Consider the following 57,346-nt stretch of genomic DNA (forward strand, 5'->3'; position numbering starts at 1 on the left):
CAGCGGGAATGGAAGGGTCTTTGGCAATTTTTCGCCTTTTTTGAAGAGTTCCTCTGTTATAATCACCTGCCTGCAAAGGCACGACCTCACGGCTTCGCTCGCCATTGGAGCAAAGAAATCCTCCTCAGTGAGCGCGCCCCACTGGTCTTGGGGAATGTAAATGCGATTCTTGGACTTGTCCACGCTCATGTCCTGCCAGAAATTTGCAAGTTGCAAAGCCGTGCATATCGCATCCGACATCTCGAAACGCTCCGCGTCCGTAAAGCCGTGCAAAATCAAGACGAGCCTGCCGACGGGATTTGCGGAACGCCTGCAATAATCGAACAGCTCTTCATAATCGGCATAGCGTTTTTTCACGACATCTTGCGCGAACGCGCTGACAAGGTCGGTAAAAAGAGAAACGGGTATGCTGAATTTTTTTATCGTGTCGGCGCACGCCATAAAAATCCAATCCCATTTGGGATTGAGCTTTTCGGGATTTTCCAACGCCAGATTAAGCTCTTTCACATAGTCGTTTAGCCATTCGACCCTCAAAGGCGAGTCCGCCGCGACCGTTTCATGATTTTCATCGGCAATGTCGTCGGCAGTTCTTGCGAATGCGTAAACCGCCGCAACATGTTTGCGGATTTTACGCGGCACCATTTTGGCGACCGGAAAATTCTCATAATGCGAATTTGCCAAAGCCTCGCATTTTTTATAAGCCGAGTTTAAATCCATATTTCTTGAAATATCGCAAATCTCTTTGAAATTGTCAAATATGAAGAATTAAAACCGCCGTAAAACTATTAATGTAATCCTCGTTGAAACTGCGACGGCAAGAGAGCTTGGAATTAAAAGCACCCCGGGGCTGTTTATGTTTTCGCTTCTTAGGTTTATCGTGTCGCTATCTGGCTTGTAAACCCCGAGATACCCCGCGCCCGCGTCGGCTTCCAAATTTATGTTTATTCCCATAGCGTCCATCGCCCACCTGCGTATGTCGCCTATCCCCGCAACCTCACCCTTAGTTGTTGCACTTTTAGGCAGTGGTAAATTCGGACGCAAGATAGGCTTGAAAACCAAAGGCTTGCTCTTATCCCCCTGCGGAATGCCGTTTTCATCCCCCAAAGCCGCACTTTCCCCGCTTTCCGCAAAATTTTTTGAATATTTTGCATTTTTTTCTTGATTTTCCGAAAAATTTTCCGATTGTTCAGAATCAGCCGAAGAAATATAAGACGGAAGGGAAGTGTCCCGCCGCGCTACCGCGCCTGCATTTTCTTCGGCTTCTTTTTTGTTTGAATAAAATGTATATACAAAATCAGGCTGTTTCTTCTTTTGGCTTTTGGTGACAACAACAGTTAAAATCCTGTTTTTATCTTTCGGGTCTCGCATCGTATATTCTCTTTTAAAATCAGATACAATATTGACTTCCCCGTTCCTTATAATATTGCCTATATTTAAAATTTCCTCTGCCGAAACATATCCCATTTGGCTGTTTTTGCCGTAATGCTTCAATAGAATATGGTTTACCCCATTCCGTTCCCTTGACGACCTCAAAAAAGAAATAACATTTCCCAAGTCGTCAGCTCTTAGATGGTAATATTTTTTATCCCCTCTTACAACATCGAGAACTCCTCTTTGCTCCTCATTTAAAAAACGTCCCCTTATCTCTTCTAAAAATTCAGAAATTCTATCTAACAGCTTTTGCGCTATTTTTCCTTTTTTTGGTGGCTTGTTAAAACGTTGGGTTAATTCACCCTCGGAAAACCCTTTTTGAATATTGAGACCATTCTCTTGTTCCCTATCCATTAAAACGGCGTCGCGCAAAACCTTGCCATTGTAATCAACGTTACTGTTCCAGTCTTCTGAAGTTTCGCTTTCTCGCTGGTCTCTAAAAGGATTAAACGGAATAAACTTGCGCTCCGCCTTCCCGTTTTCATTGCGCCAATAAACCATGACGCCATAGTCGCCGTTATATTCATACGCAGTATCAAGGCGGTTGCCTTTTGAATCAAAATATCCCACAGCATACTTCTTGCCCCCAATGACAACACTTGGATAAGTGATTGCGTTCTTTTCCGAATTCCTTGCAAGCTCTATGAACCAATCAAGGCTCGGAACATCTTCCTCTATACCCTGCACACCTGCCTCAGTCGCCCCTTCTTCTTCCAAATTCGCATCGTCAATCTCCGCCTCATTATTATTGGATTCCTCGACATTTTGGGCGTATGGAGCCCCCTGCAAGTCGTTTGCAAAGACTTTCTCAAAGGAAAACGCTTCGGGATCCAAGTCCGCAAGCCTAAGCTTGAAGTCGTGCGCCTCTTTTAGCATTTCAAGGGCGTGATTTGTCGCAAGCTTGCCCAAAGCCCGCTTTTCCTCACCATTAAGCTCCGCCGCAGGCTTTCCAATCTCCCTTAACGCCCTGCTTCTCGCCTCCTCGACAATCTCCCCACGCGCCTCTGGCGTAAGAGCCATTTCTTACACAAAAAAAGCCTTCCCCGATTAGGAAAAGCTTTTATTGCTTCATATAAAAACTTAGGCTACTTCGCGTTTTTTAATGCAAGCTCAATTTTCTGCGCGACAGCTTCGGGCGTCAAGCCGTACATCTCGCGCAGTACTCCTACGCTTGAACCATGCGGTATGAATTCGTCTTTCCAGCCGATGATTTCAATATGGGTTGCGATATTGTTTTCTGATGCGAACTCCGAAACCGCGCTCCCGAAACCACCGCGCACCGAATGGTCTTCCAAAGTCGCGACAATCTTTGCCTTGCCGAACTGTTCCCTCAAAAGATTTTCATCAAGAGGCTTCACAAAACGGGCATTGACAACCCCTGCGGAAATTCCTTTTTCTTTCAAGATTTCGGCGACCTTTTTGGCTACGCTTACCATGTTGCCGAGTGCCCAAATTGCCACGTCGCCACCTTCGCTTAAAACTTCCGCCTTGCCGATTTCAAGCTTTTGCGGAAATTCTTTCATTTTCACGCCCTCTCCCTTGCCGCGCGGATAGCGTATGAAGCACGGCTTGCCACTGTAAACCGAAGTGTAAAGCATGTCAGCAAGCTCGTCTTCGTTAGAAGGCTGCATTATTGTTGCGTTTGGCAGGCAGCGCAGCATAGCGATGTCAAACAAGCCGTGGTGCGTCGCCCCGTCCTGCGCGCTAAGTCCCGCCCTGTCCATGCAAAAAGTTACAGGCAGGTTTTGAAGGCAGACATCGTGCATGGCGCAATCGACAGCCCTTTGCATAAAAGAAGAATAAATGGCTGCAACGGGCTTTATGCCCCTTGCGGCAAGACCCGCGGAAAATACGGCGGCATGCTCTTCAGCAATTCCGACATCGAAAAACTGTTCGGGTAGCTCCTTTTTGATATGGCAAAGCCCCGTTCCCGCGCTCATCGCGGCGGTTATGCCGACAACTGTCGAATCTTTGCGGGCGATTTTAAGCAGCGTCTTGCCCATTGCGTCCTGATAAAGTGGAATGGTCGGATCGGGATGCTCTGTGTTTTCGCCCGTAATGACATTGTACGGACTTGCCCCGTGGAATTTTTCCGGATTTTTCAGCGCGCACGGCAACCCCCTGCCCTTTTCGGTCACTATGTGCAAAATCACGGGTTCGGGACTATTCTTGCAGAAATTCAAATACATTTCGAGCTGTTCGATATTATGCCCGTCGATTGGTCCCAAATAGCGCAAACCGTACTTTTCAAACATGGAAGAAGCTTCCATCAGAAAGTCCTTCGTTTCCGACATCACTTTGCTGCCGAATTTTTTGACGGACCTTCCGACTGCCGACTTCTTCAAAAAAGAGCTCATGTCCGAATAAAGGCGCGTGTATATCGGATTTGTAATCAAATCGTTGAAATATTTTGAAAGCGCGCCGACATTTTTTGAAATCGACATCTTGTTGTCGTTCAAAACCAAAATGAATTTTTTTGTGGTCGATTCTATGTTGTTGAGAGCCTCAAAACTGATGCCGTTTGTCAAAGCGGCGTCTCCCAAAACAGCGATGACATTTTCATCGCCGCCAAGCATATCCCTTGCGGCGGCCAAACCGAGAGCCGCCGAAAGAGCAGTCCCCGCATGCCCCGCGCCGAACGCGTCATGCTCGCTTTCAGCCCTGTTGCAAAAGCCGCAGTAGCCGCCCGTCTGGCGAAGTTTCTTGAATTTTTCGCCGTTTCTGCCCGTCAAAAGCTTATGGACATAACTCTGGTGGGAAACATCGAATACAATTTTGTCTTTCGGAGTGGAAAAAACTCTGTGAAGAGCAATGCAAAGCTCCACAACGCCCAAATTCGGGCCGACATGCCCGCCGTTTTTAGATGTAACCGATATAATTTCGCCCCTGATTTCGTCAGCCAAAATCTTCAAATCCTGTTTGGAAAGCTTTTTGACATCTTCGGGCCCTTGTATTTTACTTAAAATAGACATACTCAATAATGCGGGCAAACAAACTATTTCTCGAAATCCTCCAAACCGTCAACGCCGAGTGCCTTAACCTGCATCTCCGCTTCGGACAATCTCTTTCGGCAAGTTTCAAGGCAAGACTTCGCTTTGGAATATTTCTCCACAAGCTTGTCCAATGCGACATTCTGCCCATTTAGCTCGCGCAAAATATCCTGAAGCTCGGCAAAAGCCTCTTCAAAACTCTGCTTGTTTTTGCCTTTTAATTTGCCATCCATTTTTAAAGCGATATATTTCAATACATTTTGGTTGAATTTTACAACCTTTTTTTAAAAAACATTTCCTTTACGGCATTTTTTTGCGGAAATCGACCCTTTTTTATTCCAAACATTCGCAAAAAATCGTTTTTTCATATTTTTTTCTCGACTTTTTTTTACGATATGCCACTTTAAATATGAAAGCAGAAAAAACGCTATATTAGTTATATACGAAATATAGATGCAAAAAACTACTCCGATTTTAAATATGACGCTTTTTATTTTTTTAAAGCATCTTTTTTATTTTATGCGTAGTTTAACTGTTAAAACCTTTTCCATAAAGGCTTAATTTTAGGATTTTTCTGACGATAAAAAAGGATTTTAAGCAACGCGAAACTCTTATCACCATGGCAATAAAAAAGATACCCATAATCAAAACGGCAATAAAACCATCATACGCCTATCTCATCGAAAAGAAAAGAGACGGCAACGAATTCACGGAAGAAGAAGTGCGTTTTCTTGTAGATTCCATTTTAAACAAGGAAATTCCCGAATTTCAAATGGCTGCTCTGATAATGGCAATCTACTTCAAGGACATGTCGGCAATAGAAACCGCAATGTTCTCGGAGGAAATGATGCTTTCGGGAGAAGTTTTGGATTTGTCTTCAATCACACGCCCGAAAGTCGCAAAATACTCGACAGGCGGCGTCGGCGACAAAACAACCATCATACTAAACGCAATCGCGGCGGCATGCGGGGTTGTGATGCCCTCAATGGTCGGTCAAGATGAAGACTTCGTAATCTCGGTGCACGACAAGCTTTCGTCAATCCCCGGATTTAAAAGCAACCTTTCAATAGACGCATTCTCAAAACAGCTCGAAAAAGTGGGCTGTGCAATCTGCCGCCCCGACCCGAAAATTTCTCCCGCAGACGACATTTTGTTTAAGATGCGCCAAAACACCGCGACAATACCGTCGCTTCCCCTCATCACAACCTCGGTTTTGAGCAAGAAGTTCGCCGAAGGAGCAGACGGCTTGGTTGTCGATGTCAAGTGGGGCAACGGATCGTTTTTGAGAGACTTGGAACAGGCAAAACAGCTCGCGCGCACAATCACGCGCGTCGCAAGACAAATGAAACGCAAGTGCGTAGCCCTCGTAACCGACATAAACCAGCCGCTCGGAGACTGCGTCGGCGAAGGCTTTGAAATCCTTGAAGCAATTAAATTCCTAAAAGGCGAAGGCACGGAAGATATGAAAGACCTCGTAATGAGGCTCGGAATGGAAATCGTACGCCAAGCGGGCGTCGCAGGCTCAACATTGGCGTCGAAACAAGCCGTCGAACGCGTAATCGAAGACGGGTCGGCATACCAAAAATTCCTCGACATGGTAAAGGCGCAAGGCGGAGACGCTCCATGGCTTACGGACGCTTCCAAATATCCGATGCCAAAACATACGCGCAAACTCCCCGCCCCCAAACGCGGCTACGTCCACAACATAAACGCCGGTATGATTGCGCGCGGCGTCCAACTGCTTTCAAACGGCAAAAACGGGAAACACGACCCGTACGTCGGCATAACCGAAATCAAGAAAATCGGCACTCAGGTAAAACAGGGCGAACCGCTTCTTCTCATCCATTACAACGACGAATCATCGCTCGACTCGGCATTCGACTACCTGCGCAATGCCTACCGACTCGCGCCGCGTAGGCCAAATCCGCCGCAACTCTTCGTCGAACGCGTCGCATAATAAAAAAATCATCACAAAATTTACAAGATGCACTTGAACATATGTTTAAGTGCATTTTTTTTGCCCTCATCCAACCGTTAGCCAATACCTTAAATATTTAGTTTCAAATATTTTTATAATCAGATAAATTCAAATTAAAAAAACGACAACCATAGTTTTTTATTTATATTCGCCCTTTCAATTTGTAAGCATACAATAACATGTAAAATATCAAAAAACCTATCATCCCCGTAAAGTATGTCCAAATAAATCCTGAAATTAAAATGTACTTGTTTTCATTTTTTAATGCGAAAAAAACAATTACAAACGAAGCCAATAAAAACAACCACCTCAAAAATTCCTCTTTAATTGGAACTTCGTCAGCAATTGCAAAAATGAAATTTAATTCTATATTTATTCCTCTTTTTAAGCGCGACTTCTTAATTTAGCATAATGTATCTATTTCCAATAAAAAACATCAAACACTTTAGAAATACAAGCCCTAAAACAAAAACAACAAAAGAAATAAAATATTCCACACTAATAAAATTGACTTACCTTAAAATATATGCCTAACTTTTTCATATTTTACACCCCGCCCCTGTAGTTCAACGGATAGAACGGGCGTTTCCTAATCTCCTTCTGTTTATATTCATTTTCGGGCTTTCTTGGTTTTGTATTTTGCTTGTTTTTAGTATGTTGCGAAATTCGCTTCTTGAAAATTCTTGCGCATTTTTACGTATTATAAAATGTTGAAACGCCTGTAAAAACCATGTATTTTTGCGCATTTTTACGATAAAATCCTTACCAAATTCTGACCAATCATTTTGACGGATTTTCATCTTCCATTATCTCCATATTTGTATTTCCAATAGGTTATCGCGCTCGCAATCGAGCTGTACGCCTTGCCCTGCGGACGCTCCGAATTCGTGTCGTCTATAATTTGCAAAACGATGTCGTCAAAGCTAAACTTCCGCATGATTTCAAAGAGTTCAGGAGCTTTTTCAAATTCGTCAATAAGCGCCAATATCCAGTTTTTCTTGCGCGTGCATAGCTTGGAAAATTCAAATTTTGCACAGCGCACTCCGCCAAACATCTGCCCCCAAATCCTGTTGGAAATGCGCTGATGATTGTTGTATTTGTCGTCCGCAAAATAGCCGTCTAAACGAACTTTCATTAAGCGACGCTCAACATCATCTTCCGCGACAACCGCCCATTTCCCAATGGCCTTCTTCGGAAGCCCAAATATCTCCGCCATCTCCGCAGTAATCTCAACCTTCTCAAACCCGTCAGTTGATATCTTTGTCTTGCTTACCATCATACCTTTGTCCCTATGGTATCTATACTACCATGCCAGACAAAAATACGCAACATTTTTATTTATTATTTTTAAATTATATTTACCTGTATTTATAGTATCTTCAATGGACGAATCTTCAGCTAAGAAGCAATAGTTATTTTTTTTGCGCAATTACGTCATCACCTTGTCGATCAGATCTTTGTAGCTGCTAACGAAACCGTAGGTTAGGTTTTCAGGGCTGATTGCCTCAAAGTGCTTTCTTGCGCAGTAGATTTTTGCGTCTTCTATGCCGCGCAAATTAAGTGTAGACATATCGCCTTTTGTTTCCGCCACAAAGTAGATATGCTTTACTGAGCCTTCCTTGAAGACTATCGCCCAGTCGGGGCTGTAATTGCCGACGGGCGTGTTTATGTAAAAGCTTTTTGGCAATTTTGCGTAAAGAACGATTTTATCGCTTATTTCAAAATTTTCGGCAAATTTCTTTTCTATTGAGGAGTCATATATCAGATAGTCGTATAGGTTGCGCTGTGTCGCCATCGCGTTGACTTCCAGCCTGCCTTTTAGAGTAGGTTCTGTAAAAATATCCGTATCGTAATTTGCGTCGATTTTATTATAGACGATATGCTGGACAATCACCGTTGCCTTTTGTTCGTTGATAATGCGCGAAGCCTTTATAATAAAGTCCTCGGGGTTGATTTTAAACATATCGAACTTTGGGGGCAGAATGCCTTTTAAGATATCTACAATCGTTTTTCGCGTAAGCCCCGTTTCCGCTACAATTCTTCCTACGAGGTCGTAGCGCACGTTCGAAAAATCTCCTGAATTTTCGGCAGATTTAATTTCCGATTTAGTCGCTTTAAAAGCCTCTTTATTTTCGAGCGATTCGCGCGAGTCGATCTTTTCCATAGAGCCTTCTGTAACCGTAAAATACATTTGCCGAACAAATAGCTCTTTGTTTAAAGCGTCGATTGCCTTTGCAACAAGCTCCGCTGAATCGAACTCCACGCAATAGGCACTCTTTGCCGATATTTTTGCCCACAACGCCTTGAATTCTTTGCTGGCGATTTTCTCTTCTTTTACTTTTGCGGTAACATTGTTTGCCGAGGCATTTTCCGGCTTGATTTTGTCAGGGTCGTAAATGTTATCCAAAACTTTTAAGACGGTTTCGGCAAGCGGTTTTAACATTTCAGGCAACTCAAATCTTCCAGCGGCTTTGTCGTTGTAATACTTGGAAGTTAGGGCGTTTTTATTGTCGATGTACTCGTTCTTGACAAGGCTTTGGTAAATTTCTGTTGCCTGGTCTTCCGAAATCGCGCTTTCTGTGCCGTCTGCCGCGCGGACAATTTTGCCTACGAAAAGCTTGGGCTCCACCTTGTATGGGCGGTCAGACACGGCTTCGGCGTATTCTGTTTGCAGCGAGCCCGCGAAATCTTCATATGACTCGCTTGCTATGACTGTTAGAACATTAACATTGTGGACATCCGCGCCGAGGGCGTTTGCGTCCATTCTATCCCCGTTTTGGTTTACGCAAAGGCGCAGGCCGCGCCCGACTTCCTGCCGCTTGCGGATTTCCGCCGAGCTTTGTTTTAGCGTGCAAATCTGAAAAACGTTCGGGTTGTCCCAGCCCTCGCGTAGGGCGGAGTGCGAGAATATGAAACGCACGGGCTCTTCAAAACTGATTAGGCGGTTTTTGCCTTTCATAATCAGGTCATAGGCGTCGACGTCGTTTGAAATCTTGGCTTTTTTGTCTTCTTTGACGTCGCTGTCCACAAAGTGTTTTGTCTTTTTATCTATTGAAAAATAGCCCGCGTGGATTTGCGGGGCGGCGTGCGCTTCCAAATACTTTTTGTATTCGACGTCGATTGCCAAATCGTTAATATAGTCTTGGACGACGTTTTCATACTCCTCTTCGAAGACGTTGGCAAATGCGCCGTTGAGGGCTTCGTTCTTGTCGTTATAAACCTTGTAATGGGCTACTTGGTCTATGAAGAAAAGCGACAGAACTTTTATGCCTTTTTTGAAGAGCTGGCGTTCGCGGTCGAGGTGCGAAATTATCGTTTCGCGGATCTGTATTCGGCGAAGTTGGTCTTCGTCCACCGCTCCTATTACATCGCCTACAAAAAGCTTTGTGCCGTTTAAAAGCTCCACCGAATTGTCCCTGCCGTCGATAGTTTTAATAACGCATCGGTCTTTGTATTCGTCGAGCTCTTTTGAAGCCGCGTAAATATCGTCGTTTTGGTCGAAAATTTTTGTGGTTCTGCGGATTTGGGTCGCACCCTTTATGTCGAATTCAATTTTTGCCTGCGGCGGCTTGCTTGGCGAAAGAATTATACTTTGCAAATAAAGATACCCAGAAGTTCCCGTTGCGGTGCTCTGCGAAATTCCCTTTACTGCGATTTTTTTTACAAGACGCTGGTTGTAGGCGTCGATTGCGTCGAGGCGGTAGACCATATTGTAAATGCTATCTTTCTTGTGCGTTGCCGAATAGCGCAGAGTAAAGAGGTGGTTGAATTTTTTCAAAGCCTCCTTAGTTTTCGGACCCTCGACCGATTGCGGCTCGTCGATTATCAGAATGGGGTTTGTTTTGGCGATAACGTCAATTGGCTTGCGGCTGTTGAATTCGTCAAGCTCCATGTCAATGCGGCGGGCGTCCTTGCCTTTGGCGTTGAACGCCTGCGAATTGATAATCATGGCGTTTATATTGCTGTCGCCTGCGAATTGCGATATATCCTGCAAGTTTGCGGAATTATAAATAAAGAAGCGGATTTGCTTGTTGTATTCTTCTTTGAAGTGCTCGGCAGTGTCCTCGAAAGACTTATAGACGCCCTCGCGGATTGCAACCGACGGCACAATAATTATGAATTTGCTCCAGCCGTAAAGCTTGTTTAGCTCGTAAATGGTTTTGATGTAGGTGTAGGTTTTGCCAACGCCCGTTTCCATTTCGATTGTCAGGTTTATGCCGTCGCCCTCGAGCCTTTCAGAGGGCTTAATCATTTGCGAGTTTTGAATATGCTGAATGCGCCCAAGCAAAACTTGGCTTGTAAGAGAGGGTACAAGGCGATTGTTTGCAAAGCCTGTGAATAGAACGCTTCGCATTTTACCCTGATTATTGGTGCGCCCTGGGTCTATCTGATAAGTGTTTTTATCTACACGAGGTTGCCCCGCAAAGACATCGCAAACAGCCTTTGCCGCTTCAGCTTGAAATTTCTGATGTTTAAATTTTAGCTTCATTGATGTTCGCTTATAAAATCTAAAAACTCTCTTCCTAATGGCGTTAGGCACTTTGGAAAGGTTCTTTCTGTAATTGCCAAATCATATTGTCTTTTCCCAGAAGTATTCGTACTCACTAATTTGTATCTATAAAGATCTTCGAGTAAGTTATCTCTGAGTTTTTTTGTTTCGTCGTCGGGGAATGAGCCTTCGTTGAAAATCCCTTTTTTTGAAGATGTATTTATATCATCTTCTTTTAAAGATGATATGTATGTTAATAAATTTATATGTGCGATAGTAAATTCTCTTAATATATTTAAAAAAATATGAATTTTTGCATCTGTGATTTTTTCTCCGAGAACTACGTTTATTAATGTATTTACATATTTTTTTACTTTATCTTCTTCAATATCTAAAAGTGCAGCCTGATAGGTTGATGCTAAAATACTTGCAAAATTTGGAGTTTCCTTGGCTTTTTCAAGAAATGATTCATTTAATTTTTCAAAAGCTTTACTCATTTCAGCTTCCCATACTTCTCGTCTTTCTTTCCATTGAATTAGAGCCAATTCTGAACAGAAAATAGCAATAGTATTAACATATGGGATAAGGTTCATTATAGCATTTACTCCAGCTTTTGTAATTTTAGAGGGAGTGTTTATCTCTTTTTTGTTCATTACAATACCTTTATTATTGTGTTTGGCGAGAATGTTTTGAAGATTTCGGTGACGTTGATTTTGCCGGGGCTGTCGGCGAAAGAGGAATCGCGGAAGACGGCGCGGAGGGGGTGTCGGGCGGCTATTTTGCGGATTACCGATTCGGGTATATTTTGCGCAAAGCAGGCTATTAAGTCAGGAGTGTCGCCATCATTTACGGTGTGGACTTCGACGCCGTCTATGGTTTCGGTTTTTAGCGGAAGCGAAAGTTCAACGCCCCAATCAATAAGGCAGGCAAAGAGTAAATCAAGGTCGTTGCGGTCTTCTTTGATATTGCTTTCCAATCCCGCGAGCATATCTTGCGAAATCTCATTTGGCTTGTAGTAAACGTCTTTCATGTTGCTTTCGTCAAGCTTTAGGACGCGGAAGCCGATATCGAGATTTGGAGCAGTTGTTGCATGCTCTGTTTTGATTTTCTCACCAGCACGACGAATACGTTCTTTGCCAATTTCACAGATGTTTTTGTAGCCAGCTTTTGCTGCTTCCGATTCAGGAGCACAAACTTCTGGAAGTTGAACCATTATAAATTTTCTATTACCACCATCTTCAGCATTCAACTGCATACAGGCATGCGCTGTTGTTGCTGAACCCGAGAAGAAGTCAAGGATAAGGCATTTTTCTGAACTTCCTATTTGGACTATTCGTTTCAATAATACGCTAGGTTTTGGATATGAAAAAAATTCTCTACTCCCAAATAGCTCTCTGATTTCAATGGAACCTGCTTTAGTTGTACCATAATCTTGAGTAATGATATTTGATGGTTTTTGTCCTTGAATTTCTTCATTTAAGAAAGATTTTACATATGGCACTTTTCGTTGTCCTACAAAAATCTTTCCAGTTTTTATCCATTTATCAATTGTAGTCTGGGGAGCATAAGAATCCCACTCTATAATAGTTCCATCTTTTAGCGGTATTTTTACGCGATAATCTTTTTGTTTACTGAGATTTATTAATTGGAATAATTCACCTTGATTTATTTCATTTTCGACTCCTAAAACAAGATTATCTTCGGGTAATTTCCTTATATGTCTACTTGTGTCTTTTTTATCTAAATTAATTATTTTTTTTGAATTACAATTTTTAGTATAACACATTATATTATCATAATGGCTACGCATGATGCTGGAATCATTCCCTCCCTCTTTCCCTTTTTCCCATACAAAGTCTGTAATAAAATTTCTTTCACCAAAGATTTCATCACAAATTTTACGGAGGTTGTGAACTTCGTTATCATCAATCGAAATGAAAATAACGCCATCGTCGGAGAGTAAATCTCGGGCGAGTTTTAGGCGGGGGTAGATCATGGAACACCAGTCGGAATGGAAACGTCCGTTTGATTCGGTGTTTTGGAAAAGTTTTTCGCCCGTTTCTTCATCGCGTTCGATTTCGTCTTCTTTGCCTTCTTCGGCGGATTTATGGAAATTGTCGCGGTAGACAAAGTCTTTGCCAGTATTGTATGGCGGGTCGATATAAATCATTTTGACTTTGCCGAGGTATGATTCCTGCAAGAGTTTTAGTACTTCGAGGTTGTCGCCCTCAATATAGAGGTTTTGGGTGGTGTCCCAATTCTTGCTTTCATCAACGCATGGGCGCAGAGTTTTTGTGGTAGCTTTTGCCGCTTCCATAATGGCTTCGTTCTTGCCCGGCCATGTGAACTCGTAAAACTCCTGCGCGCTTTCTGCGGCGTCATCGCCCAAAATCATTTTGAGCTTTTCAAAATCAGCAACGCGCCTGATTTTGCCATTTTCATCTTTAATTTCAGTGATAACTTCAGGAAATAGCTGCGAAAGCTTTTCCAAATTCGCGTCAACGCCGTCTTTTGTTTTAAGATCTAATTTTTTCATGATAAAATAAGAAATAAGAAGGAAGAAATTACTTGGTTAGAACATTCCTTTTTTTGTGCTTTTTAATATAGAGATTATTATGCTCACAATTTCGTTTGCTTCGGCTTTTATCGCTTCGATTTTTTTTGATGTTAGGAGTTTTGTTTCCTCGCACATTTCCAGCCAAAACAGAGTTTCGTTGGCTTCTTCGTAGGCAATATGCATTTTTGAAACAATTTCCGCTTTACTGCGCCCGCAATGAGCGGCTCTGACATTTGCCGCTATGGAACTTCCACTGCGGGCAATTTGCCCGGCAATGGTTTTGCCTGTAAATGTTTTTGGCAAGGCTTCCGCCAATTTAAAAATCCTTACCGCAAAAGCTTTTGTTCTGTCTTTTATGTCAACATTCATAATGCCCCCTCTTTCATCTTTCTTATTTCTTCTTTCTTATTTCTTATTTTTTCGTTCAGCTTCACTTGCTTGTTGAATTGATTTTCCTTAAAGAGTTTTGAGGTTAGCTTTTCTATTTCCGCTTCAAGTTTGCGTATGGCTTCGGCGTGATTTACGCGGGCGCGCAAGTCGGCTTGTTCTTCGCTTTTTCTTTCGATATTCGAGTTTATTTGTGAGAGAAAATTTGCGTAGACTTCGTCGAGGTTTAAGCCCTTTATTTCAAGGGGCAGTTCTTCAAAATTAAGCCAGTCGGTTTTGTTGTAGGTTTTAACCGTGAGCGAAACGCCTGCTGAATTTGTCTCTTTATAGCCAAGCCATGCCTGATATTTGCCCTCAAAGCGTATTAAAAACAAAATAGGATACGGAATGCTGTTGTCTATTGTCCGCAAAATGGCCTCGCATATAACATCGCCCTTTAAAAAGATTTCAAATACTTGGATTTCCTTTACGCTTGCGCCTTCTTGAACATTTACGGTCGCCGCACAAATCTTGTTTCGCCACAAAACTTTTTCGATTGTTCCAAATGGCAGTTTGCGCTTTGAGAGCGCAAGTTTTTTAAAGAATTTCGATTCCGAAAAAATTTTATTTACAACGGAGCTGGACGGAAATTCTTTCATGCTATTTTTCGTCCTTTACCACGATAAAGCTTATGAGCTCGAAATCGTCCAAGCCCTTGATGTCGTTTTCAAGCGCGGTAGTTCCGCCTGTTGTAAAGAGGCTGTCGAAGTCGCTTTCCTCTTTTACTGAAATTATGGATTTTATGGCGTCGCCCAAAAGCTTTGAGTATTTGCCCATTTTGCGCCCGTCTGCGGTTTCGCGGTTGAAAGCCCTGCAAAGTTTTGAATAGATTTCCGCCTTGCCTTTGCAAAGCAGGCGCAAAGTGTCGAGCAGCTTCTTGGGCTCGAGATGGTTGCACTGCACGCCGCCGTCTGTCTTGATATAAACCATATAGAACGGATGCAGGCGGTTTTGCTTATTGATATTTACGCCTTGGTTTCGGTTCTTCAAAATGTAAATCACGCCTGCGGGCGTCTCGGCGTTTGAGGGGACTACGGCGTGCATGCCAAAGGGAGCATTGTCGCATTCGCCGTGCTTTTTGATGTAGTCGAGCAAATCGAGGCGGAATTCGTTCAAGCCCAAATCCATAATAGATACGCCCGTATTCATATCTTCGAGGTCTATTACTTCCTCGCGCAGGCGTTCGAGCTGCTTTTTGCGGTATTCAAGGTCGCGGGTGTCTTCGTTTATTATGTCGTCGGAGCTATCGCCTGTTGAAGTTATATTGACAGCCTTCATCCTGTCTTCAACTCGGGAGCGCAAGTTGATATAGTCGTCAAGCTTCATATCGGGCCAGAAATTGACGAGCTGTATTTTGGCGTTTTTGCTGCCTATGCGATCTATGCGCCCAAAGCGCTGGACGATCCTAACGGGGTTCCAATGAATGTCGTAATTGACAAGGAAATCGCAGTCCTGCAAATTCTGCCCCTCTGAAATGCAGTCGGTGGCGATAAGAATATCTATCTCGTTTTTTTCGTCAGGGAAAAGCAGATGCCTTTCTTTCGATATAGGCGAGAAGCAGGCTAAAATCCTGTTCATGTCAGTCTTCATTTTCGGGACTGTCGAGCGGCCTTCAACCGATCCTGTTATAAGCGCGGTATGAATGCCGTATTTTTTGAGGGCGTATTTGCCTACATGCTCGTAAAGATATTCCGCAGTGTCGGAAAATGCCGTAAATATTATAACCTTGCGGTTGCCGTCGTTTATAGGGTTCGCAAGCTTGGCGTCAATTTGCGCAAAAAGGGTATTGAGCTTGTTGTCGTGCTCGGGCGTTATGTCCTTTATCATCGAAAGCAGGATTTCGAGATTGTCTACGTCGCTTTCAAGCTCTTTGCGCCACGAGGTGTAATCCATGTCCGCAAGCGAATATTTTACTTTGCGCCCAACGGAAAACAAGTCGGTGTTGCCGTCGTCGGAATCAAGCTCCGCTTCCGCTTTCAGCTCCTCGGTTTCAAAAAGGTCTGCATCATTCGTGCGCTCGTAGCGGTCGATTATGCGGATTGTTTTTTTATTAAGCTCCTTGATTCGCTCAAGCGTTAGGCGGAAAGCCCAAACCGAGCTTTCCAAACGCTTCAATAAACCTATGCTTGAAAGCCTGTGTATGCCTTTTTCGCGGTCGCTCTGCTTAAAAAATGCGTTGCCCATATCGCTGCCGTACTGCTCGTCGTACTTGGCTCTCGCGCTTTCAAAAACAAAGGCGGACGGCAAATAGACGCTAAGCGAAAGGCTTTGAAGCTGGTCGTAAATTTCCTCGTAGTTGATTGCCGATTTTAATTTTGTAATGCTCGGCTCGAGAGATATAGGCTTTAACCGCTCGGGGAATTTGCCAATCTCTGCCGTGTCGTAATATTTTTCTATGTGCTTGCGGGAGCGTGCTATCGTTACGCTGTCGAGCAGCTCGAAGAAATCGAAATCAAGCGACTTTAAAAGCGCGTCGGCTGTGCGGTCTTGCGCCGGCAGCTTGCTCCACTCGTTAAACGCCCGCTGGGCGCGGCGGAAAATCTCGTCAATAGAGCTTTTTGTGTTCAGCTTATCGTTGATATTTTTGGCGTCGCCCTCGTAGGCGAGAGCAAGCTGGTTGCGCAAATCGGTAAAACGATTGTTTACGGGCGTTGCGGAAAGCATCAAAACTTTCGTTTTAACCCCGCTTTTTATTACGCGGTTTAAAAGCTGAAGATAGCGGTTTTCGCGCTTATCGTCATCATCGCCGTAAACTTGCCCGCCGTTGCGGAAATTGTGCGATTCGTCGATAACAACAAGGTCGTACGCACCCCAATTTAGGCGGTTGAGCTCAAGCCCGTTAGATTTGCCATCGGTGCGCGAAAGGTCGGTATGGAAGAGAACATCGTAGCGGAGCCTGTCGGCGGCAATCGGATTATTTAAATAGTTGCCTTTGTATGTATGCCAGTTGTTTTCGAGTTTTTTCGGGCACAAAACAAGAACGTTCTTGTTGCGGTTTTCGTAGTATTTCACTACCGCCAACGCCGTAAAGGTTTTGCCAAGCCCCACGCTGTCGGCAAGGATGCAGCCGTTGTATCGTTCCAGCTTGTTGATTATCGCAAGCGCGGCGTCTTTTTGGAAATCGTAAAGCTTGTTCCAGATAACGCTTTCTTTAAACCCGAGCGCTTCGTTGGGGAGTTCGTCTTCGGAAATGTCGGAAAGAAATTCGCTGAAAATATTGTAAAGCGTTATGAAGTAAATGAATTCAGGCGGATTTTCACGATAAACCGTGGAGATGTTTTCAATAACGGTATCGGTGACGTCTTGCAGCTTTTGTTTGTCGTTCCAAATGCTGTTGAATATCTGCAAGTAAGATTGGCTTAGCGGCGATGGCAGACGATTTACAATGTTGTAGGCATTGTTGCCGCGCTCGCAGCCAATATCGATTGTCGTAAAGCCCTGCAAAGGGGAATATGAAAGGGAAGTCTTCTCGTTTTCTATATGCATGAAGCCTTGCATGGCCTCGTTTGTCTTGTTTGAACGGAATTTTACTTTTTGGCGTATCCATTCCGCGCATTCAAAAGCGATTGCCTTTTGCGTTAGCTCGTTGCGCAGTTTTATCTCAAATTCCGAACCGTAAAGCGATTTTTCGCGGGAAATACGGGGAATGAAAAACTCGCGCTTTTCTTTTTGCGCTTTGTCGGTCGTAAAAGTGGGAGAAGTGAATATAAAACGAAGTTCGGAAATGTTTTTTAACTGCTCCTTTAATTCCTGATACGCGTAAATGGAAAAACAGGCCGCCGCAATCGAGATTTTACTGCCTTCGGTAATCTGAACCTTGAGATCGTCTTTGACCAATTCGTTTATATTGTCAAAGACTTTCACCGCAAGCCTCCATCTAAGATGGAAACACGCTTATTGTGTCGCAAAAAAACGTTCGTTTGTTTGGAGCATCCATAAATTTTGTATCTTTACGCCAGTCAAAATTCAAAACTCCTTACTTGCGGAATATTAACAAAATACAAAATCGGTGGAAAATCACAAAAGACAGATATTTTTTATGGCTTACAAAAATTGTAGCAAACAAACGAACATTTTTTTACTACAATTTAATTTGGGAGAAAGGTCAATACAATTATGATTTACGGATATATAAGAGTTTCTACAGACAGGCAGACCGTGAATAATCAGCGTTTTGCAATTTCGCAATTTTGCGCGGAGCGAAACATAAAAATATCTTTTTGGATAGAAGAGACAATAAGCTCCACGAAAAAATTAGAAGACAGAAAACTTGGTAAACTCCTTAAAAAATTGCGAAAGGACGATGTCTTAATTGTCTCTGAACTTTCAAGGCTTGGGCGCAATTTGATGCAAATTATGAGTATTTTGCATTATTGTATGAATTCGGATGTCAAGGTATATACGATAAAAGAAAATTACGAACTTGGAAATAATATCAACTCAAAGGTTTTAGCATTCGCGTTCGGGCTTTCGGCAGAAATTGAGCGCAATTTAATATCCGCAAGAACAAAAGAGGCTCTTGCGCGAAAAAAAGCGGAAGGCGTTGTTTTAGGGCGTCCCCAAGGCAAAAAATCCACCAGCGTAAAACTTTCTGGAAAAGAGCATTTAATTCAAACTATGCTGGAAAAGAATTTATCAAAAACCCAAATTGCAAGAAAACTAAGAGTTCACAGAACAACTCTCACAAAATTCATAGTAGAAAGACTCTCTTAGCAAAAAGCTCTCATTTTAGTGCGATACGAAGAGCTTATCTTGATTTTTTCGTATCGAAGAGTTCGTCAATATTCACCTTCTTCGCGTTCAAGATATATTGAGCCCACGAATAACATTTGCAACATTTTACCTCATCTTTTTTTTAAATGTTTATTTGTTTAAGTAGTTGATATACAAATAAAAATACAAATAAAACCATTGAAAATCATTATGAAATATGGTATAATAGAAACATAAACAACCAACAAAGGAGGCAAGATGAAAAAATACAATAAATCTAAGGAGGTCAGGCAATGGAAACAAGAGTAGTAATAGACTCGAAATTCGACTTCGGCAATGTTGTAGCTACGACAGCTCTTTACAACCACTGCAAAATGCATAAATTCTCGCTGTTGCCGTATCTGGTGCGCCACGCGAATTGCGACTGGGGCGACGTCTGCAAATCCGACTGGGAAAGCAACGATAAAGCCGTAAAAGAAGGCTTGAGAATTCTGTCTGAATACAAGCTCCCAGACGGAAAAAGAATATGGATTATCACCGAATGGGACAGAAGCGCAACCACGCTCCTATTTCCAGAAGATTACTAAGATTCTTCAACATCCACAGGCTCTTTAATCGAGTCTGCGGCAACCGACAATGCAGAATAGGTCTCATCGAGAACTTCCTGCATTTTCTCTCGAATCTGGATTGCGTCGAGAGTGGTTAATATCGGCGGAAGCTCGTTTAAAAATCGGCTCTCAAGGATATTTCTTACCTGACCGATATGTGTTAGCCAAACTTCACGGACTTTCTCAATCGGCACATAAGTTCCCTCCATTACTTTCAGCTTAATTTCCGCCTGTTTTACCTCCGCCAATAGCTTGCGGGTTTTCAATTCGTCATCTTCTGGAGAGTCTGGCTCTTTTAGGTCGTGTTTTCTTACAAAATCCCTCCACTTTGCCACATTGTGCCTGCCGTCTGAACAGGGCTTGGGGGAGCCTTTTAACTTTCGCCAGCGGTCTATTGTTTTGCGGTTAACGCCTAAAATCTCCGAAAGCTCTACAATGGTTTTTGCGAATTTAACATCTCCACTCGCGCCATAGGCCTTTTCAACCAAAGCTCTCTCCGCGCTTGTGAGAGTCTTGCCAGAAGCTACCTTTTTTACGATGTTTTCGAGGTCTTTGCTTAATATCTTTTGTCCTATGCTTTCGTTCATAAAAAAGGGACATATGTCAAATGTCCCAATAATGTCGCACTTTGTTTTTGAGCCGTAAAGCCCGATAAATTAAGCGGATTCAAGGTGTCAGACTAAATCAAAATGGGACATTTCAAAAAATCCATTCGCAAGGAGAAAACGCCCTGCCGAACGTCCCTGCCGTTTCTCGGCGTTTAATAGATTCCTTGCATACCCCCTCTGTATATGACGCCGAATTTAATCCGCCAATAAACGTCGTCTTTTGCCCGTTAAAGGCGTTCTATTGCCGAATATGAGTCCTTGAATTCATAAGTCGCCCCGAGTTCGTATAGAGCCATTAAACGGCTTTGCTTTGGTGCATGGAGAATCTCGTCAGCTCGATGAGCCGACCGCACCTTTCGCACCTGTGGAGAATCGGTGAAACGGGAGTATATACCTACGGTATATATACTCTCCCTGTTTCCCCGTTTCCCCACTAACGGTGCGATAGGGAAAATAATATTCCCCGTTTCCCCGTTTATCTGTTTCCCCAGAGAAACAGAGAAACGAAACTGCGCCATTTTCCCCGTTTCTCCGCATCATAGCGAACCTGTCTGTGAAGCGGTGGTTGCGCAGAGATGAGAGAAACCTACCAACCGCGCCCTTCGCGCCTTGTGAAGTTGTGAATTTGGGGGATATACCTACGGTATATATCTCCCCCTAATTTCACAGCTCCACAGACGGGCGCGATGGGTGAAAAAGAAAATACCCCCAACTTCACAGTCCTAATTTCACTGGTGAAGTTAAATAGAAATTGGGTTAAATTCACAACTTCACCACGCCATAGCTAACATCTCCCGAAGGTCTTGTAATCAGTGGATTCATGAGGCATAATACTTGCCCACTAACGGAGATTGGTTTTATTTCACCAACGAGCGCTTCACCATGGAACTCGACCCATATCGCCAACCTTGTGAATTTAACGTCATAGACTATTTCACAGAACCCGATAACTTGTCCAAATGGTTGGACAACCTGCTAGGGATAGAACAGGTGGAATAAAAGAGAATTTTTTAGAAATAGATTTTGCCTAAGTGAAGTTTCGCCCTCCGCCTGTTCCCTTCGGGGCGTTCGGGTCGCAACTCCACTGCCGGCAAAAAAGGGAAAATAGGTAAAATAGGCAAATAGATAAATAGGTAAGTATTTTTCCAGAATGGCAGGAAAGGTTTTCCATTTAAATAGGCCATCGGTGGCAAAAATGGTAAGGAATTGGGAAGGATTTTACCAAAATTTTAGTCAATTATTAAGGACTTACGCAATTATGCCGGTAAACTCAACGAATCTCTTCCTGTTTGCAATTCGCTAATTTAGAGAAACTTACCCGCGCCCCCACGTGGAATCGAACCACGATTTAGCGTTTAGGAAACGCCCGTTCTATCCGTTGAACTACAGGGGCGGGATAAAGAAAGCATGAGACCAGATGTCGGTTTGAAAGTCAACTAAATTTCAAGTTTTATGCGCATTGCAACCTATTGGTCTATTTCACCTATTTACCTATTTGCCTATTTTCTCCCCGACTGGCAGGTCTCACACCTATTTATCTATTTCCCTATTTTCCCTATTTGCTAAAACAGATCGTCGTCATCGTCGGTTTCGATGCCAAGCGCCTGTTTTGCGTCGGATAGTCTATCTTTCAAAACGACGTATCTTCCTTTGCCTTTTTTGACGATTTCGTAAAGGTCAGGGAACGTATGGACGATAAATTCTACACGTTCAGACCGAAGGCTTGAATACTGGTCGAAAAAGCTGATTTTTTTGTATAAGCCGTCGTTTTGGCGAATCATGGCGTCCATTTTTGCCCTGTCGTTTTCGATTTCTGGAAGCATTCCGCTTGAGAACAAAACAACCGAAACGCAGGTTGAATACGATACAACCCTGCATGCGCGTTTTGCGATGTCGGCAGTGATGCGGTCCGCGCCTTCCGCCTGCGCGAAAATGACCGCAAGCCTGATTGCGTTTTCCCTTGCCTTGCCAAGCAAAGAAGCCTGCGTGCGCAGTTTGCCGTTCATGAGTTCCGTGTTGAATGCGTCGAAGTCCCAAAAATACTCGAAGGCGTCTTGGTCGGTGTCAAACCAGACTGGCAAGCCTTTCTTGCGGGTTTGGTAAGTCTCCGCAAGAAGCGTTTCCCATTTGAGAATTGCGGATTCGTCAAGCGGGATAATTTCTTTCGAGTCTGGAATGGCCTTTGGCGCGCCCTTGCAATAGAGGAATCTTCCAAGAAACCCGCTGCCGATAAAGCTGCCTTTGTTCTTTGAGACGATGGTGTCGATGACGTCGTTTTGCACCATCCAAAGCAGGGAAATGCAGGGGTTGGGAACGCTTGAAATCCCGTTTACAATTCGGTTGTGCTTTATAGGCTCGCCGCACCAGCCGCTGTTTAGCGTTTCGGTGTCGTCGCCCTGCTTGCGATAGTTGCCCGCCACAATATAGATGCTGTCGCGGGCTTCCTCGCATACCGAAAAGATTTCGCCGCCGCTTGCTTCCATCGCCTTTATCATGGCTTCCGACGTCGAATTTTTCACGATAAAGTCGGGGTTTCTCGGAAGTTTGGGCGTGTCCGCAATTTCGTCGTCAAAGCCCAATTTGTCCTCGCCGTTAAGCTTGTCCTGCATGAGCTTTGCCTTCGCTTTCTTGAATTTCTCAAGCTCCTTTTCGTATTCGGAGATTTCGCCAAGAACCCTTCTTTCCAAGTTGGAGAAAAGGGCTCGAATGCTCGCGCTTTTGCCAGTGGAGCTTTCGCCCACACCGAGGACAAAGATATTCCCAGTTTGAGTGTATCCGCCGCTTACTGCGTTTTTCGCCTTGAACACTCTGCCCATAGCGCCGCTTAAAATTCCGCAGGCGCAGAAGCAAAGAAGCTCCATTGGCAGATTTCTGCCAACGGAATACGTCCTTGCGACGTCGCGGATAGCTCTCGGAAATGCGTCAATGGGGCATTCGCTTTCGTAAAACTCTTTGTAGGCTTCCGAAAGCGTCTCCATGGTCGCAAAAAATTGCGGAGTTTTTTGTTCTACAAACCTAGACATTTTCCACCTCTTCCCAAGCTGTGTTGCCGTTTTGGCATTGCGCGATGAGCGTCTGAGAAATTTCGGAATCCTCAAACGGCTTATAATGCCTGAACGAGAAAACCGACTCCTCTTTCGTCCCCACGAGCGCCGACATTAAGTTCGCGTAAACCCCGATTGCCTTTCCGCCCATGCACCATTTTGCGGGGTGAAACCTTTTGCTCCAAAACATCGGCTTGTCGAAGTGGTGGATCAAGACCATTGCGAAGTTGTGCTTCGATTTTAGCCCATTTATTTTGCAAAAGAGGTCGGCAACCGCCGCATGGTCTGAAAAGTTACAATGCACAAACGACGACAGCGAATCCACAATTACCACATCGTACTTGCCCGCGCTTAAAGAGGCGTCCAGTTTCGATATGAATTCGTCCACCGAATAGTAGCGGCCTGTTTTGCAGACGATGCGCAGGTTTTCGTTTAGCCTGTCAGCGTTCGGCTTCTCGTCGAGCGCGAACTGCGAGACAATCCCGCGAAAATAAATCTTCTCGTCGATAATCGGATTTTCGTTGTGGAGCAAAAGCGTTTTGGCGGGCTTAAAAATTTCAAGCCCCAGCGTTTTTTCTCCAAAAGCGAGCCCGAGGGCAAGCTGCATGGCAAGAACGCTTTTGCCGATTCCTGCCGCGCCCGAAATTACCCACGTCTGCCCTTTGCTTAAAAAGTCCTTCTCGATTATAACGCCGTCAAAACCGAAAATGGATTCGTTTTCTTCGCCTAAAATTTGGCTTATAGTGCGGATTTTCATAATGCTATTCACCTTTCTTCGCCGACGGGCGAACTATAAAACAATGCTCAAGCAAGACATCGCAATCGCTTTTCTTGTATCGAATGCATTTGCCTGAAAGCCGATAACTGGGCAATTTCCCCTGCCTACGAAGTTGCTCAATGAAGGTTGTTCCAATATTGAGATATTGCGCAACCTCCGCGCGGGTAAAAAGCCTGTCGCTTGCGTCAGACTGCGTTAATGTTTGTGTTTTTTCGTATTTTCTTTTTCCCATACACAAAATAACGCCGTGTCAAAATTTTCAAAAAATAAACTGTCGTAAATTTGCACAAAAAAGAATTGGTATGCGGAAAAACGACACAAAAATAAAAGTGTGTCGTTTTTAGATTATATGGCGCAAAAATATTTGGCAAAAATTGCTTGAATGGGTGAAATGTATCACTGGTGTTACAAGTGGAATCCCAAAATATAAACTTCCATTTTCCGCAAAATTTACCGCGTGTTTCGTTTTTTATATCATTTATTTATCCTATTGAAAAACAGCCAAATAAAAATTCTCAAATAGGCTATTATCAAATGGTAATGGGATTAAAAATAAATGGATTATGCGCTTGATTTGAAACGCTTTTTATGTATTTTTCGTTTCATGGTAAAGCGGACAGTAGAGGAACAAATTCTTAGAACAATCAGTTTTTTGGAAAGCGGCAGGGTATTTTCGTCAACAGATTTTGCGGACATCGCAAACCAAAACACAATCAGAACGGCGTTAAGGCGTCTTACTCTGGCAAAGAAAATCGACGCTCTTGGGCATTCTCTATATTATAAGCGAATCTGCACAAAAGAATTTCCCTATGGATATAGGCCAAAACATCAATCCATTGCCAATGCCATAGCGCGAAGATTCTCTTGGAAGATTTTTCCGACGTTAGCAGATACCTTTGCGTATTTTGGCTTAGACAAAAGCGGCGATTTTGTATTTCCAAGCACTGGTCCAAACAAAAAATTTGAGTTTGATCTGTTTGAATATCCAAGACCGGTAGAATTTAGGCATATCCCGCTTAAATTGTCCCGAATTGCCGACAAGAAAGCCTTTATGTACGTCCAAGCCCTTGTAGCCTTGGGCGAAGATTCCGAAGAAATGAAGCGCATATTTGCAAAGACTTACACAGAGGATTTAAGAACAGTCATCAGAAAAATAACCTATGCGCCGCTAAGAATCCAGAATGTGTTTTTAAAAGAGCTTAAATCGAGGGATAACGGCAAGTCGGCTTCGGAGAATGCGAATGCTGAAAACATCAACAACGCCTTTAATAAAGTGCAAGAACTCCGAACCCTTGCCAGAATATTTCGTAGCTTGTCATAGCTTGTACGCTACTTGTATGTTACTTGTATGTTTTTGCTTGAAATTTTCATAGGATTTTGCGATTATAACAAGCATGGAATACTTTTATAATCCGCCATTTTCCATAAGTGCCGACATGTTGAATCTTGTCGCGGAAATATCGGAGATGGTAGGCGCGCTTTCCGACGTCTCCGCGCCCATACATTTGCGCAAGGACAACAAAATCCGCTCAATTCATTCGAGCCTTGCGATAGAAAACAACACGCTTTCTTTGGAGCAGGTAAGCGCGATTATAGACGGCAAAAAGGTGCTGGGGCTGAAGCGCGAAATTGACGAAGTAAAAAACGCCTACGCCTGCTACGGGCTAATCTCGCAGCTTTCGCCGCACAAGATTTCCGACTTGCTGAAAGCCCATGCCGCAATGATGAGCGGTCTTGTCGAAAACAGCGGCAATTTTAGAACCGGCGGCGTTGCCGTTTTCAAGGGCGACGAAGTTGTCCACATGGCGCCGCCCGCAAGCGAAGTTCACGCGCTCATGGAGCGTTTGATGGGGTGGCTTAAAATGTCCGAAGTCCACCCTTTAATTAAAAGCTGCGTGTTCCATTATGAATTTGAGTTTATACACCCGTTTGCGGACGGGAACGGCAGAATGGGGCGATTTTGGCAGAGCCTGATTTTAAGCAAATGGAACAAAATATTTTCATATTTGCCGATAGAAACGGTCATTTATGAGAATCAACAGGAATATTACGATGTGTTGAACATCGCAAACAAGAACGGAAATTCAACCGAATTTGTCGAATTTATGCTTAAAGCCCTTAAAAAAGCCCTGCAACAGTTTGCCGCTCCCGCTCCCCATTCCGAGAACGAGTACATAGACAAGCTCATAAAGACCATGGGGAATCGGGAAATGTCCGCCATGGAAATCATGGCAAAATTGGGGCTGAAAAACCGCGCGAATTTCAGGAAGAACTATCTCGTGCCCGCATTGGACGGCAATTTTATTGTGCCAACGTCCAACATCAAAAACAATCCCCGCCAAAAATACCGACTGGCGAATAGATAGCGGAGTAATGCAAAAACAAAGCATTTTCTAAGAAAAAGGTCTCAACTTAGAAAAAGTAGATAGTATTTTCTAAGAAAGTGCCACCAACTTAGAAAATGCTGTCAGTGTTTTCTAAGAAAACGCCTTAACCTTAGAAAATGCCATTTTTGATATTCTCATATTCCGCACATATGCGGAATTTGGAGTGCCCGCTGTTATTCTTATGGCAGAATATCGAAGTATTTTATGGCGTCCTTTTCGCGGGCAAGGCCGTTGTAGTGCTGTTTTAGGACATCTACGGCGTGTCCCATTTGCTCGGCTGTTAGGTATGCGTTCTTTGTCAGGGCGAGGTAGTAGGTCGCCGCTGAATGGCGCAGTCCGTTCTTTATCCAGTTGCCTTTGCCGAGGCTCTCGTGAAGCTTTTTTAACACTGGAACCTTTCGCCTTGTAAGAATCTTTTTCTTCGTGCCGAGATCCCAGACGTACGGTTCGAGCCATTTCGCCAAGTTTTCAGGAATTTTTACGATTCTGCGCGACGCCGTTTTTGTAATTTCGCTGTCGAGTATGATTTCTCGGTCGTCGAGCCTTATTTTGTCCCAAGTCAGCCTTTTTAGCTCGGCGTTGCGTATTCCTGTAAAGGCGGCTATGGCTGTAAACGCGCGGATTTCGCTTTGCGGCGGCGTGGAGTTTAGAATCCTGCGCACTTCTTCGGGCGTGAATATTTGGGGCGTTCTGCCCCTTGCTCGCCAGCTTTCCACTTTCTCAACGGGGTTTACGTCGAGCCAGTCCTGCATCTTGCAAAATTTGAAGAAGGAATAGAGCGTGCGCCTATATTCGTTTCTCGAATAAATCCCCAAGTCTTTCTGCGTCTCCTTGAAAACCTTCATGGGGCGTCCGTCAACTGTCAGCGTGTCGCTGTCGTCGTATTCGCGCTTTTTGAGGTTTATGAGCCATTGGAAGATTTCCCTGCCAGTTATGAGCGAGACTATCCGTTCCTTACCGAAATCGCCCATGAAGCGGGCAAGAGTGCGCTCGACCCCCGTTACATATTCGCTCGACAGCTCCTTTTTCAAGAGCGTATAGCAGTATTTGTCGATGGCGAAGTCCAAACTTGCGGAGCGTTCCTTTAGCTTTGCGAGCGATTTGTACTCCTCTATGGCTTGGCTTAGGCTTATGCCGTGCGCTTCCAAATCTTTCGTGAGCTTCACATAGGTGAGGGCTGCGTTTGTAAGCGACACCCGCAAGGGGGAGAGCAGCATCTTTGCCTCGACCAATTCGCGCTTGTCGTTTGGCGAAATCCTGTCGGCTTCGACGCCGAGCTTTTCGTCGTAAATGTTTTTCTCGCGGAAAAATTCGAGGGCTTCGGCTTCGGTTGAAAACCTGCGCGCCCATCGTTTTTGCTTTTCTGTGTCGAAGTAGTAAACGACCCAGCGCTCGCGGTTTTTCTCAGCAACTTTTTTTGGAAAGGAAGGTGATCTGTTCTTCATGCCAAATCCTTTCCTGTCAAAAATGCGAAATGGTAAGGGATTGCCTTACCACTGCGAAAAAATCGCGCAAGTTGCTGTCAATTAACGATGTTCTATTTGTTCCTAAACGCTAAATCGTGGTTCGATTCCACGTGGGGGCGCGGGTATGTTTTTGTTAAGCAGCATATTGCCATTTTTGCACTCGCTGCTTTTTTGTGGGCATAATGCCGTAAGTCCCTAGTAATTGACCTAAAATCTAGAGGAAATCCAGTCAAAGCTCTTACGATTTTGGCTTAACGATATGCCCCAAATGGAATAAAAATTTTCCACAATGGAAACATTATATCTATTTACCTATTTGTCTATTTTACCTATTTCCCTTATTTGGCCGGCAGTGGAGTTACAGTCCGAACGCCCCGAAGGGAGCAGGCGGAGGGCGAAACTTCACTTAGGCAAAATCTATTTCTTCAAAAACTCTTTTTTACCGATGGTTTCTTTTATTACCAATTTGTCAAAAAAGCGTGCAAAAATGCAATGTACTTGCCTTGCTATTTATTTTCGATAAAAAAGGCATGCAAATATTTATAAAATTTATTGCGCGCACCAAATTGGCGACTCTTCAAAAACCAATTCCAGCTGTTTTTTTGTGGCGGAATATGGCATTTAAATAGAAATTTCTCTTTGATTTTGCAGAATTGCTCCAAAATGCGTTCAAGGCGTTGAAAAGAGAATGCTATTTTACGAGTATTTTTATCCAGTCTTCGACAGATGGGCGCAAGTTTTTCGGCATAACGGGAAGGCTCTCAGTCAAAACATCGAGTTCAGATATTATCTTTTTCGCCATAAATTCGCAGTAGCCGTTTAAATCAAACTTTTCCCCGCTTAAAAAATCCTTGTATGTTTTTGCGGAGTCAATAAGAAGGGTTCTCGTGCGCGGATAGAATGAAGTCATCAAATTCCAAGGCTCGCCGCCGCCGTAAGTCTGGTCGCCCCCTCCCCTGAAATCGGTGCGAAGAAGAAGAGAGGGTTTGTCGGAAAATTTGGCGAACATAAACTCTACGACAGTGCCTGAATCAAGCTCGCTTCCGTCGTAATTGAAAACGCCCATATCGCATTCAAGCAGATTTTTCAAGTCGCTATCGCGAATGCTTTTCGGAGACGCCCTGCCCTGCTCCAAGTCTTGAGGAAGAACAATTTTATATCTCGACGCAAGACGCTCTATGGTTTCTGCCAATATTTTATTGCCGATTAAATCCTTTGAGTTAAAAAGCGCGCCCGCGAAGTAGATTTTTAAAGCTTTTTCTTCCATAATTGTTTTCATTATTAAAATACCTTGCAAAACTCACAAGAAAAATTGTAAAAAAAAATGACAATGGCGGCAAAGAGGAAATATGACGGAATCAAAGGCTTGGGATTTGTGATGGCTCTCGCCTCTTTTGCATGGGTGTTTTTTTATCTGACGCCCCCCGATTTTGACGTATCGTTTCCATCTTCGCTAACGCCCGCAGAACAGCGGTATTTGCTCTCGCTAAAAAAGAAACATTCGGGAGTAAGCCGAACTTTGACGGAAGCGGAAGCAAGAAGCGTGATAAAAAACGCATGCTCGTTCATCGAACGGGTAAACGGGACAAAAGAAATTTACGACACGCCCGCCGCCCGAGAGCTCCTTTTCGGAACGGCCTGCACCGAAAGCGGGCTGCGCCCCAGATTTCAAGACAAAAACGGAACGGCAATAGGGCTTTTTCAGGTTGAGTACGCCACTTTTATAGATCTCTGGAACAGGGCGATAAAAACCAATCATCCAAAACTTTACAAGGAAATTAAGAAAAACTACGCAGGCGAAGACAAACAAATTCGCTTTGAAGACTTGCAGTTAAGCGACGAGCTTTGCGCGATTTTTGCCAGAATGAAGTATGCCCAGGCAAAGTCTCACATTCCCCCCGCCGCAGACTTGGAAGAGCAAGCCAGATATTATAAAAAATACTACAACACCGAGCTTGGGAAAGCCTCGCACAAGTCCTATTTAAAACGCCGCGCCGAAGTTTTGGAAAGGGAAAAGTAAAAATTTGCTTGATAAAAACCCGCCGAAATCAAAAATCGCAAGCTTTTTTAAATGATAGAAATACGCAACATATCTTTGGCTTTCGGAGCGCGCAAGCTGTTCGACAACATTTCGGCAGTGATAAACAGAAATGATAAAATAGGCTTGGCGGGTTCAAACGGCGCGGGTAAATCCACACTCCTTAAAATACTGTCGGGGCTTGAAGACTGCGACGAAGGAACTGTGTCGCGCCCCAAATACGCCACTGTCGGCTACCTCGCCCAAGATATTTCTGATATTTCCGAAAAAACGCTTTTTGACGAGGCAAAATCGGCTTTTGAAAACATTGTAGAGCTTCAAGAACGCCTGAAAGACGCCGAAGACCGCCTCAAAATTCTCGACGAAAAATCGGGCGAATACTACCAGACGATAGAAGACATCGGCGATTTGGAACGCAAGCTCGAAGACCTCGACGCCTACCGTTTGCGCTCGAAAATAGAGACGGTTCTGCACGGTTTGGGCTTTTCCCCCGACGACATCGGGCGCAAATGCTCCGAATTTTCCGGCGGTTGGCGCATGCGGATTGCGCTTGCTAAACTGCTTTTGAAAGAGCCGTCGCTTCTGATGCTCGACGAGCCGACAAACCACCTCGACATAGAGTCTATAACCTGGCTTGAAGACTACTTGAAGTCGTACAAGGGCGCAGTGATAATCGTAAGCCACGACCGTTCCTTTTTGGACTTGCTTACGAAAAAGACCTTCCATTTGAGCGCGGGCAGGCTCGAAATCTACGCCGGCAACTATTCCTATTACGAAAAAGAATCTGTAATCCGCCGAAATCTGCTTGAAAAAATGGCGGCAAACCAGGCGAAAGAAATCGAAAAAACAGAAAAATTCATCGAAAGATTCAGGGCTAAAAACACAAAAGCAGCCCAAGTCCAAAGCAGGATAAAAGCTCTGGACAAAATCGAAAGAATAGAAATCGAAAAAACAGAAAGCGGCATTGAATTTAAATTCCCCGAACCCGCAAGGAGCGGCCAAGTTGTAATAAATGTCGAAAATCTCGAAAAAAGCTACGGGGATAAGCATGTCTTAAAAAATGTCAGCCTTAAAGTCGAGCGCGGGGAAAGAATTGCCATTGTCGGCGTAAACGGCGCGGGGAAAACCACGCTTGCAAAAATCATGGCAGGAACGCTCGGCTTCGACGCGGGGAAAGTAGAGCTTGGCTACAATGTGGAAATGTCGTATTTCGCCCAGCATCAGGCGGCGGAACTAAATCCGCAAAACACGGTTTTGGAAGAGGCGGAAAACGCCGCGCCGAAAGGCGAAAAATTCAAGGCCCGCGGGCTTCTCGGCTCTTTCCTTTTCAGCGGAGACGACGTGTTTAAGAAAGTCGCGGTGCTTTCCGGCGGCGAAAAGAACAGGCTTGCCCTCGCAAAAATGCTCCTGCGCTCGTTTAACTTTCTCATTTTGGACGAACCTACAAACCATCTCGACATCAATTCTAAAAAAGTCCTGCAAAAAGCCCTCGCAAACTATGCGGGCACTTTTGTGATAGTAAGCCACGACAGGGATTTTTTGGACCCCATCGTAACCAAAGTCGTCGAAATCGGAAAGCGCGGCGTAAGGACATTTGCGGGCAACATTTCAAATTACATCGAAAAAATACGCTTGGAAGGAGTCTTCGACGCCCCAAATTCGCAAAAAAAGCCGAATGAAAAAGCCATATCTTACAAAGAGCAAAAGGCGTTGAAATCCGCCAACAACCGCGAAATGGGCAAAATAAAGCGGCGCATAGAGGCAATCGAAAACGAAATTTCTTCAAGCGAAGACGAATGCTTGTCTTACGAAAACGAGATGTCCGCCCCCGATTTCTTCAAAGACGCCCAAAACAGCCAAAAAACCCTCGAACGCCACTCAATTTTAAAGAAGAACATTGAGCGGCTTTACGAAGAATGGCAGGAATTGTCGGACAAGCTCGAAGAATTGCAAAATAAGTAAAAGATGCTTGACCATTTTCGGCAAAAAGCCATCTTTAAAGGATTTAAAGGTTTATTATGGCATTGACAGATTTTAAAGGCAGACTGATTGCCGACATCGGCATTAGCATGGGAGACGAAGGCAAAGGCCGCCTGATTTACGAAGTTATAGACGAACTGAAAAACAAAACCAAGCGCGCCGACATCGCGGCTATTGTGATGAAAGTTAACGGAGGCGCAAATTCAGGCCATACGGCGGGCGGAGTAAAGCTTAATTTGCTGCCTGCCGGCGTCATAGAAAAAGACGTCGAAACCCTCGCGATAGGGGCGGGAGTTGTCGCAGATCCGCGCAAATTCCTCTGGGAAGGCGTCCCCCTCGAACAGAAGGGATATAAAATTTTTGACAGGCTTCTAATCGACGAACGCACTCTCCTAAGCGACGTCGGGCACAGGCTTCTCGACCTTGCGTGGGAAAACTACAGAGTGGAAGTTTTAAAGGAAGAGCCGCGCGGCTCGACAGGCAGGGGCATAACCCCGTCTTACATGGACGAAGTCGGGCAGTTCCAAATCTGGTATTGCGACTTTTTGGGGACAAAGGAAGCTTTCGCCGCAAAAATGCGCCCGCGCCTTGAACGCGCCTGCGACACTATAAAATACGTCTGCAAGACATCTCCCGAAAAGTGGGGCGAATTTTTCGACATACTGACAAACGCGGAGCTTCGCGCAAACGCGCAGACAATAGAAGAAGGAGTTTTCCCGAAAGAGGAATTCGACTTCCACAAATTTAACGGTAAAAACCCGTTTGAGCTAAACTTCGACTGCATTATAGACACCTATTGGCAGGCGGGGCAAAAGCTCGCAAAAAATATCGGCGATGTGCGCATGGCGTGCCTTGGCGCAATATCGCAAGGCAGATACATAGTCGGCGAATTCGGGCAAAGCTACTGGCTCGATAAACGCCACGGCTTCCCGCCGAACGTTACGGCAAGCCATACAAGCTCTCCCGAGTTTTTCCAAAGCGCGGGGCTTCCCGTACAGCCGCTCCACATTTTGGGCTGTTGCAAGGCGTACGACACGAAAGTCGGCACGCACGTTTTCCTAACGCAAATGAACGATGCCCATCCGCTCGCGGTAAAATTAAAGAAGCTTGAATTCGGCACAAGCACGGGTCGCCAAAGAATGGTCGGCTGGTTCGACGCCGTCGAAAAAGGCGACGCCCTCCGCTACGCGGGATACGACGACATCGTGATAAACAAGCTCGACGCCCTCTCCTACGAAGGCGACTGGCGCGAAGGCGGCGAACTCTTGGTCTGCACTTCCTATAAAGACGCAGACGGCAAAATATACAAGGGCGTTCCGCGCTCCGACTTAATCCGCAAAAACCTAAAACCCGTTTACGCCCAGCTTCCATGCTGGAAAGAAGACATTTCAAAAATCCGCTCTTTCGACAAACTGCCGACAGAAGCAAAACGCTATGTGGCATTCTGCTTAAAGAGCATTTTAGATGTCGCGGGAAGAGATTTCGGCTTAATGAAAACGCCGAATTTGCGATATATCGGTGTGGGCCCCATGCAATCTCAAATAATAAGGGATATCCCATCAACCGAAGACCTATTAAAGCTCGCCTGAAAACGGCACAAAAAATATGGAATATAAATGCGACATATGCGGAGCTCCCGCAACAGTGCACATCACTAAAATCGTGAACGGGCAGAAGATAAAAATGCACCTCTGCCAGGCGTGCGCGCAAAAAAATGCAAATTTATATTCGTCGGGCTTTCCCGCTGAAATATTTCCGCAGATAAAAAAATTGGAGGAAAAGATTTTGGACATGGCGTCCTCGCTTCCAAAACCGACAAAGGAAACAGAAATCTCCTGCCCCAAGTGCGGAACGACTTTTCAAGAATTTGAAAAGCGCGGCAGATTTTCATGTCCCGAATGCTACAAGGCTTTTGAAAAGCGTGTGCTGGAAATCATGGCGCAGCTGCACGGCGCGATAAAGCACGTAGGCAAGACGCCGAAATCGTTTTTAAAGCACAAGCAAAAGGAAGATTCAAACCAGACGGAGCTTCCGCTTGTAAATGCCGAAAGCGGGGAAAATTCCCCCTGCGAAGACGGTTTGGACTTTGAAAAATTCGCCTCGGAAACGCTCGCGGAAATTATAGCTTCAAAGGAAAGCCTCGAAAATCCTAAGCCAAAATCGGAGTCCAAGGAAGACTCGATAAACTCCCTTAAAAAGGAGCTTGACTGCGCCATAAAAGACGAACGCTATGAAGACGCCGCCAAAATACGGGACAAAATAAACGCCCTCGAAAAAAAATAACATGGAAAATTTAAACGATTGTTGCGCAAAAATAAAGCCATGCGGCGAAGCCATATTCATAAGCTCGCGCATACGCCTTGCGCGCAATCTTTCAGGAGAGATTTTTCAGACGGCGATTTCCGACAAAGGAAGAACTGAAATTTTTTACAGGTGCCAAAGCGCGATTTTAAAAATGCGCAAGTTCGCAAACGGCGCATACTGCAACCTCGAAGAAACACCGCCGCAAACAAGCCGCATTCTGCTTGAAAAAAACTTGATAAGCAGCGAGCTTGAACAGGGCAAAGGCTCGCGCGGGGTGTTCATTTCAAGCGACGCCGCGGCAAGCGTGATGGTAAACGAAGAGGATCATTTGAGAATTCAGGTAATCGAAGGCGGCTTGTGCCTGAAAGCCCTCTGGAAAAAAATAAACTCCATTGACGACTCAATAGAAAAATACCTGCCTTACGCCTTTTCAAGCCGATACGGCTATTTGACGGCATGCCCGACCAACACGGGAACGGGAATGAGGGCGTCTGTCATGATGCACCTCTTGGGGCTTGCGATGTCAGACGACATGGAAAAAATAACGCGCGGCTTAAACCAGCTCGGGATTGTCGCGCGCGGCTCAAACGGCGAAGGAAGCGACCCCGTCGGGGCGTTCTACCAAATTTCAAACCAGCAGACTCTCGGCTTTTCAGAACAAGACATAATCGAGCGCATCACAAACATCTGCGTAAAGCTTGCGGAATTTGAACAAAACGCGCGCCAAAAAATGTTGGAGGAAAATCCGGAAGCTCTGTTCGATAAAATTGCGCGCGCATGGGCGATTTTGGAAAGCGCAATAATGATTTCGACAAGCGAGGCAACGGAATGTTTGTCGGCACTTCGCCTCGCCTCCGACATGGGGTTTATGCCCGCAAAATCGAAAATACTGATTGACGAAACTCTTTTGAAAATCCGCCCCGCCCACCTTTCCGAAGGGAAAGAGCTTACGCCAAAAATGCGCGATATAAAAAGGGCGGCGGTTTTGAAGTCCGCAATTAAAAATCTTAAAAAGCCCGTTTTTGGCAGCCGCAAGAAACGCGCTTAACTTTGCAAAACAGAGTCCGATATTCCATATTTGAAAAACTCAATGTCGGGAGGGCGCAAAAATTGTTGAAACAGCTTTGTTTTTGCGCATCATTAAAAATTTTTAAGGAGAATTAAAATGCAGTTGACACCAAGAGCAAACCAGGCAATAACGCTTGCAAAAAAGGAGGCGTTAAAGCTTAAACACAACTACGTTGGGACGGAACACCTGTTGCTTGGCATCGTGAATTTGGGACAGGGCGTCGCGGTAAACGTCCTGCGCAAAATGGGCATAAATTTGGAAAACCTCAGCGCGGAAGTCGAAAAAAACATTGGCATTGGAGACTCAAATGCCACAATGCAAACACTCGAACTTTCCGAGGGAGTCAAAAAATCACTTTCATTTGCCGCGCAGGAAGCCACAAAACTGGGGCATAACTACATCGGGACAGAACACCTGCTTCTCGGTATCTTGTGCGATGAAAATTCGGCGGCTCAACAGGTCTTAAAGTCGATGGGAGTTGACATAAAAACCTGCAAGAATTTGATTTTGTCGGAACTTAACCCGAATTTCGTGGGCGATATTCCCCAAGAAGCAAACGAGCAGGGAGAGCCGCGCCAAAACCAGAGCGCGTTAAAGGCTTTCGGAAGAGACTTGACTGAAATAGCCCGCCAAGGAAAGCTCGACCCCGTAATAGGCAGGTCGAACGAAATCATGCGCGTCATACAAATTCTCTGCCGCCGCACAAAAAACAACCCCGTTCTAATCGGCGAAGCAGGCGTCGGCAAAACCGCCATAGTGGAAGGGCTTGCACAGGAGATAGCCGCAAACGCCGTCCCCGACATAATCGCAAACAAGCGGGTTATCGCGCTCGACATGGCACTAATGGTCGCGGGCACAAAATACAGGGGGCAGTTTGAGGAGCGCATCAAGGCTCTGATGGAAGAAATCGAAAAGGCAAAAGACGTAATTTTGTTTATCGACGAACTTCACACCATCGTCGGCGCGGGTTCCGCGGACGGCGCAATGGACGCTTCAAACATCTTTAAGCCCGCCCTCTCCCGCGGAGCATTGCAGTGCATAGGGGCAACCACGCTTGCCGAATACCGCAAGTTCATCGAAAAAGACAGTGCGCTTGACAGAAGATTTCAAAGCGTAAAAGTTGACGCGCCGTCAGTTGACGACACCATAAAGATTTTGCAGGGCATTCGCGCAAACTACGAAAAGCACCACCACTGCGTCTATACCGACGCCGCACTTGCCGCCGCCGTAAAGCTTTCGGAACGCTATATCACAAGCCGCTTTTTACCCGACAAGGCAATAGACGTCATTGACGAGGCAGGCTCGCGCGCGCGCATAAAAATGCTGAAACGCCCCGAAAACATCGAGGAAATCGAAAAGCGCATAAAAGACGCGGCATCTGAAAAGGAAAACGCCGTTCGCGAACAAAAATTCGAAGACGCCGCAAGATTTCGCGACATCGAAAAACAGCTTTCGCTCCAGCGCGACGACATACTGAGAAACTGGCGAAAATCAATGGAAGAAAAAATTTCCGAAGTCGGAGAAGACGATATTTTCGCAGTTGTCTCGTCGTGGACAGGCATTCCGCTTGCGAGAATGGAAGAAAGCGAAAGCAAAAAGCTTTTGAAACTCGAAGAAATTTTGCGCGAGCAAGTCGTAGGTCAAAACGAGGCGACAAGCGTAATCGCGCGGGCTTTAAGAAGGTCGAGAGCGGCATTGAAAGACCCGCGCAGACCTATTGGCTCGTTCCTGTTTCTCGGTCCAACAGGCGTAGGCAAAACCTACCTCGCAAAGACGCTCGCCCTTCAAATGTTCGGAGACGAAGACGCGCTCATTCAAATCGATATGTCAGAATACATGGAAAAGTTTTCAATTTCCCGCCTAATCGGCTCTCCCCCGGGATATGTCGGGCACGAAGACGGCGGGCAGCTCACCGAAAAAGTGCGCCGCAGACCGTACAGCGTGATTTTGTTCGATGAAATTGAAAAGGCGCATCCTGATGTCGCCCAGCTTCTTTTGCAAGTTTTGGAAGACGGACGCCTGACCGATAGCCTCGGGCGCACCGTGGATTTCAGAAACACAATCATAATTCTCACAAGCAACGTCGGCGCGCACATACTGCAAAAAAAGCAGTCTCTCGGTTTCGGCGCGGAAACAGACGCAGAAGCAGACTACGAGAAAACGAAGGAAAAAGTTTTGGACGAAATGAAAAAAGTGTTTCGCCCCGAATTTTTAAACCGCATAAACGACATCGTTTTATTCCGCTCTCTCTCGCGCCAAGACATGGGCAAAATCGTTGACATAGAGCTTGCCAAAATCGAAAAAAGGCTCGACGAGCAGAAGTTGAAAATCAAGCTTGACGACAGTGCGAAGGAATTTTTGGTCGAAAAGGGATGGGACGAAAAATATGGCGCAAGACCTTTAAAGCGCGCGCTCGAACGCGAGCTTGAAGACCCGATGGCGGAAGAGCTTTTGAAAGGAAAAATTCAAAAGGACGGCGGTCTCGTAAAGGTTTCAGAAAAAGATGGAAAACTCGTTTTCAGCCAGCGTAAACACCTCTCAAAAACATCTTCCTAAAAATTTAAAGCCTCCTTTTCGGGAGGCTTTTTTATTATTGCGTATTTTTTTTAACACTTATCATTAAAAAAACTTTCTAAAATCAAGCGATGATTTTGCCATGGCAGGTGTTAAAAAAATCGGCTTAAAAATGTCAATCATCGTTTAAGTCTTCATCGGAATCATCCATGTCAACTTGGGAAGATTCGCTTTCATCTTCGGAAGAAACGTATTCGACATTTTCCTCTTCCTTAAACGCCCCGCGCAAAAGGGCAGTTATGGACGCGTTGAACTGACCTTTCAACAAATCTATGATTTCAGGCGAAATTTGGCGCATTGCGTTCGCAAATTCCAAAGTTGTATCGTCAAAAACACGCACTTCGGACCGGGCAGGCAAGCTTTCCGCCTGCGGCTCTTTTTTTGCGATTTTTTTGCGGACAATGGGCGAGTATGCCGCGGCGAACTCGCGCTCTTCGGCAAAAACCTTGTTTAGCAGTTCAGCTATTTTTTTTTTGCACCTCGCGGGGCGCGCCCGAAAGCTTTTCGAGTTCTTTAATCAAAGTGTTTAACGCCCTCGTTCTGCTCTGCTCCACTGCTTTCAAGAGCGCGACCTCGAAATTCGCCCTTTCTGAAAGACCGTTTTTCAAGGATTTTTCAGAGCCTTGCAAGACGTCGAGCATACGCATAATCTGTTCGGTGCTCAGCTGTTTCGAGCCAAAATCGCGCCAGCCTGTTTTGAAAGATTCAAGCATTGCCTCGCGCAGATAAATCTGCAAGTCGCACAAAGCCCTGTAAAGGTCGCACCCGTCGGCAATCAAAGAATTTACCGAATTTACGACTTCGGCGTAATTGCCTTCCGCCATAAAGTTTACCAAACTTTCAATGCGGGCGGAAGAGGCAAGACCGTAAACCGACACAACATCTTCGACGCCGATTTTCTTGCCGCAGAAAGAAATCATTTGGTCGAGAATGCTCTGGGCGTCGCGCATACCGCCGTTTGCAAGGCGCGCAACTGCTTTCAAGGCGTCTTCGGAAGCGTCAATACCCTCCTGCTTTGATATGTACGCAAGATGGGCGGCGATTTTGTCTTCGGGAATGGGTCTGAACTCAAAACGCTGGCATCTTGAAGTTATCGTGCCCAAAACCTTGTGGGCTTCGGTAGTCGCAAAAATGAATTTGACGTGCGCGGGCGGCTCTTCGAGTGTTTTCAAAAGGGCGTTAAAGGCGTCGGAAGTAAGCGAATGCACTTCGTCGATAATGTAAATTTTATACGAGCATACGGTCGGAGAGTATTTGCAGTCGTCACGCAGCTTGCGTATTTCCTCAATGGAGCGGTTGGACGCGCCGTCGATTTCAACGACATCCATGCAGGAACCTTCCATTATGGATTTTGCGATTGGGTTGTCGTTATCGGGATGCACGTTCGGACCGCCGTCCGCATTGAGGGCCTTTGCAAAAATTCTCGCGACAGTCGTCTTGCCCGTGCCTCTCGGACCGACAAACAAATAGGCGTGCCCTATCCTGCCCGATTCTATGGCATTTTTAAGCGTGCGCACGATATGTTCCTGCCCGACCAATTCATCGAACTGGCGCGGGCGGTACCGCCTTGCTATAACTTGATAACTTTCTGCCATAAAATTAAAATACAAAATTAGCCCGCCTCGCAAATTTTACAAGCTTTTTTTAGGAGTTAAACGCGCAAAAAAAACGGCGGAGCATCGCGCCCCGCCGAAATGGATTTTGAAATTTTACGAGAAGAATTTCTTTGCCCTCGAAAAGAACGACGGCTCTTTATTGGCGTCGTCTCCGCACGCCTTCGCAAAATCTTCGAGCTTCGATTTCTGTTCGGAAGTCATGTTTTTGGGTACTTCAACATGGACTTTCACATATTCATCGCCGTTGCCGCCGCCGCGCAGTTTGGGCATTCCGTGCCCCTTCAAGCGGAACACAGTCCCTGTCTGCGTGCCCGCGGGAATTTTCAGCGAAACTTTGCCTGTCAAGGTCTTAACTTCCACGCTTCCGCCCAATGCCGCAAGCGTAAACTTAATCGGCATGTCAAAGCGCAAGTCGTCGCCGTCGCGCTCAAATACGTCGTTTTCCAAAACTTCTATCACGACATACAAGTCGCCCGCCTCGCCGCCGTTTTCGCCCGCGTTTCCCGCGCCCGATTTGCGAAGCCGCGAACCCGTGTAAACGCCTGCGGGGATTTTTATCACAGTCTCAGCCTTTTCTTTCACAAGCCCCGTTCCGCCGCAAGTCTGGCACGGCTTTTCAATTACATAGCCCTTGCCGCCGCACTTGGGGCAAGTCTGCGAAAAGCGCATAAAGCCCGAAGAAGTCATTACATGCCCGCTGCCTTTGCAGGTCGGACAGGTTTTCTTTGAAGATTTGTCGGTAGTGCCAAATCCGCCGCAGGTTTTGCAAACCGCAAGGCGCGAATAGCGTATGGTCTTTTCAACCCCCCTTGCCGCTTCTTCCAAAGTTATCGAAAGCTCCATTCTTAAATCGGAGCCGCGCTGAGGCTCGTTGGGGTCGGAATGCTCCTCGTAAGAGCCGCCGCCCATGCCGCCGAAGAACGATTCAAAACCGCCCATGCCGCCGCCCATGCTTCCGAAAAATTCCCTGAAAACATCAGAGGCGTCCCTAAAACCGCCCATGCCGCCGCCTGCCGCTCCAGAAGGTCCGCCCATGCCGCCCGCCTGAAAAGCCGCATGTCCGTACCTGTCGTAGGCGGCGCGCTTTTCTTCGTCGGAAAGCACCTGATAGGCGTCGGATATTTGCTTGAACTTTTCTTCCGCCTCCTTGTTGCCGGGGTTTTTGTCGGGATGGTATTTTATGGCGAGCTTGCGGTACGCCTTTTTAATTTCCTGCAAAGAGGCGTCTTTTGAAACGCCCAACATCTGGTAATAGTCTTCGGGCATATTATTCCTTGTCTGCTCCACTTGAAACGACCACGCTTGCGGGGCGAATCAAACGCCCGTTCAGCTTGTAGCCCGTGCGCATTATCGACGACACCTTGTTTTCGGGATAGTCGCTGCTCGGAGAGTGCGCCACGCATTCGTGAAAGTTCGGGTCGAAATCTTCGCCGAGCGGGCGGATTTCCTCAATTCCGAAATTATTGAACACTTTTTTGATTTGCCCAAGCACCATTTCAATGCCCGCAATCATATCCTTGAAATCTTCGTTTTTGCGGGCGTGCTCTATGGCAAGCTCGAGATTGTCAACCGAAGTCAAAAGCTCTTCCACAAAGGGCTGTATCGCAAACTTGCGGATTTCTTCCATGTCGCGCAAAACCCTGCGGCGGTAAGTGTCGAGATTGGCGACGGAGCGCAAGTAATTGTCGTAATTTTTTGCGGATTCCGCCTTAGCCTTTTCAAGTTCGGCTTTTAGTTCTTCGATTTCTGAAATATCCTTTTTGCATTCGCACTCGCCATCTGAATGGCAGGCGCATTCCGATTTTTCGGAATGTTCTGATTTGTGGCAAGCGCAACCGCACTGCTTTTCTTCTTGTTCAGCAGGATTATTTTGGTTGTTTTCCATGTTTTCTGTTTTATTAGCCATAAATTTATAAAATCGAAAAAAAGTTGTCTAATTTAAATGGAAAAAAGTCAAATATCTTTGTTGAAAAATCAAAAAAAAGTGCCATTTTAATACTTTTATGATAGACATTAAACTGTTAAGAGAAAATCCGGAAAGGCTGAAAAAAGCCATATCACTGAAAAAATTTGACTGCGATTTGGACGCTATTTTGGACTTTGACGCCAAGAGGCGCTCAATAGTAAGCGCGGCCGAAGAAGCGCGCGCGGCTCAAAACGCCGCGAATTTGGAAATGTCAAAACTGCCCAAGGGAAGCGATGAATTCAAGGCGAAAATCGCCGAGCTTAAAGAAGTGTCGGCAAAGGTAAAATCGCTCGAAAAAGAAGCGGACGAAGCAGACAAGAAATGGAACTCGATGCTTCTTACAATCCCCAATATGCCCGACCCCTCCGTGCCTGTGGGCAAAAACGAAGCAGACAACGTGACCGTTTCAACATGGGGCGACGTAAATTCAATAAAAAACGCAAAACCGCACTGGGATTTGCCCTTCTTTGAAAAGATGCTCGACTTTCAGCGCGGCGTAAAAGTCACGGGAGCGGGATTTCCGTTCTATGTCGGCGACATGGCGCGCCTCGTGCGCGCGCTTTTGGCGTTCTTCCTCGACGAAGCAAAGAAAAACGGCTATGAGGAAATGATGTGCCCGATTATGGTAAACGCGGCAAGCGCAACGGCAACAGGTCAGCTCCCCGACAAGGAAGGGCAAATGTACCACGACGCGCAGGACGATTTCTACATGATACCGACTGCCGAAGTCCCGCTTACAAATTTCTTCCGCAACGAAACGTTCGACGAAAAGGATTTGCCGATTTACCGCTGTGGCTACACCCCGTGCTTCCGCAGAGAAGCGGGTTCTTGGGGTAAAGACGTCAGAGGGCTCAACCGCCTGCACCAGTTCGACAAAGTAGAGCTTGTCAAGTGGGTTCACCCCGACACCTCGATGGACGAACTCGAAAAGCTCCGCCTCGACGCCGAAAGGATTTTGCAAAAACTTGAACTGCCCTACCGCGTTTTGATGATTTGCACGGGCGACATAGGTTTCCCGCACGCAAAGCAGTTCGACCTCGAAGTCTGGGCGGCAGGTCAGCAAAAATGGCTCGAAGTTTCAAGCTGCTCGTGCTTTACGGATTTCCAAGCTCGTAGGGCGGGCATACGCTTCCGCCCCGCAAACGGCGGCAAGTCGCAGTTCGTACACACTTTGAACGGTTCGGGCTTGGCAATTCCGCGCGTGCTTGCGGCAATTCTTGAAAACAACATAACCGATGACGGAAAAATCCGCGTGCCGCAGGTCCTGCGCAAATGGATTGACGAAGAATTTATCGGCTAATCTTAAAACGCCCCGAAAATTCCATTCGGGGCAAAATATTAAATTCCAAAAAATTTTTTATGGCAAAAGAAGCAAAGACAGCAATAACGCCGACAAGGGCGCAGGACTATCCCGAATGGTACCAGCAAGTCATAAAAGCCGCCGAGCTTGCTGAAAACAGCCCCGTGCGCGGCTGCATGGTAATAAAGCCGTGGGGATACTCCCTATGGGAAAACATGCAGGGCGTCCTCGACAAAATGTTTAAGGACACAGGGCATAGAAACGCCTACTTCCCGCTCTTTATTCCTGTCAGCTATCTGGAAAAAGAAGCAGAGCATGTTGAAGGCTTTGCGAAAGAATGCGCGGTTGTAACGCACTCGCGCTTGGAGCTTAAAGACGGAAAATTAGTCCCCTCTTCCCCTCTCGAAGAGCCTTTGATTGTCCGCCCCACTTCCGAAACCATCATCGGAGAAATGTATTCAAGATGGGTTCAAAGCTACCGCGATTTGCCTATTCTCGTAAACCAGTGGGCGAACGTAGTCCGCTGGGAAATGCGCACACGCCTCTTTTTGCGCACCGCTGAATTTTTGTGGCAGGAAGGGCATACCGCGCATGCCACAAAAGAAGAGGCAATCAAAGAAACAAACAAGATGCTTCGCGTTTACGAAGACTTCGCCCAAAACTACATGGCTATGCCTGTCATTTGCGGGCAAAAGACAGAAGGTGAAAAATTCCCGGGAGCAGTAACAACCTACTGCATAGAAGCAATGATGCAGGATAGAAAAGCGTTGCAGGCGGGCACTTCGCACTTTTTGGGGCAGAATTTCGCAAAGGCAAGCAATATCCGCTATCTTTCGGAAAACGGCTCGCAGGAATACGCATGGACAACGAGCTGGGGCGTTTCAACGCGTCTCATCGGCGGGCTTGTAATGACGCACTCCGACGACAACGGCTTGGTTCTCCCCCCGCGCATTGCCCCGACGCACATCGCAATTTTGCCGATTATAAGAGACGAGGCAAGCGCGGCGGAAGTAATGCAGTACTGCAAAAATCTGCAAAGCGAGCTTTCAAGCATATGCTATGACGGCAAGCCCTTGCGCGTCGAACTTGACGCCCGCGACATCCGCGGCGGCGAAAAGGCGTGGGGCTGGGTCAAAAAAGGCGTTCCAATCCGCTTGGAAATAGGACCGAGAGACATCGCAAACAACTCCCTCTTCATGGCGCGGCGCGACGACGGCTCGAAACAGGCGATTTCCCGCGCGGAATTTGTCGCGAAAGTTCCCGAAATTTTAACGCAAATACAAAACAATCTGTTTGCAAAAGCGTTGAAATACCGCCAAGACAACACCGTAAAAATAGATACGAAAAAAGATTTCTACGACTTCTTCACGCCGCAAAACGAAAAGAAGCCCGAAATCCACGGCGGTTTTGCGATGGCGCATTTCGACGGAAGCGCGGAAGTGGAAGACATGTTGCGCCAAGACCTCAAAGTCACTGTGCGTTGCATTCCGCTTGAAGGCGACGGCGAAGAAGGTATTTGCCCGTTCAGCGGCAGACCTTCAAAACAGAGGGTTGTTTTCGCAAAATCGTACTAAGCGCAATTTTGAAAGCTTCAAGTCCGCCCGCAAAACAGCGGCAAGCGGATTTGAAGTTGCAAAATTTTTCCCAAAGAACAATACTTTACCAAAATCGCAAAAATTTTCTTATGACTCCGAAATACAAACGCATAGTGTTAAAGATTAGCGGCGAAGCCCTTAAAGGAAACGGCGAAGACCCGCACTCCCCCGAAATTTTAAAAGACCTCGCACGCCAGCTCAAAGAGATACACGAAATCGGCGTGCAAATCTGCCTTGTCGTCGGCGGCGGCAACATATTCCGAGGGCTGAAAGGAATAGACAAAGGCGTTGACAGAACTACGGGCGACTACATGGGAATGCTCGCAACGGTCATCAACGGGCTTGCAATCATGAACGCCCTTGAAGCGGAAGGCGTGCAAGTCCGCGTTCAAACCGCAATCCCGATGGAAAAAGTCGCAGAACCTTTCATAGTGAGAAAGGCAATCAGGCACCTTGAAAAAGGCAGAATCGTGATATTTGTAGCAGGCACGGGCAATCCCTATTTTTCAACCGACACGACCGCGTCGCTAAGAGCTTCCGAAGTTCAGGCGGACTGCATTTTAAAAGCCACAAAGGTTGACGGAATTTATGATAAAGACCCGATGAAATTTGCCGATGCAGTAAAGTTTGACAGCATTTCATATATTGATGCACTCGAAAAACGCCTCGCAGTAATGGATTCCACTGCATTTTCAATGTGCATGGACAACAAAATACCAATCGTTGTATTTGACATGAATAAGCCTGGCAACATTCTCCGCGCCGTAAAAGGCGAAAAAATCGGCACGACCGTATCTTAAAAATTTCAAAAAACACAAAAAAAGGATTAAAATGGACATCAACGCAGAAATCAAAAAAACAGCGGAAGCGATGGCAAAGGCTCTCGACTTCGTTTTGCGCGACTTTGAAACAATCCACACCGGCAAGGCGTCGCCAAGCATGGTTGAAGGTGTCATGGTTGACGTTTACGGCAGTTCAATGAGAATGAAGGACGTTGCGGCAATCACCACTCCCGACTCAAACCTAATCCGCATTCAGCCATGGGACAGAGGCATTTTAAAAGAAATCGAAAAGGCGATTTTGGCGGCTAATATCGGCATTACCCCCGCAGTGATGGGCGAAGCCGTCCGCTGCCCCATTCCCGCCCTTTCAGGCGAACGCCGCGCCGAACTTGCAAAAGTCTGCCGCGACATGGCAGAACAAGGCAGAGTGCGCATCCGCAACATCCGCAGAGACGCAATGGACGCCCTTAAAAAAGCGCAAAAAGACTCCGCCATCACAGAAGACGAAGAAAAGCGCGCAGAAAAGGAAATCCAAAACTTGACAGATAAAAAGATTGATGAAATCAACAAAGCAGTCGAAGCCAAGGAAGCGGATTTAAAAAGGGTATAATAAATAAATTTCAGCGGTTATGAAAGACGCAAAACGCGTCGTGGTTAAAATTGGCACGGGAGTGTTGACGCGCGATGTCGGAAAGCTTGACGTCGGGCGGATGAAGGAGTTATGCGCGCAAATTGCAAGGCTTCTCAAGTCGGGCAAGGAAGTCGCGCTGGTAAGCTCGGGGGCTGTGGGGCTTGGCATGGGCAGGCTGGGCTTGAAATCCCGCCCCAAACAGATCAGCACGGTGCAAAAGTGCGCGGCAGTCGGGCAAGGCATACTAATCGACACATGGTCAAAGCTTTTTGAAGAGCACGGCATTACAACCGCCCAGCTTCTCCTCACAAAAGACGACGTTGACATAAAGCACCGCCATGACGCCATGAACGCCCTTTTGGACGAAATCCTAAAAGATAAAATCGTGCCCGTCATCAACGAAAACGACTCGGTGAGCGCGTCGGAACTTAACATAAAGTTCGGCGACAACGACGTTCTAAGCTCGCTTGTCGCAACCCTCATAAAGGCGGACTGCCTTGTGATTTTATCTACCGCCTCGGGGCTTTTGGATATGACAGGCGACGGCTCAATGATAAAAAGGGTCGAAAAAATCGACGCCAAAATAAACGCAATGGCATCAGGCACGACAAGCGCGACGGCTGTCGGCGGAATGATTACAAAACTTAGAGCCGCAAAAATAGCAACGGACTTCGGTTGCGGAGTTTACATTGCAAGCGGCTCGCGCGAAAATGTTTTGGACGAAATTTTTGCCGACAAAAACCCGGGGACTTTCTTTGTTCCGTCAAAAAAGAAATCAAGCTCGAAAAAACGCTGGCTCGCCTACTTCGGCAAAACCGCGGGAAAACTGCACATTGATGAGGGCGCGGAAAACGCGGTTCGCAACAAAGGCTCTTCTTTGCTGGTGGCGGGAGTAAAAGACATCGAGGGAAATTTCAAGGCGGGAGACTTGGTTGAAGTCATTTCTAAAAAGACAAAAAGTATAATGGCAAGAGGGCTTGCATACATATCTTCGGAGGAAATGCGCCCGCTTATCGGCAAGAACCTCGATTGCTGCGACAAAAAAAAGCACATCGCAATACACCGCGACAACCTCTCAATGCGTTAAAAAAATGAGCGCGCAAATTGAAATTTCAAGAGACTGCGACGCAATGCTGATTCCTTCCGGAACGCAAGTGCGCCTCGCAAAGGGAACTTTGGTTGTAATCACCCACAGGCTCGGCGGCAATTTCACTGTTTCAGGCTCATTCGGAATGGCCCGAATTTTGGAAAAAGACGCAGACGCAATAGGCGAAGCGTCAAAAAATCTGCAAAACTCCGAAACAAAAGCGGAAGCCGAAGAAAATGTGCCCTCTCCCGCCCCCGAAGAAAAATCGGACAGGGAAAACTTCGCCCCGCCGGAAGAAAGCGAACTTTGGGACGCCGCAAGAACCGTTTACGACCCGGAAATACCTCTGAACATCGTGGATTTGGGTCTTGTCTATAAAATGGACTTGATACATTCTCCCGACGGCAAATACGCAGTCGAAGCCGACATGACGCTGACTGCCCCGGGTTGCGCAATGGGTCCTGTAATTGCAGACGACCTTAAAATGCGCTTAAAGGCAATTCCCGGAATCGACGATGCCGTAGTAAACATTGTATGGGACCCTCCGTGGCATCAAGACATGATTTCGGAAGAGGGAAAAATGACTCTCGGGCTTTTATAGCCGCAAAAAAACTTCGCGATAAGCGAAGTTTTTTGTTTTCTATTCCAAGTTTTCCTTAACGGAAGCAAGCAGATAATTTAAATCCGTTTCGGGAATGTACGGAGTTTTGTTTTCTATCGTCGAGCCCGCGGTGTCTATCACAAATTCGCCGTCGTTTATGACAATAAATGCCTTTGCCGTCCTGTCGGAATGCACGCGCTTTGCAATAACTCCGCCCTGCGCATTGCCTTCCACAAGCCAGCCGCGCTGGGCAAGCGCCTTTAAAAGAGCGTCTTTTAACTTGTCTTTATCAGCCTTAAATCCGACATAAGCATGTGCAAACTCAGTCTTGCCCGCAGTATGGGAAACCGGCTTGTATTCGGGAATGCTTCCCGTGCATGCACAAAGCAAAAAACAAATGCCGATAAAATTAAAAATTTTCATAAAACCAATAATCATATTTTTTTCAGGCAAAAACAATTCAAAAATAAATCATTTCTTTACGGATTCTTCCTGCAATGAAAAAACCGCGCTATGCTCGTCTATGATTTTGTCGTTATTAAAAAATCCGATGAAAACTTCGGGCTTGTAAGTCAAAATCACGCTTGCCTTGTAAACTCCCTTCGGATTAAGCAGCCCTTGAATTTTCAAAGAGGCTACATCTGCGGATTTCTCCTCCCCCGCCCCGATTTCAACACTGCGCGCTTTTAGAATTTCGACAATAGTTTTTTGCGACGGCGAAACTTCAAAAACAACGCAAGACAAATCCACAACAAAGCTTTTGTCGGAAAAATTTTTAATATCTGCTTTTATGTTTGCAGATTCGGAATTTAAAACGACTTCAAGATTTTTGATTTTTACATTGCAAAGCTTCTCAACAGGCGTCGGATTGCCGAAAGAAACACATAGCGCAAACGCCAAAATCAATATGAAAAATTTTTTATACATGGCATTAAATTCAAATTCTCCCAAAGTTTTTGCAAGCAAATAAAGACTTTTTTTAACGCGCAAAAATAACAAGAAAAATAAAAACAAGATTTTTCTTGCCCATAAAAAATATATGTGTATCTTGTTTAAAATCTAAGTATTTATATAAAACAAAGTTTTTCATGTTAAACTTTGAATTTCACAAATAAAAATACGGAGGAATGAACAATGAATAATGCTGTATCAAAACCAAGAAGAGGACGCCCGTCAAAAAAGCCTCTTGACGAAAACCGTATTCCGCTTCCGGGAGACATTATCATATCCCGATTCATAAAGCCGAGAAACATCACCCAAAAGGAGGTCGCCGAAGGTTTGGGTATTCCTTTGGTGTGTTTTAGCGCAATGTTAGGCGGAAGAATCAGAATCAGCGCGGAATATGCGCTAAGGCTTTCCTTGTACTTCGGCTTGCCCGTGCAATTCTGGCTCGGACTCCAAAGCGACTACGACGAAAGGGCGTTGACTCCCAAGCAGATTGAGGAAATAAAAGCTCAAGTAAAGCCAAACTACGAAGAGCGCATGTAATAAAAATTTTCTCAAAAAAAGCTCTAACATGCGGATTTTCCGCATGTTAGAGTTTTTTTATGCATACATGGAAAAATTCGTTTGACAAGAAGCCGCAGGGTAAAACACATCAACTGTTAAACTCTTTTCTCATCAAATCTTCCACAAAACGCGACAAAAACTTGTTTTGAGCCAAAGCGATTTGCCCGTCCATTTGCCTGACGTCGGGCAATATGGAAAGCTTTATTGGAATTCTCTTTATTTCCGCCAACGGGCGTCCACATTTTTATTCGGCTTGTTCATAATAAACCCATTATAAAGCCATTAAATAGGTTTATTTCAATTCCAAAACTTCTTGCGCATTAAATATGGGCATATTTAATAATCTATCATAAAAGAGAAAAAATCCCAAAGTAACGCCTACGTCAGAATGCACATAACGCTCTCCGAATACATAAAGGCGAAGGCGCAGAACGAAGCGAACAAACTTTTTGCGGGAAACATAAGCGCGTACATAGCCTATCTGATTGCAAACGCGGCGGAAACTCCCGACAGCGATTTAAATTCAAAAAAATAAAAGTTTAGAAAATCCTTAAAAAAACATTTTTCACTCCGACTTCAAAAGTCGGTTTTTTTTGAAAAATTAAGATTTTTTAATGATAAAAGCAGACTTAAACTATTTAAAAAAAAATATTTTAACCAAGCGGTGTGCAAAGTCGATATTCCTATCCGCAAGAAATACCCGCGCAGAGAATGCAGATTCAAGTCGAATCCGCACGCAGATAAAATCAAAAGGAAAAGAATATTATGGTACTGGGAACAAGATAGCCCACATTGGCGTTTCACACTGGCGGAGCGGGAGAATCCGACGGCGGAATCCCGCCACAGCCCTTTGAAACATTCTGCTACGACTCCGCCCTGCTCCAAGCGAAAATCGAAAATTTCAACCTTGTCCCATACACGTCGGTTTTGCCAAAGGAGCTGTTCGGAAAAATCTATCCCGTCGATAAAGTCGCAAAATATTTTAAACACGAAGCCGTGCTTGAAACCATCATTGCGGGAAACGGCGCAAGAAGCTCGGGACATTGGGGCTCGCCGCGATTGTGCTAAGCTCAATGATAGGCGGCTCCATTTTGATTTGGTTTTTCAACTTTACGGTTTTAAAGGGACTGAAACAGGCGTCTTTCGTAAACGCGGTCGCCACGGTTTGCAAAATTCTGCCGCTTGTCGTTTTCATAATTGCAATGATTGCGGTTTTTAATTTCGACAAATTTTCGTTCGATTTCTGGGGCCATTCGACCCTGAACGGAGAAACGAATTTAGGTTCCCTGCCAAGCCAGATTAAAAGCACAATGCTTGTAACCCTGTGGGCTTTCATAGGAATCGAAGGCGCAGTGGTTCTATCGGGAAGAGCGAAAAGCCCGAACGATGTCGGCAAAGCCACGATTTTGGGTTTTGCGGGCGGTCTTTTGGTCTTCGTTCTGCTCTCAGTACTTCCATTCGGGGTAATGACACAGGCGGAGCTTGTGGCGGTGAAAAATCCGTCAACCGCGGGCGTGCTTGAACATGTCGTCGGAACATGGGGCGCGTGGCTTATGAACATCGGGCTTATTATCGCAATTCTCGCAAACTGGCTCGCATGGACCATGATTACAGCGGAAGTTCCATACGCCGCCGCGAAGGACGGAGCGTTCCCAAAAATCTTTGAAAAATTTGAAAGGATTGCCGCCTCGATTATCGCTGCCATTGCGGTTATCGCCGTAATTTTGCTTGCGACGGGGGAATTGAAGCTCGGTTCTGCCGCCTCTGCAAAATCGGAACAAAAAGCCGCAAAAAAAGAGACAGCCCCGCTTACAAAACGCCACGGATAAAATGTCATAATCTTAGAAGAAATAACCGACATCGAAGAAACCTTGCATTAAAAAATCGGGGGGAGTTTCTCAAAACAGAACACTCCCCCCTTTTCTTTCAAACAAAAAAACTTTTTACTCCATGAAAAAAAATATCTTTTTACCCCTTATATTTTTGAAAATCTCAACTCTGCTCTCGCAGGCTTTCGGGGCGGAGCAGTTCTCATTTCCATGCGGCAACTTCGGCATTGACCGCGCCTCGTCGGAAATTTCAAGCGCGAAAGAAAAATTCTACGGCAAAAAGGGTATAACGCTGTCATACGACTACTATGCGGATGTGTTTACCAACCTTTCGGGCGGCAAAAACCACGGGACAAACTACACCACATAATGGTTTTCGAGGCGGCACTTGACCTCGAAAAAATTGCGGGCGTAAAGAATGCGGAAATTACTGTATCGGACGCGTACAATTCGGGAAAAGACCTGTCAAAAAAAAATAGGAAACTTTTTTACCATATCGGAATCGAGCGTTACAAAAGGATGGATGTTCTACGAACTCTATTACAAGCAAAAATTTGAATTAAACGAAACCAGCAACTTGTCTTTCAAAGCGGGAAGAATAAGCATGTCGGAAGACTTCGCAAACATGCCGATATTCGGCAATCTTTCGGCGGGAGCGATGGATTCGACCCCCGAAGCCATCTTCTTCGCTTCCCCTACACTTCATCAACGCTCGCCTCATGGGGATTTGCCCTTAACTTTGAAACCGCAAAAAACATAACGCTCTCCTGCGGGTTGTACCAAACTCCCTCAAACATAAACGACCCGAACCGGGACGGGCTTGACTTCGGCATAAGCAAAAGCGACGGCTATATGATGATGCTCCAGCTTTCATAGTCGCCCACATTTTTTGGAAACCTGCAAGGGCTATACCAAGTCGGAGGCTATTTCTTTGACGGATACGATATGCCGCTTTTGAAAAACTCAAACGAAAGCCAAGACGACGGCTACGGTTTTTACATGCAAGCCCAGTAGGCTGTCTGGGTTGATTCGAACAATCCAAACCGCAGCATAACGATTTGGCTCGGCGCGCAATTCGCCCCAAATGAAAACGTCTGCAACTTTACATTAAAACTTTTAGAAAACGTAAGGGATTAGAAACATGAAAACAATATACGCTTCAACCGCAATTCTTCTTTCAAGCCTGGTTATTTCGGGATGTGCGAGCGACAACGCATCATACGTTGAATCGGGCGGCGCAAGATCAATCATTACGACAAACAAAATCAACATTGCCGACTGGAACAGCGCGGCATCTGCGCTTATAAACGACATGCTTTCCTCGGGCGCGCTTGAAAAGACAGGCGAAACACAACCCGTAAAAATGCTTGTAAGCAGAATAAGAAACTCCACAAGCGAAGTCATAGACGTTGAAATGCTCACAAGAAGAGTCGCCATGACTCTCACAAATTCGGGGAAAGTCCGCGTTGTAAGCAGCATAGAGCTTGCAGAATACGAAGCGGAAGCGAAAGGGAAAAAAATCTCCAAGCCTAAAATCACCCTCACGGGAAAAATCAGCGAAGACAGGGAAAGCAATTCAAGCGCGCGCGAAGTCACCTACACTTTCAGCCTTGAACTTAACCATCGCGGAAGTCCCGTATGGATAGGCGAAAAACAAATAACAAAACAGTCCTCAAAAGGCATGTTCGGGCTTTAAAAAGCCTTGCATTAAAAAAACAAAATTCAAGAAATCCCGGCGGAATGCCGGGATTTTTTTGCAAAAAAGAATACGCAATATTTCGCGCAAAAAATGACAAGAAACCACGCATTAAAAAATTCCGAAAATAAAAAATGGCGTCCATAAAAACAGACGCCATTTTGAAAACCGCCAAAACCTACTTTCTTCTGCGGTACGCCGCAAACGCGAGCGCAAGCGCGCCGAAGATTGCCGCATATGTTGAAGGTTCAGGAACTGAAATTCCCGTCAAGTTGCCGCTTTCGTCATATACGAAATTAACGCTTTCATATACATTGCCCGAAGAGTCAAGAACTGAAATATTCGGTTTGTTTGCGGAAAATACAACGGTTTCTCCTACCGTTTCGCTTAAAAATATGTCGCTAAAATTTATGGTTTCAAGGGGATCAAGTATGATATTCAAATTGGCTATACCCAGTTTATCATAGGAATCCACTGTAATTTTGGAGTCTTTTGAAACAGTCAGGTCAGCGGCAAGAAGCGTATTTACATCGATAGACGCAGTGTCCAATACCGACAATTTTGACTTTTCGTTTATAATGAGTTCTGTTCCCTTAAACGAAGTGCTACCAAAAAAGACAAGTTCTCCAGATTCAAGCCCCGATGAACCAGACGCGCTGTTTGCGGTAATTCTTCCTGCAGAGGAAAACTCCACATTTTTAAGTACCATCTTGCCGTAAATTTGATATGTTTTGTCATTGCTGGAACCTATAGCTCCAAGATCTTTGCGATCGCTCGTCAAATTAAGCTTGCCGCCGTCCATGTTGAGAACGCCTCCCGAGGCAATTCTTAAATATGTAGCGGTAATATTTGTGTTCGTCGCGTTCAAATAACCCTGAATTTTCGCATAAGAACTGAGAGTTAACGTTGCGTCTTTGCAGTTAAGAGTGGATAAAACATCGTTTGTCTGGTTTAGGGAAAAATTGGTAAAATAGAATTGTCCGCTTCCATCGCCATAGTATTTTTCCGACACGCCTTCCCCGCTATGAAAACTTACTTCAACAGGCGTCCACTCGGCATTCCACCATTTGGTGGATATGGTCAGAGATTCGGTTGTATCGGGTGCCCCGTAGGAAGTGTATTCTTTCGGAATGCTTCCGACATTGATTCCGAGTCCCCATGCAGAAGACATGTATCCAAGAATTCCGGCAAGCGTTGCCATCAATATTGTTTTCTTCATGATAAATTACTCCTTTGCAATTATTGAAAATTTCTAAAAGATATGCGTATTGTTAATACGGTTGTCAACAAAAATTTGTAAAATAAAGGCTTAGAGAGCTTTTCCCTTTGCAAAAACATAACTTATTGATATATAAAAAATTAAACCAATAAAACAATGCGTATTAACAATACGGTTACCAATCGCCTAAAAAGCAATCAATTCCTTAAAATCCGAAAACAAAAAAGAATTAAAATTTCATTGAAGATGAAATCAAAAAACTTATTTACAGTGGAACGCCGAAAAAACAAATAATGAAGTCGCTAAAAATAAGCAGGTACACACTGCATAACTTCATAAAAAATGCTGACGACAGTACCTAAAAAATTTCGCGACTCCTGGTTTTACATTGAAGGCGAAGTTGCAAAACGCAAACTTCGCCCTCGATTTTGAATTTAAACAAAAGCAAGCTATTTTTCAGACACTGCCTCGGCATACTCCGCGTCCGATACAGGATCAAGCCAAGTGTTTTTGTTCGTCTTGGGATTGCATGATATTGCAAGGTGCGAAAACCATCTGTCAGGAGCCGCACCATGCCAGTGCACGACATTCGGCGCAATTTCAACAACATCTCCCGCTTTGAGACGCCGCGCAGGCTTGCCCTTTTCCTGATAAAATCCGATACCGCCGACCGCTATCAGAATTTGCCCGCCCGTATGGCTATGCCAGTTGTTTCGGCAGGCAGGTTCAAAGGTCACGTTCGCGACGGGAACGCCAAGCTCACTGTTGGAAGCCAAAGGCGCAAGATACGACTTTCCGCTGAAATATTTGGCATAAGCCGTGTTTTCTTCCCCGAGCGGGAACGGACTTGTGTTTGACATGCCCTTTGGCCCGTTTTCCACAAGCCTTAAAATTTCGCAAACCTGCACGTCGGTAATGCCGTTATGCTTTCCGATATTTATGTGGCTTGCAAGCTGGCTTTCCGTGCCCTCCATTGCGGCGAGCATTGCGATTGTTGCAATTTCGCGCGTCTTCCAGTCGAGATTGTTTCGCCCGAAAAAATCCCCGAAAAGATGCGTTTTCAAAAATTCGTCAATAGCAGGAGCAAATTCAAAAATCGGACCTTTTACTTCGCGCCCCGCAAGCTTCGTCTGGTTTTCCGTTCCGAAAGCAATGTCGCCCTTCGGGAAAGAATCGGGAATCGCACCGAAAGCGTCCTTGCCGCCGCGGCTTTTCAAAAGCTCCATAAAAGTCGCAAGAGAATTCAAACTGCGAGGAAATCCACAATAAGCATAAACCTGCACAAGAACTTCCTTGTACTCGTTTACAGAAACACCCGAATCCAAACCCGACGCCAATGCGCCCCTTAGCCCGTTTTGGTCGCCCCTCGCCGCATATGCCGCCGCAAGAGCGATGTTCTGTTCCTTTTGTGTCAATGAATCCATTTTATCTTCCGCCTCCATTGCGCTTGAAAAACAAAGAGCCGCAAAGAGCGCGGCAATCCGCGTTATATTTTTCATGATTGATTCCTTTCGATTTTCTGCAAATTCGCCGTTCCATGTTTGTGGGCGTAATTATATGAATTCCCCGACAAATTGTAAATGGGGATTCCTGCCTGAAATCTGCCAAATCCTGCCTGCAAAAAAATAAATTAAAAGACATGAAAATCTTGATAAAGCCCTTGCAAGCAGTATTTCTATTTCTTATAAAAAACCCCGCTTATGCAAAGCGGGGATTTTTCATGTCTTCAAAATAAACTATTATTCTCCGCCAAGAGTTTCGCGCAATTCGCGGTTTAAGCGCATTGAGCAAAACTTAGGCCCGCACATCGAACAATATTCTCCCGTATGAACTTTTGACGTGCGCTTCTCGAAAAAAGAACGCGCTTTTTCGGGGTCAAGAGCCAAATTGAACTGGTCGTCCCATCTAAACTCAACGCGCGCTTTTGACATTGCATTGTCGCGATACTGCGAAGCGGGATGCCCCTTTGCCAAATCAGCGGCATGGGCGGCAAGCTTGTAAGTTACAACGCCATCGCGCACGTCTTCTTTTTCGGGGAGTCCCAAATGTTCTTTCGGAGTTACATAGCAAAGCATTGCAGTGCCGTACCACGCGATGTTTGCCGCCCCTATCGCGCTTGTAATATGGTCGTAGCCGGGAGCGATGTCGGTAGTGATGGGCCCCAAAGTGTAGAAAGGAGCCTCGCTGCACCAGTCGAGCTGGTTTTCCATGTTTTGCTTTATCAAATGCAAGGGAACATGCCCGGGACCTTCGCACATAACCTGCACGTCGTATTCCCAAGCGCGCTTTAAAAGCTCTCCCTGAACTTTAAGCTCTCCGAACTGCGCCTCGTCGTTTGCGTCTGCGCAAGCCCCCGGGCGCAATCCGTCACCGATTGAAAAAGACACGTCGTACATGGCGGCAATTTCGCAAATTTCATCCCAGTGGGTATAGAGGAAATTTTCAGCATTGTTTATCATGCACCACTTCGCCATAATCGCGCCGCCTCTTGAAACGATGCCTACCATTCTCTTTGCGGCGGGTTCTAAAAATCTGCGCAAAACACCAGCGTGTATTGTGAAATAATCAACGCCCTGCTCCGCCTGCTCGATGAGAGTATCTTTATAAACCTGCCAGTCGAGCTTTTCAACAAGCCCGCCGACTTTTTCCAACGCCTGATAAAGGGGCACGGTGCCCACGGGCGTCGGGCAGTTGCGCAAAATATTTTCGCGAGTCTCGAAAATATCTGAACCTGTCGATAAATCCATGAGTGTGTCAGAACCCCACTTTATCGACCATAGCATTTTTTCAATTTCCTCGGGGATAGACGAAGCGAGTGCGGAATTGCCTATATTAGTGTTTATCTTAACCAAAAAATTCCTGCCGATAATTGCAGGCTCAAGCTCGGCATGGTTTATGTTTGCAGGAATGATTGCCCTGCCACGCGCGATTTCGTCGCGAACAAACTCGGGAGTGATTTCCTGCGGTATCGATGCGCCAAAAGAATTGCCCGCATGCTGAAAGCGCAAATCCTTGCGCGGAAATTCCGATGAAAATTTGTCGGCATTAAGCCTTGCCACATTTTCGCGGACTGCCACATACCGCATTTCGGGAGTGATTATGCCGCGCTTTGCATAATACATCTGCGTAGGGCGTCTTCCCTTTTTAGCCCTGAAAATCTTGCGCGATGAAAACGGGATTTTTTCTGAAGGATCGAGCTGCCCGCAAACTTCGACTTCGTCGCGCGCCGAAATCCATTCGCTTCTGATTTTGGGAAGCCCGCGAGTTATGTCGCGATGGAAATCTACATCAGACCATGCACCGGAAGCGTCATAAATCTTGACGGGAGCATTGGGTATTTTTTCTCCTTTGGAATTTACGCTTGGAGACAGCTCCACCTGCGTCATTCCCACTTTCACTCCGTCCTTGAAAGCATAGAACTTTGAGCGTTTTGGATTGTCTAAAAAAAGTTTTTCTGTATCCATTTCGGAAAATTTGTTGGAAATTCCAATAAAATGCGCACTTTCGCACCTCTTAAATTGAATATTTGAAAAATATTTCAAAAAAAATACGTTTATACAACAAAAAAGCTTGATAAAAAAACAAGAACAAGTAAATTCATATGCTTTATAAAAAATCACGGGCCGTAGCGCAGTCTGGTAGCGCGCTTGCATGGGGTGTAAGAGGTCCCGGGTTCGACTCCCGGCGGCCCGATTTTTTAAAACAAAAAACGCGCGTTTTCCAAAACGCTTAAAAATCGTTGAAACGCCGCAATTCGGCGTTTTTTTGTTTGCCTCAAAGGGGGTATAGCTCAGCTGGTTAGAGCGCTTGCATCACACGCAAGATGTCGTCAGTTCGAATCTGACTACTCCCACCATTTTAAAACCGCATTGAACCGTTGCTTATGCCAAGCAACGTTTTTTTGCGTCAACACCAAATGTTGTGGAATAGGGATTTTTAGATGATTTGATTGGGTCAACACCAAAGAGAGTGGATTTTAGTGAAAGACGCCGCATAGAACCAAGACCCTCAATCTGTAATTTTGGAAGTTTCGATAACCATAAGCCATTCGTTGTATCAGTTTCATTTTTCTATG

52 protein-coding genes, 3 tRNA genes and 1 pseudogene (1 of these 56 running past the window's edge) are annotated in these 57,346 nt (G+C 45.4%); 26 read left to right on the forward strand and 30 right to left on the reverse strand.

Features of this window, described 5'->3' with window-relative positions; all coding sequences use genetic code 11:
• The 4 genes from hpnC to xseB form a co-directional block, all read right to left on the reverse strand.
• Window positions 1-717, reverse strand: the 5' portion of a protein-coding gene (hpnC, locus tag MOX91_RS08000) for a squalene synthase HpnC (RefSeq protein ID WP_370397561.1). 141 nt of this gene lie to the left of the window's left edge; 717 of the gene's 858 nt are visible here — the first part of the coding sequence; the start codon lies at window positions 715-717; the stop codon falls past the left edge of the window.
• A gap of 48 nt (window positions 718-765) precedes the next feature.
• Window positions 766-2,451 (reverse strand): hypothetical protein, encoded by a 1,686-nt coding sequence (locus MOX91_RS08005; protein ID WP_370397562.1) that lies wholly within the window; start codon window positions 2,449-2,451, stop codon window positions 766-768.
• A 65-nt stretch (window positions 2,452-2,516) separates the two neighbouring features.
• Complete coding sequence (gene dxs / locus MOX91_RS08010) at window positions 2,517-4,403, reverse strand: 1-deoxy-D-xylulose-5-phosphate synthase (protein ID WP_370397563.1); 1,887 nt, start codon at window positions 4,401-4,403, stop codon at window positions 2,517-2,519.
• 23 nt (window positions 4,404-4,426) lie between these two features.
• Window positions 4,427-4,654, reverse strand: coding sequence for an exodeoxyribonuclease VII small subunit (gene xseB / locus MOX91_RS08015; protein ID WP_370397564.1), 228 nt, complete (start codon window positions 4,652-4,654; stop codon window positions 4,427-4,429).
• A 386-nt stretch (window positions 4,655-5,040) separates the two neighbouring features.
• Between xseB and MOX91_RS08020 the strand changes: the two genes are divergently transcribed.
• A complete protein-coding gene (locus tag MOX91_RS08020; protein WP_370397565.1) occupies window positions 5,041-6,378 on the forward strand; it encodes a thymidine phosphorylase in 1,338 nt (445 codons plus the stop codon).
• A 587-nt stretch (window positions 6,379-6,965) separates the two neighbouring features.
• Here the strand turns inward: MOX91_RS08020 and MOX91_RS08025 are convergent.
• The 8 genes from MOX91_RS08025 to MOX91_RS08060 all read right to left on the reverse strand — a co-directional run bounded on the left by MOX91_RS08025 (window position 6,966) and on the right by MOX91_RS08060 (window position 17,735).
• Window positions 6,966-7,199 carry a hypothetical protein gene (locus MOX91_RS08025; protein ID WP_370397566.1) on the reverse strand — a complete coding sequence of 78 codons (234 nt, stop codon included), beginning with the start codon at window positions 7,197-7,199 and terminating at the stop codon, window positions 6,966-6,968.
• A complete protein-coding gene (locus MOX91_RS08030) occupies window positions 7,196-7,678 on the reverse strand; it encodes a hypothetical protein (RefSeq protein WP_370397567.1) in 483 nt (160 codons plus the stop codon). Before MOX91_RS08030 ends, MOX91_RS08025 begins: the two co-directional genes overlap by 4 nt.
• Before the next feature lie 150 nt (window positions 7,679-7,828).
• Window positions 7,829-10,888: a type III restriction-modification system endonuclease gene (locus MOX91_RS08035; protein WP_370397568.1), complete on the reverse strand. Its 3,060-nt coding sequence runs from the start codon at window positions 10,886-10,888 to the stop codon at window positions 7,829-7,831.
• Window positions 10,885-11,541, reverse strand: coding sequence for a hypothetical protein (locus MOX91_RS08040; RefSeq protein ID WP_370397569.1), 657 nt, complete (start codon window positions 11,539-11,541; stop codon window positions 10,885-10,887). The genes MOX91_RS08035 and MOX91_RS08040 overlap by 4 nt, the downstream gene beginning before the upstream one ends.
• Window positions 11,541-13,424, reverse strand: a complete 1,884-nt coding sequence (locus tag MOX91_RS08045) for a site-specific DNA-methyltransferase (RefSeq protein WP_370397570.1) — start codon at window positions 13,422-13,424, stop codon at window positions 11,541-11,543. The genes MOX91_RS08040 and MOX91_RS08045 overlap by 1 nt, the downstream gene beginning before the upstream one ends.
• A 36-nt stretch (window positions 13,425-13,460) precedes the next feature.
• The gene (locus tag MOX91_RS08050; RefSeq protein WP_370397571.1) at window positions 13,461-13,814 is read right to left on the reverse strand and encodes a four helix bundle protein; all 354 of its coding nucleotides are present in this window, start codon (window positions 13,812-13,814) and stop codon (window positions 13,461-13,463) included.
• Window positions 13,811-14,470, reverse strand: coding sequence for a DUF4391 domain-containing protein (locus tag MOX91_RS08055; RefSeq protein ID WP_370397572.1), 660 nt, complete (start codon window positions 14,468-14,470; stop codon window positions 13,811-13,813). The genes MOX91_RS08050 and MOX91_RS08055 overlap by 4 nt, the downstream gene beginning before the upstream one ends.
• Window position 14,471: 1 nt before the next feature.
• A complete protein-coding gene (locus MOX91_RS08060) occupies window positions 14,472-17,735 on the reverse strand; it encodes a helicase-related protein (protein WP_370397573.1) in 3,264 nt (1,087 codons plus the stop codon).
• 252 nt (window positions 17,736-17,987) lie between these two features.
• On the opposite strand from MOX91_RS08060, the gene MOX91_RS08065 reads away from it, so the two are divergent.
• Both MOX91_RS08065 and MOX91_RS08070 read left to right on the forward strand, forming a co-directional pair.
• Entirely contained in the window at window positions 17,988-18,584 is a 597-nt protein-coding gene (locus tag MOX91_RS08065; RefSeq protein WP_370397574.1) for a master DNA invertase Mpi family serine-type recombinase, read from the forward strand.
• 293 nt (window positions 18,585-18,877) lie between these two features.
• Entirely contained in the window at window positions 18,878-19,171 is a 294-nt protein-coding gene (locus tag MOX91_RS08070; protein WP_370397575.1) for a hypothetical protein, read from the forward strand.
• On the opposite strand, the gene MOX91_RS08075 is transcribed toward MOX91_RS08070, so the two are convergent.
• The 5 genes from MOX91_RS08075 to MOX91_RS08095 all read right to left on the reverse strand — a co-directional run bounded on the left by MOX91_RS08075 (window position 19,168) and on the right by MOX91_RS08095 (window position 23,854).
• The gene (locus MOX91_RS08075; protein ID WP_370397576.1) at window positions 19,168-19,779 is read right to left on the reverse strand and encodes a hypothetical protein; all 612 of its coding nucleotides are present in this window, start codon (window positions 19,777-19,779) and stop codon (window positions 19,168-19,170) included. The two genes, MOX91_RS08070 and MOX91_RS08075, sit on opposite strands and share 4 nt — an antisense overlap.
• 1,342 nt (window positions 19,780-21,121) lie before the next feature.
• Window positions 21,122-21,193 (reverse strand) — tRNA-Arg (locus tag MOX91_RS08080).
• Window positions 21,194-21,362: 169 nt separating this feature from the next.
• Window positions 21,363-22,823, reverse strand: coding sequence for a DUF3987 domain-containing protein (locus MOX91_RS08085; RefSeq protein WP_370397577.1), 1,461 nt, complete (start codon window positions 22,821-22,823; stop codon window positions 21,363-21,365).
• On the reverse strand, window positions 22,816-23,601 hold the full coding sequence (locus tag MOX91_RS08090; RefSeq protein WP_370397578.1) for an AAA family ATPase: 786 nt from the start codon (window positions 23,599-23,601) through the stop codon (window positions 22,816-22,818). The genes MOX91_RS08085 and MOX91_RS08090 overlap by 8 nt, the downstream gene beginning before the upstream one ends.
• A 4-nt stretch (window positions 23,602-23,605) precedes the next feature.
• Window positions 23,606-23,854 (reverse strand): helix-turn-helix transcriptional regulator, encoded by a 249-nt coding sequence (locus MOX91_RS08095; protein WP_370397579.1) that lies wholly within the window; start codon window positions 23,852-23,854, stop codon window positions 23,606-23,608.
• A gap of 372 nt (window positions 23,855-24,226) precedes the next feature.
• Between MOX91_RS08095 and MOX91_RS08100 the strand changes: the two genes are divergently transcribed.
• Together MOX91_RS08100 and MOX91_RS08105 are read left to right on the forward strand one after the other, a co-directional pair.
• A complete protein-coding gene (locus MOX91_RS08100; protein WP_370397580.1) occupies window positions 24,227-24,943 on the forward strand; it encodes a DUF6088 family protein in 717 nt (238 codons plus the stop codon).
• A gap of 73 nt (window positions 24,944-25,016) precedes the next feature.
• On the forward strand, window positions 25,017-25,988 hold the full coding sequence (locus MOX91_RS08105) for a Fic family protein (protein WP_370397581.1): 972 nt from the start codon (window positions 25,017-25,019) through the stop codon (window positions 25,986-25,988).
• Between the two features lie 200 nt (window positions 25,989-26,188).
• On the opposite strand, the gene MOX91_RS08110 is transcribed toward MOX91_RS08105, so the two are convergent.
• Window positions 26,189-27,454 (reverse strand): tyrosine-type recombinase/integrase, encoded by a 1,266-nt coding sequence (locus MOX91_RS08110; RefSeq protein ID WP_370397582.1) that lies wholly within the window; start codon window positions 27,452-27,454, stop codon window positions 26,189-26,191.
• Between the two features lie 712 nt (window positions 27,455-28,166).
• Window positions 28,167-28,754, reverse strand: a complete 588-nt coding sequence (locus tag MOX91_RS08115) for a nucleoside 2-deoxyribosyltransferase (RefSeq protein WP_370397583.1) — start codon at window positions 28,752-28,754, stop codon at window positions 28,167-28,169.
• A gap of 51 nt (window positions 28,755-28,805) precedes the next feature.
• Between MOX91_RS08115 and MOX91_RS08120 the strand changes: the two genes are divergently transcribed.
• The 6 genes from MOX91_RS08120 to MOX91_RS08145 all read left to right on the forward strand — a co-directional run bounded on the left by MOX91_RS08120 (window position 28,806) and on the right by MOX91_RS08145 (window position 37,422).
• Window positions 28,806-29,495, forward strand: a complete 690-nt coding sequence (locus MOX91_RS08120) for a hypothetical protein (RefSeq protein ID WP_370397584.1) — start codon at window positions 28,806-28,808, stop codon at window positions 29,493-29,495.
• A 51-nt stretch (window positions 29,496-29,546) separates the two neighbouring features.
• Window positions 29,547-31,475: an ABC-F family ATP-binding cassette domain-containing protein gene (locus MOX91_RS08125; RefSeq protein ID WP_370397585.1), complete on the forward strand. Its 1,929-nt coding sequence runs from the start codon at window positions 29,547-29,549 to the stop codon at window positions 31,473-31,475.
• 56 nt (window positions 31,476-31,531) lie between these two features.
• The gene (locus MOX91_RS08130; RefSeq protein ID WP_370397586.1) at window positions 31,532-33,082 is read left to right on the forward strand and encodes an adenylosuccinate synthetase; all 1,551 of its coding nucleotides are present in this window, start codon (window positions 31,532-31,534) and stop codon (window positions 33,080-33,082) included.
• A gap of 16 nt (window positions 33,083-33,098) precedes the next feature.
• Entirely contained in the window at window positions 33,099-33,776 is a 678-nt protein-coding gene (locus MOX91_RS08135) for a UvrB/UvrC motif-containing protein (RefSeq protein ID WP_370397587.1), read from the forward strand.
• Window position 33,777: 1 nt separating this feature from the next.
• A complete protein-coding gene (locus MOX91_RS08140) occupies window positions 33,778-34,845 on the forward strand; it encodes an ATP--guanido phosphotransferase (protein ID WP_370397588.1) in 1,068 nt (355 codons plus the stop codon).
• A gap of 117 nt (window positions 34,846-34,962) precedes the next feature.
• Window positions 34,963-37,422 carry an ATP-dependent Clp protease ATP-binding subunit gene (locus tag MOX91_RS08145; protein ID WP_370397589.1) on the forward strand — a complete coding sequence of 820 codons (2,460 nt, stop codon included), beginning with the start codon at window positions 34,963-34,965 and terminating at the stop codon, window positions 37,420-37,422.
• A gap of 133 nt (window positions 37,423-37,555) precedes the next feature.
• On the opposite strand, the gene MOX91_RS08150 is transcribed toward MOX91_RS08145, so the two are convergent.
• From MOX91_RS08150 to grpE, 4 genes are all read right to left on the reverse strand, one after another.
• On the reverse strand, window positions 37,556-37,798 hold the full coding sequence (locus MOX91_RS08150) for a hypothetical protein (protein WP_370397590.1): 243 nt from the start codon (window positions 37,796-37,798) through the stop codon (window positions 37,556-37,558).
• A 100-nt stretch (window positions 37,799-37,898) separates the two neighbouring features.
• Window positions 37,899-39,035: a DNA polymerase III subunit gamma/tau gene (gene dnaX, locus MOX91_RS08155; RefSeq protein ID WP_370397591.1), complete on the reverse strand. Its 1,137-nt coding sequence runs from the start codon at window positions 39,033-39,035 to the stop codon at window positions 37,899-37,901.
• 114 nt (window positions 39,036-39,149) lie between these two features.
• Window positions 39,150-40,322 carry a molecular chaperone DnaJ gene (gene dnaJ, locus MOX91_RS08160; RefSeq protein ID WP_370397592.1) on the reverse strand — a complete coding sequence of 391 codons (1,173 nt, stop codon included), beginning with the start codon at window positions 40,320-40,322 and terminating at the stop codon, window positions 39,150-39,152.
• 1 nt (window position 40,323) lies between these two features.
• Window positions 40,324-40,962 (reverse strand): nucleotide exchange factor GrpE, encoded by a 639-nt coding sequence (grpE, locus tag MOX91_RS08165; RefSeq protein WP_370397593.1) that lies wholly within the window; start codon window positions 40,960-40,962, stop codon window positions 40,324-40,326.
• A 97-nt stretch (window positions 40,963-41,059) separates the two neighbouring features.
• On the opposite strand from grpE, the gene serS reads away from it, so the two are divergent.
• The 6 genes from serS (at window position 41,060) to MOX91_RS08195 (ending at window position 47,018) form a co-directional block, all read left to right on the forward strand.
• Window positions 41,060-42,322 carry a serine--tRNA ligase gene (gene serS, locus MOX91_RS08170; RefSeq protein ID WP_370397594.1) on the forward strand — a complete coding sequence of 421 codons (1,263 nt, stop codon included), beginning with the start codon at window positions 41,060-41,062 and terminating at the stop codon, window positions 42,320-42,322.
• Window positions 42,323-42,381: 59 nt separating this feature from the next.
• Entirely contained in the window at window positions 42,382-43,896 is a 1,515-nt protein-coding gene (proS, locus tag MOX91_RS08175) for a proline--tRNA ligase (protein WP_370397595.1), read from the forward strand.
• A 110-nt stretch (window positions 43,897-44,006) separates the two neighbouring features.
• Window positions 44,007-44,717 (forward strand): UMP kinase, encoded by a 711-nt coding sequence (pyrH, locus tag MOX91_RS08180; protein ID WP_370397596.1) that lies wholly within the window; start codon window positions 44,007-44,009, stop codon window positions 44,715-44,717.
• Between the two features lie 31 nt (window positions 44,718-44,748).
• Window positions 44,749-45,309, forward strand: coding sequence for a ribosome recycling factor (gene frr, locus MOX91_RS08185; protein ID WP_370397597.1), 561 nt, complete (start codon window positions 44,749-44,751; stop codon window positions 45,307-45,309).
• 19 nt (window positions 45,310-45,328) lie between these two features.
• Window positions 45,329-46,417 (forward strand): glutamate 5-kinase, encoded by a 1,089-nt coding sequence (proB, locus tag MOX91_RS08190; RefSeq protein ID WP_370397598.1) that lies wholly within the window; start codon window positions 45,329-45,331, stop codon window positions 46,415-46,417.
• A 4-nt stretch (window positions 46,418-46,421) separates the two neighbouring features.
• Window positions 46,422-47,018: an iron-sulfur cluster assembly protein gene (locus MOX91_RS08195; RefSeq protein WP_370397599.1), complete on the forward strand. Its 597-nt coding sequence runs from the start codon at window positions 46,422-46,424 to the stop codon at window positions 47,016-47,018.
• Between the two features lie 39 nt (window positions 47,019-47,057).
• Here MOX91_RS08195 and MOX91_RS08200 read toward each other — a convergent pair whose 3' ends face one another.
• Both MOX91_RS08200 and MOX91_RS08205 read right to left on the reverse strand, forming a co-directional pair.
• Complete coding sequence (locus tag MOX91_RS08200; RefSeq protein WP_370397600.1) at window positions 47,058-47,441, reverse strand: hypothetical protein; 384 nt, start codon at window positions 47,439-47,441, stop codon at window positions 47,058-47,060.
• A 48-nt stretch (window positions 47,442-47,489) separates the two neighbouring features.
• Complete coding sequence (locus MOX91_RS08205) at window positions 47,490-47,945, reverse strand: hypothetical protein (protein WP_370397601.1); 456 nt, start codon at window positions 47,943-47,945, stop codon at window positions 47,490-47,492.
• Window positions 47,946-48,152: 207 nt separating this feature from the next.
• Here MOX91_RS08205 and MOX91_RS08210 point away from each other — a divergent pair, with 207 nt between their 5' ends.
• Window positions 48,153-48,506, forward strand: coding sequence for a HigA family addiction module antitoxin (locus tag MOX91_RS08210; RefSeq protein WP_370397602.1), 354 nt, complete (start codon window positions 48,153-48,155; stop codon window positions 48,504-48,506).
• Window positions 48,507-48,615: 109 nt separating this feature from the next.
• Here MOX91_RS08210 and MOX91_RS08215 read toward each other — a convergent pair whose 3' ends face one another.
• Window positions 48,616-48,756, reverse strand: coding sequence for a hypothetical protein (locus tag MOX91_RS08215; protein ID WP_370397603.1), 141 nt, complete (start codon window positions 48,754-48,756; stop codon window positions 48,616-48,618).
• Between the two features lie 159 nt (window positions 48,757-48,915).
• Here MOX91_RS08215 and MOX91_RS08220 point away from each other — a divergent pair, with 159 nt between their 5' ends.
• The 6 genes and pseudogenes from MOX91_RS08220 (at window position 48,916) to MOX91_RS08245 (ending at window position 52,052) form a co-directional block, all read left to right on the forward strand.
• Window positions 48,916-49,062, forward strand: a complete 147-nt coding sequence (locus MOX91_RS08220) for a hypothetical protein (protein ID WP_370397604.1) — start codon at window positions 48,916-48,918, stop codon at window positions 49,060-49,062.
• Between the two features lie 257 nt (window positions 49,063-49,319).
• Window positions 49,320-49,556, forward strand: a pseudogene (locus MOX91_RS08225) (pyruvoyl-dependent arginine decarboxylase); the annotation flags it as partial.
• Between the two features lie 14 nt (window positions 49,557-49,570).
• On the forward strand, window positions 49,571-50,356 hold the full coding sequence (locus MOX91_RS08230) for an amino acid permease (RefSeq protein ID WP_370397605.1): 786 nt from the start codon (window positions 49,571-49,573) through the stop codon (window positions 50,354-50,356).
• A gap of 121 nt (window positions 50,357-50,477) precedes the next feature.
• A complete protein-coding gene (locus MOX91_RS08235) occupies window positions 50,478-50,726 on the forward strand; it encodes a hypothetical protein (protein WP_370397606.1) in 249 nt (82 codons plus the stop codon).
• Window positions 50,727-50,879: 153 nt separating this feature from the next.
• A complete protein-coding gene (locus tag MOX91_RS08240; protein ID WP_370397607.1) occupies window positions 50,880-51,116 on the forward strand; it encodes a hypothetical protein in 237 nt (78 codons plus the stop codon).
• Between the two features lie 381 nt (window positions 51,117-51,497).
• The gene (locus MOX91_RS08245) at window positions 51,498-52,052 is read left to right on the forward strand and encodes an LpoB-related protein (RefSeq protein WP_370397608.1); all 555 of its coding nucleotides are present in this window, start codon (window positions 51,498-51,500) and stop codon (window positions 52,050-52,052) included.
• A gap of 178 nt (window positions 52,053-52,230) precedes the next feature.
• Here the strand turns inward: MOX91_RS08245 and MOX91_RS08250 are convergent, their stop codons facing one another.
• From MOX91_RS08250 to thiC, 3 genes are all read right to left on the reverse strand, one after another.
• A complete protein-coding gene (locus MOX91_RS08250) occupies window positions 52,231-53,271 on the reverse strand; it encodes a PEP-CTERM sorting domain-containing protein (RefSeq protein WP_370397609.1) in 1,041 nt (346 codons plus the stop codon).
• 449 nt (window positions 53,272-53,720) lie between these two features.
• Complete coding sequence (locus MOX91_RS08255) at window positions 53,721-54,770, reverse strand: carboxymuconolactone decarboxylase family protein (protein WP_370397610.1); 1,050 nt, start codon at window positions 54,768-54,770, stop codon at window positions 53,721-53,723.
• 240 nt (window positions 54,771-55,010) lie between these two features.
• Complete coding sequence (gene thiC, locus MOX91_RS08260) at window positions 55,011-56,735, reverse strand: phosphomethylpyrimidine synthase ThiC (protein WP_370397611.1); 1,725 nt, start codon at window positions 56,733-56,735, stop codon at window positions 55,011-55,013.
• A gap of 155 nt (window positions 56,736-56,890) precedes the next feature.
• On the opposite strand from thiC, the gene MOX91_RS08265 reads away from it, so the two are divergent.
• Both MOX91_RS08265 and MOX91_RS08270 read left to right on the forward strand, forming a co-directional pair.
• A tRNA-Pro gene (locus MOX91_RS08265) sits at window positions 56,891-56,964 on the forward strand.
• A gap of 86 nt (window positions 56,965-57,050) precedes the next feature.
• Window positions 57,051-57,127 (forward strand) — tRNA-Val (locus MOX91_RS08270).
• Window positions 57,128-57,247: 120 nt separating this feature from the next.
• Here the strand turns inward: MOX91_RS08270 and MOX91_RS08275 are convergent.
• A partial coding sequence (locus tag MOX91_RS08275; RefSeq protein WP_370396961.1) for a transposase occupies window positions 57,248-57,346 on the reverse strand: 99 nt, incomplete at its 5' end.

The sequence above is a fragment of the Intestinicryptomonas porci genome (assembly GCF_033971905.1).
In the GTDB taxonomy this organism is placed as follows: Bacteria; Verrucomicrobiota; Verrucomicrobiia; order Opitutales; family Intestinicryptomonadaceae; genus Intestinicryptomonas; species Intestinicryptomonas porci.

Coding starts and splice junctions, on each gene's coding strand:
- MOX91_RS08235 (WP_370397606.1), top strand. CDS start 50,478: ATGAAAAAAAATATCTTTTTACCCCTTATATTTTTGAAAATCTCAACT.
- MOX91_RS08025 (WP_370397566.1), bottom strand. CDS start 7,199: ATGAAAATCCGTCAAAATGATTGGTCAGAATTTGGTAAGGATTTTATC.
- MOX91_RS08120 (WP_370397584.1), top strand. CDS start 28,806: ATGGCGGCAAAGAGGAAATATGACGGAATCAAAGGCTTGGGATTTGTG.
- MOX91_RS08075 (WP_370397576.1), bottom strand. CDS start 19,779: ATGAACGAAAGCATAGGACAAAAGATATTAAGCAAAGACCTCGAAAAC.
- MOX91_RS08040 (WP_370397569.1), bottom strand. CDS start 11,541: ATGAACAAAAAAGAGATAAACACTCCCTCTAAAATTACAAAAGCTGGA.
- thiC (WP_370397611.1), bottom strand. CDS start 56,735: ATGGATACAGAAAAACTTTTTTTAGACAATCCAAAACGCTCAAAGTTC.
- MOX91_RS08250 (WP_370397609.1), bottom strand. CDS start 53,271: ATGAAGAAAACAATATTGATGGCAACGCTTGCCGGAATTCTTGGATAC.
- proB (WP_370397598.1), top strand. CDS start 45,329: ATGAAAGACGCAAAACGCGTCGTGGTTAAAATTGGCACGGGAGTGTTG.
- MOX91_RS08115 (WP_370397583.1), bottom strand. CDS start 28,754: ATGAAAACAATTATGGAAGAAAAAGCTTTAAAAATCTACTTCGCGGGC.
- dnaX (WP_370397591.1), bottom strand. CDS start 39,035: ATGGCAGAAAGTTATCAAGTTATAGCAAGGCGGTACCGCCCGCGCCAG.
- MOX91_RS08100 (WP_370397580.1), top strand. CDS start 24,227: ATGGTAAAGCGGACAGTAGAGGAACAAATTCTTAGAACAATCAGTTTT.
- MOX91_RS08195 (WP_370397599.1), top strand. CDS start 46,422: ATGAGCGCGCAAATTGAAATTTCAAGAGACTGCGACGCAATGCTGATT.
- MOX91_RS08200 (WP_370397600.1), bottom strand. CDS start 47,441: ATGAAAATTTTTAATTTTATCGGCATTTGTTTTTTGCTTTGTGCATGC.
- MOX91_RS08050 (WP_370397571.1), bottom strand. CDS start 13,814: ATGAATGTTGACATAAAAGACAGAACAAAAGCTTTTGCGGTAAGGATT.
- pyrH (WP_370397596.1), top strand. CDS start 44,007: ATGACTCCGAAATACAAACGCATAGTGTTAAAGATTAGCGGCGAAGCC.
- MOX91_RS08035 (WP_370397568.1), bottom strand. CDS start 10,888: ATGAAGCTAAAATTTAAACATCAGAAATTTCAAGCTGAAGCGGCAAAG.
- xseB (WP_370397564.1), bottom strand. CDS start 4,654: ATGGATGGCAAATTAAAAGGCAAAAACAAGCAGAGTTTTGAAGAGGCT.
- MOX91_RS08030 (WP_370397567.1), bottom strand. CDS start 7,678: ATGATGGTAAGCAAGACAAAGATATCAACTGACGGGTTTGAGAAGGTT.
- dxs (WP_370397563.1), bottom strand. CDS start 4,403: ATGTCTATTTTAAGTAAAATACAAGGGCCCGAAGATGTCAAAAAGCTT.
- MOX91_RS08055 (WP_370397572.1), bottom strand. CDS start 14,470: ATGAAAGAATTTCCGTCCAGCTCCGTTGTAAATAAAATTTTTTCGGAA.
- MOX91_RS08145 (WP_370397589.1), top strand. CDS start 34,963: ATGCAGTTGACACCAAGAGCAAACCAGGCAATAACGCTTGCAAAAAAG.
- MOX91_RS08135 (WP_370397587.1), top strand. CDS start 33,099: ATGGAATATAAATGCGACATATGCGGAGCTCCCGCAACAGTGCACATC.
- MOX91_RS08005 (WP_370397562.1), bottom strand. CDS start 2,451: ATGGCTCTTACGCCAGAGGCGCGTGGGGAGATTGTCGAGGAGGCGAGA.
- MOX91_RS08245 (WP_370397608.1), top strand. CDS start 51,498: ATGAAAACAATATACGCTTCAACCGCAATTCTTCTTTCAAGCCTGGTT.
- frr (WP_370397597.1), top strand. CDS start 44,749: ATGGACATCAACGCAGAAATCAAAAAAACAGCGGAAGCGATGGCAAAG.
- MOX91_RS08255 (WP_370397610.1), bottom strand. CDS start 54,770: ATGAAAAATATAACGCGGATTGCCGCGCTCTTTGCGGCTCTTTGTTTT.
- dnaJ (WP_370397592.1), bottom strand. CDS start 40,322: ATGCCCGAAGACTATTACCAGATGTTGGGCGTTTCAAAAGACGCCTCT.
- MOX91_RS08110 (WP_370397582.1), bottom strand. CDS start 27,454: ATGAAGAACAGATCACCTTCCTTTCCAAAAAAAGTTGCTGAGAAAAAC.
- grpE (WP_370397593.1), bottom strand. CDS start 40,962: ATGGCTAATAAAACAGAAAACATGGAAAACAACCAAAATAATCCTGCT.
- MOX91_RS08240 (WP_370397607.1), top strand. CDS start 50,880: ATGTTCTACGAACTCTATTACAAGCAAAAATTTGAATTAAACGAAACC.
- MOX91_RS08130 (WP_370397586.1), top strand. CDS start 31,532: ATGGCATTGACAGATTTTAAAGGCAGACTGATTGCCGACATCGGCATT.
- proS (WP_370397595.1), top strand. CDS start 42,382: ATGGCAAAAGAAGCAAAGACAGCAATAACGCCGACAAGGGCGCAGGAC.
- MOX91_RS08095 (WP_370397579.1), bottom strand. CDS start 23,854: ATGGGAAAAAGAAAATACGAAAAAACACAAACATTAACGCAGTCTGAC.
- serS (WP_370397594.1), top strand. CDS start 41,060: ATGATAGACATTAAACTGTTAAGAGAAAATCCGGAAAGGCTGAAAAAA.
- MOX91_RS08205 (WP_370397601.1), bottom strand. CDS start 47,945: ATGTATAAAAAATTTTTCATATTGATTTTGGCGTTTGCGCTATGTGTT.
- MOX91_RS08045 (WP_370397570.1), bottom strand. CDS start 13,424: ATGAAAAAATTAGATCTTAAAACAAAAGACGGCGTTGACGCGAATTTG.
- MOX91_RS08140 (WP_370397588.1), top strand. CDS start 33,778: ATGGAAAATTTAAACGATTGTTGCGCAAAAATAAAGCCATGCGGCGAA.
- MOX91_RS08125 (WP_370397585.1), top strand. CDS start 29,547: ATGATAGAAATACGCAACATATCTTTGGCTTTCGGAGCGCGCAAGCTG.
- MOX91_RS08085 (WP_370397577.1), bottom strand. CDS start 22,823: ATGTCTAGGTTTGTAGAACAAAAAACTCCGCAATTTTTTGCGACCATG.
- MOX91_RS08020 (WP_370397565.1), top strand. CDS start 5,041: ATGGCAATAAAAAAGATACCCATAATCAAAACGGCAATAAAACCATCA.
- MOX91_RS08210 (WP_370397602.1), top strand. CDS start 48,153: ATGAATAATGCTGTATCAAAACCAAGAAGAGGACGCCCGTCAAAAAAG.
- MOX91_RS08090 (WP_370397578.1), bottom strand. CDS start 23,601: ATGAAAATCCGCACTATAAGCCAAATTTTAGGCGAAGAAAACGAATCC.
- MOX91_RS08220 (WP_370397604.1), top strand. CDS start 48,916: ATGCACATAACGCTCTCCGAATACATAAAGGCGAAGGCGCAGAACGAA.
- MOX91_RS08065 (WP_370397574.1), top strand. CDS start 17,988: ATGATTTACGGATATATAAGAGTTTCTACAGACAGGCAGACCGTGAAT.
- MOX91_RS08105 (WP_370397581.1), top strand. CDS start 25,017: ATGGAATACTTTTATAATCCGCCATTTTCCATAAGTGCCGACATGTTG.
- MOX91_RS08070 (WP_370397575.1), top strand. CDS start 18,878: ATGGAAACAAGAGTAGTAATAGACTCGAAATTCGACTTCGGCAATGTT.